This is a genomic window from Pseudomonas sp. HD6515 (assembly GCF_024971855.1).
Taxonomy (GTDB): domain Bacteria; phylum Pseudomonadota; class Gammaproteobacteria; order Pseudomonadales; family Pseudomonadaceae; genus Aquipseudomonas; species Aquipseudomonas alloputida.
The window spans coordinates 2,539,252-2,594,941 of the sequence record NZ_CP079827.1; the positions used below are offsets into that span (position 1 = coordinate 2,539,252).

At 62.0% G+C, this 55,690-nt stretch carries 53 protein-coding genes (2 of these 53 running past the window's edge); 18 read left to right on the forward strand and 35 right to left on the reverse strand.

Going from position 1 to position 55,690, the window contains the following annotated elements:
• Window positions 1-598: the 3' end of an OprD family porin gene (locus KW568_RS11660; protein WP_003256081.1), read on the forward strand. 722 nt of this gene lie to the left of the window's left edge; 598 of the gene's 1,320 nt are visible here — the last part of the coding sequence; its start codon lies off the left edge, out of view; the stop codon is at window positions 596-598.
• Window positions 599-748: 150 nt separating this feature from the next.
• On the opposite strand, the gene KW568_RS11665 is transcribed toward KW568_RS11660, so the two are convergent.
• Both KW568_RS11665 and KW568_RS11670 read right to left on the reverse strand, forming a co-directional pair.
• Window positions 749-2,161, reverse strand: a complete 1,413-nt coding sequence (locus KW568_RS11665) for a cytosine permease (protein WP_004577490.1) — start codon at window positions 2,159-2,161, stop codon at window positions 749-751.
• A gap of 378 nt (window positions 2,162-2,539) precedes the next feature.
• Window positions 2,540-2,992, reverse strand: coding sequence for an Lrp/AsnC family transcriptional regulator (locus tag KW568_RS11670; RefSeq protein WP_003256079.1), 453 nt, complete (start codon window positions 2,990-2,992; stop codon window positions 2,540-2,542).
• 111 nt (window positions 2,993-3,103) lie between these two features.
• Here KW568_RS11670 and KW568_RS11675 point away from each other — a divergent pair, with 111 nt between their 5' ends.
• Complete coding sequence (locus tag KW568_RS11675) at window positions 3,104-3,718, forward strand: LysE family translocator (protein WP_003256078.1); 615 nt, start codon at window positions 3,104-3,106, stop codon at window positions 3,716-3,718.
• Between the two features lie 66 nt (window positions 3,719-3,784).
• Window positions 3,785-4,417, forward strand: a complete 633-nt coding sequence (locus KW568_RS11680; protein ID WP_003256077.1) for a LysE family translocator — start codon at window positions 3,785-3,787, stop codon at window positions 4,415-4,417.
• Between the two features lie 22 nt (window positions 4,418-4,439).
• Here the strand turns inward: KW568_RS11680 and KW568_RS11685 are convergent, their stop codons facing one another.
• The 10 genes from KW568_RS11685 to KW568_RS11730 form a co-directional block, all read right to left on the reverse strand.
• Window positions 4,440-6,623, reverse strand: a complete 2,184-nt coding sequence (locus KW568_RS11685) for an ATP-binding protein (RefSeq protein WP_003256076.1) — start codon at window positions 6,621-6,623, stop codon at window positions 4,440-4,442.
• A 150-nt stretch (window positions 6,624-6,773) separates the two neighbouring features.
• On the reverse strand, window positions 6,774-7,337 hold the full coding sequence (locus tag KW568_RS11690; RefSeq protein WP_003256075.1) for an NUDIX hydrolase: 564 nt from the start codon (window positions 7,335-7,337) through the stop codon (window positions 6,774-6,776).
• 2 nt (window positions 7,338-7,339) lie between these two features.
• Complete coding sequence (locus tag KW568_RS11695; RefSeq protein WP_003256074.1) at window positions 7,340-8,092, reverse strand: GntR family transcriptional regulator; 753 nt, start codon at window positions 8,090-8,092, stop codon at window positions 7,340-7,342.
• 88 nt (window positions 8,093-8,180) lie between these two features.
• Window positions 8,181-8,570: a carboxymuconolactone decarboxylase family protein gene (locus tag KW568_RS11700; RefSeq protein ID WP_003256073.1), complete on the reverse strand. Its 390-nt coding sequence runs from the start codon at window positions 8,568-8,570 to the stop codon at window positions 8,181-8,183.
• A 186-nt stretch (window positions 8,571-8,756) separates the two neighbouring features.
• Complete coding sequence (locus tag KW568_RS11705; protein ID WP_003256072.1) at window positions 8,757-9,242, reverse strand: flavin reductase family protein; 486 nt, start codon at window positions 9,240-9,242, stop codon at window positions 8,757-8,759.
• A gap of 12 nt (window positions 9,243-9,254) precedes the next feature.
• Entirely contained in the window at window positions 9,255-10,736 is a 1,482-nt protein-coding gene (locus KW568_RS11710; RefSeq protein ID WP_003256071.1) for an aldehyde dehydrogenase, read from the reverse strand.
• Window positions 10,733-11,566 (reverse strand): alpha/beta fold hydrolase, encoded by an 834-nt coding sequence (locus KW568_RS11715; protein ID WP_004577489.1) that lies wholly within the window; start codon window positions 11,564-11,566, stop codon window positions 10,733-10,735. The genes KW568_RS11710 and KW568_RS11715 overlap by 4 nt, the downstream gene beginning before the upstream one ends.
• Before the next feature lie 68 nt (window positions 11,567-11,634).
• Window positions 11,635-12,231 carry an amino acid synthesis family protein gene (locus KW568_RS11720; RefSeq protein ID WP_003256068.1) on the reverse strand — a complete coding sequence of 199 codons (597 nt, stop codon included), beginning with the start codon at window positions 12,229-12,231 and terminating at the stop codon, window positions 11,635-11,637.
• Window positions 12,232-12,495: 264 nt separating this feature from the next.
• Window positions 12,496-13,536, reverse strand: coding sequence for an LLM class flavin-dependent oxidoreductase (locus KW568_RS11725; protein WP_003256063.1), 1,041 nt, complete (start codon window positions 13,534-13,536; stop codon window positions 12,496-12,498).
• Window positions 13,537-13,616: 80 nt separating this feature from the next.
• Window positions 13,617-14,102 (reverse strand): flavin reductase family protein, encoded by a 486-nt coding sequence (locus tag KW568_RS11730; protein WP_003256061.1) that lies wholly within the window; start codon window positions 14,100-14,102, stop codon window positions 13,617-13,619.
• A gap of 316 nt (window positions 14,103-14,418) precedes the next feature.
• Here KW568_RS11730 and KW568_RS11735 point away from each other — a divergent pair, with 316 nt between their 5' ends.
• On the forward strand, window positions 14,419-15,825 hold the full coding sequence (locus KW568_RS11735; RefSeq protein WP_003256059.1) for a cytosine permease: 1,407 nt from the start codon (window positions 14,419-14,421) through the stop codon (window positions 15,823-15,825).
• Window positions 15,826-15,877: 52 nt separating this feature from the next.
• Here the strand turns inward: KW568_RS11735 and KW568_RS11740 are convergent, their stop codons facing one another.
• Entirely contained in the window at window positions 15,878-17,503 is a 1,626-nt protein-coding gene (locus KW568_RS11740; RefSeq protein WP_003256058.1) for a methyl-accepting chemotaxis protein, read from the reverse strand.
• Between the two features lie 229 nt (window positions 17,504-17,732).
• Window positions 17,733-18,935, reverse strand: a complete 1,203-nt coding sequence (locus KW568_RS11745; protein ID WP_004577488.1) for an NAD(P)/FAD-dependent oxidoreductase — start codon at window positions 18,933-18,935, stop codon at window positions 17,733-17,735.
• 193 nt (window positions 18,936-19,128) lie between these two features.
• On the opposite strand from KW568_RS11745, the gene KW568_RS11750 reads away from it, so the two are divergent.
• Window positions 19,129-19,668: an Rrf2 family transcriptional regulator gene (locus tag KW568_RS11750; protein ID WP_003256055.1), complete on the forward strand. Its 540-nt coding sequence runs from the start codon at window positions 19,129-19,131 to the stop codon at window positions 19,666-19,668.
• Between the two features lie 46 nt (window positions 19,669-19,714).
• On the opposite strand, the gene KW568_RS11755 is transcribed toward KW568_RS11750, so the two are convergent.
• Complete coding sequence (locus KW568_RS11755; RefSeq protein WP_004577487.1) at window positions 19,715-20,626, reverse strand: AraC family transcriptional regulator; 912 nt, start codon at window positions 20,624-20,626, stop codon at window positions 19,715-19,717.
• A 102-nt stretch (window positions 20,627-20,728) separates the two neighbouring features.
• Here KW568_RS11755 and KW568_RS11760 point away from each other — a divergent pair, with 102 nt between their 5' ends.
• The 5 genes from KW568_RS11760 (at window position 20,729) to KW568_RS11780 (ending at window position 25,218) form a co-directional block, all read left to right on the forward strand.
• Window positions 20,729-21,289, forward strand: coding sequence for a carboxymuconolactone decarboxylase family protein (locus KW568_RS11760; protein WP_003256052.1), 561 nt, complete (start codon window positions 20,729-20,731; stop codon window positions 21,287-21,289).
• A 99-nt stretch (window positions 21,290-21,388) separates the two neighbouring features.
• A complete protein-coding gene (locus tag KW568_RS11765) occupies window positions 21,389-22,453 on the forward strand; it encodes an acyl-CoA dehydrogenase family protein (protein WP_003256051.1) in 1,065 nt (354 codons plus the stop codon).
• Window positions 22,450-23,271 (forward strand): ABC transporter ATP-binding protein, encoded by an 822-nt coding sequence (locus KW568_RS11770; protein WP_004577486.1) that lies wholly within the window; start codon window positions 22,450-22,452, stop codon window positions 23,269-23,271. The genes KW568_RS11765 and KW568_RS11770 overlap by 4 nt, the downstream gene beginning before the upstream one ends.
• Window positions 23,258-24,463: an ABC transporter substrate-binding protein gene (locus tag KW568_RS11775; protein WP_033727091.1), complete on the forward strand. Its 1,206-nt coding sequence runs from the start codon at window positions 23,258-23,260 to the stop codon at window positions 24,461-24,463. Before KW568_RS11770 ends, KW568_RS11775 begins: the two co-directional genes overlap by 14 nt.
• Window positions 24,463-25,218: an ABC transporter permease gene (locus KW568_RS11780; RefSeq protein ID WP_003256045.1), complete on the forward strand. Its 756-nt coding sequence runs from the start codon at window positions 24,463-24,465 to the stop codon at window positions 25,216-25,218. Before KW568_RS11775 ends, KW568_RS11780 begins: the two co-directional genes overlap by 1 nt.
• Before the next feature lie 111 nt (window positions 25,219-25,329).
• Here the strand turns inward: KW568_RS11780 and KW568_RS11785 are convergent, their stop codons facing one another.
• Together KW568_RS11785 and argC are read right to left on the reverse strand one after the other, a co-directional pair.
• Entirely contained in the window at window positions 25,330-26,016 is a 687-nt protein-coding gene (locus tag KW568_RS11785; RefSeq protein WP_259538423.1) for a GNAT family N-acetyltransferase, read from the reverse strand.
• Between the two features lie 75 nt (window positions 26,017-26,091).
• Window positions 26,092-27,033: an N-acetyl-gamma-glutamyl-phosphate reductase gene (gene argC / locus KW568_RS11790; protein ID WP_004577484.1), complete on the reverse strand. Its 942-nt coding sequence runs from the start codon at window positions 27,031-27,033 to the stop codon at window positions 26,092-26,094.
• Between the two features lie 156 nt (window positions 27,034-27,189).
• On the opposite strand from argC, the gene KW568_RS11795 reads away from it, so the two are divergent.
• On the forward strand, window positions 27,190-28,068 hold the full coding sequence (locus KW568_RS11795) for a LysR family transcriptional regulator (protein WP_004577483.1): 879 nt from the start codon (window positions 27,190-27,192) through the stop codon (window positions 28,066-28,068).
• A gap of 66 nt (window positions 28,069-28,134) precedes the next feature.
• On the opposite strand, the gene KW568_RS11800 is transcribed toward KW568_RS11795, so the two are convergent.
• On the reverse strand, window positions 28,135-28,785 hold the full coding sequence (locus tag KW568_RS11800) for a TIGR04211 family SH3 domain-containing protein (RefSeq protein ID WP_004577482.1): 651 nt from the start codon (window positions 28,783-28,785) through the stop codon (window positions 28,135-28,137).
• A 271-nt stretch (window positions 28,786-29,056) separates the two neighbouring features.
• Here KW568_RS11800 and KW568_RS11805 point away from each other — a divergent pair, with 271 nt between their 5' ends.
• Complete coding sequence (locus KW568_RS11805) at window positions 29,057-30,400, forward strand: OprD family porin (RefSeq protein WP_004577481.1); 1,344 nt, start codon at window positions 29,057-29,059, stop codon at window positions 30,398-30,400.
• Window positions 30,401-30,585: 185 nt separating this feature from the next.
• Window positions 30,586-31,065: a VOC family protein gene (locus tag KW568_RS11810; protein WP_003256035.1), complete on the forward strand. Its 480-nt coding sequence runs from the start codon at window positions 30,586-30,588 to the stop codon at window positions 31,063-31,065.
• Window positions 31,066-31,145: 80 nt separating this feature from the next.
• Here KW568_RS11810 and KW568_RS11815 read toward each other — a convergent pair whose 3' ends face one another.
• Window positions 31,146-32,891, reverse strand: coding sequence for a BCCT family transporter (locus KW568_RS11815; protein ID WP_003256034.1), 1,746 nt, complete (start codon window positions 32,889-32,891; stop codon window positions 31,146-31,148).
• Window positions 32,892-33,206: 315 nt separating this feature from the next.
• On the opposite strand from KW568_RS11815, the gene KW568_RS11820 reads away from it, so the two are divergent.
• The 4 genes from KW568_RS11820 (at window position 33,207) to KW568_RS11835 (ending at window position 35,420) form a co-directional block, all read left to right on the forward strand.
• Window positions 33,207-33,524: a hypothetical protein gene (locus KW568_RS11820; RefSeq protein WP_004577480.1), complete on the forward strand. Its 318-nt coding sequence runs from the start codon at window positions 33,207-33,209 to the stop codon at window positions 33,522-33,524.
• Between the two features lie 8 nt (window positions 33,525-33,532).
• Window positions 33,533-33,733 (forward strand): DUF1289 domain-containing protein, encoded by a 201-nt coding sequence (locus KW568_RS11825; protein WP_003256032.1) that lies wholly within the window; start codon window positions 33,533-33,535, stop codon window positions 33,731-33,733.
• 49 nt (window positions 33,734-33,782) lie between these two features.
• Entirely contained in the window at window positions 33,783-34,424 is a 642-nt protein-coding gene (locus tag KW568_RS11830; RefSeq protein ID WP_003256031.1) for a LysE family translocator, read from the forward strand.
• Window positions 34,425-34,631: 207 nt separating this feature from the next.
• Complete coding sequence (locus KW568_RS11835) at window positions 34,632-35,420, forward strand: ABC transporter substrate-binding protein (RefSeq protein WP_003256028.1); 789 nt, start codon at window positions 34,632-34,634, stop codon at window positions 35,418-35,420.
• A gap of 69 nt (window positions 35,421-35,489) precedes the next feature.
• Here KW568_RS11835 and KW568_RS11840 read toward each other — a convergent pair whose 3' ends face one another.
• Genes KW568_RS11840 through KW568_RS11850 form a run of 3 tightly spaced genes read right to left on the reverse strand, consistent with a single transcriptional unit; the run spans window position 35,490 to window position 39,562 of the window.
• Window positions 35,490-36,833 (reverse strand): cytochrome c, encoded by a 1,344-nt coding sequence (locus tag KW568_RS11840; RefSeq protein ID WP_003256026.1) that lies wholly within the window; start codon window positions 36,831-36,833, stop codon window positions 35,490-35,492.
• Window positions 36,834-36,851: 18 nt separating this feature from the next.
• Window positions 36,852-39,107 (reverse strand): molybdopterin cofactor-binding domain-containing protein, encoded by a 2,256-nt coding sequence (locus KW568_RS11845; RefSeq protein ID WP_004577479.1) that lies wholly within the window; start codon window positions 39,105-39,107, stop codon window positions 36,852-36,854.
• Entirely contained in the window at window positions 39,107-39,562 is a 456-nt protein-coding gene (locus tag KW568_RS11850) for a (2Fe-2S)-binding protein (RefSeq protein WP_003256023.1), read from the reverse strand. The genes KW568_RS11845 and KW568_RS11850 overlap by 1 nt, the downstream gene beginning before the upstream one ends.
• 269 nt (window positions 39,563-39,831) lie before the next feature.
• On the opposite strand from KW568_RS11850, the gene KW568_RS11855 reads away from it, so the two are divergent.
• On the forward strand, window positions 39,832-42,018 hold the full coding sequence (locus KW568_RS11855) for an OsmC domain/YcaO domain-containing protein (protein WP_003256021.1): 2,187 nt from the start codon (window positions 39,832-39,834) through the stop codon (window positions 42,016-42,018).
• A gap of 209 nt (window positions 42,019-42,227) precedes the next feature.
• Here KW568_RS11855 and KW568_RS11860 read toward each other — a convergent pair whose 3' ends face one another.
• The 13 genes from KW568_RS11860 to tssF all read right to left on the reverse strand — a co-directional run.
• Window positions 42,228-43,106: a DUF6708 domain-containing protein gene (locus tag KW568_RS11860; RefSeq protein WP_212628464.1), complete on the reverse strand. Its 879-nt coding sequence runs from the start codon at window positions 43,104-43,106 to the stop codon at window positions 42,228-42,230.
• A gap of 2 nt (window positions 43,107-43,108) precedes the next feature.
• On the reverse strand, window positions 43,109-43,240 hold the full coding sequence (locus KW568_RS11865; protein ID WP_256238740.1) for a hypothetical protein: 132 nt from the start codon (window positions 43,238-43,240) through the stop codon (window positions 43,109-43,111).
• Window positions 43,237-44,127 (reverse strand): DUF6708 domain-containing protein, encoded by an 891-nt coding sequence (locus KW568_RS11870; protein WP_234546962.1) that lies wholly within the window; start codon window positions 44,125-44,127, stop codon window positions 43,237-43,239. The genes KW568_RS11865 and KW568_RS11870 overlap by 4 nt, the downstream gene beginning before the upstream one ends.
• 2 nt (window positions 44,128-44,129) lie before the next feature.
• Window positions 44,130-47,120, reverse strand: coding sequence for a T6SS effector BTH_I2691 family protein (locus KW568_RS11875; RefSeq protein ID WP_238738777.1), 2,991 nt, complete (start codon window positions 47,118-47,120; stop codon window positions 44,130-44,132).
• Window positions 47,113-48,036, reverse strand: coding sequence for a DUF4123 domain-containing protein (locus tag KW568_RS11880; RefSeq protein WP_003254178.1), 924 nt, complete (start codon window positions 48,034-48,036; stop codon window positions 47,113-47,115). The genes KW568_RS11875 and KW568_RS11880 overlap by 8 nt, the downstream gene beginning before the upstream one ends.
• The gene (locus tag KW568_RS11885; protein ID WP_003254176.1) at window positions 48,033-50,201 is read right to left on the reverse strand and encodes a type VI secretion system Vgr family protein; all 2,169 of its coding nucleotides are present in this window, start codon (window positions 50,199-50,201) and stop codon (window positions 48,033-48,035) included. The genes KW568_RS11880 and KW568_RS11885 overlap by 4 nt, the downstream gene beginning before the upstream one ends.
• 74 nt (window positions 50,202-50,275) lie before the next feature.
• Complete coding sequence (locus KW568_RS11890) at window positions 50,276-50,791, reverse strand: Hcp family type VI secretion system effector (RefSeq protein ID WP_003251355.1); 516 nt, start codon at window positions 50,789-50,791, stop codon at window positions 50,276-50,278.
• A 132-nt stretch (window positions 50,792-50,923) separates the two neighbouring features.
• Window positions 50,924-51,793, reverse strand: coding sequence for a type IVB secretion system protein IcmH/DotU (gene icmH / locus KW568_RS11895; protein WP_004574568.1), 870 nt, complete (start codon window positions 51,791-51,793; stop codon window positions 50,924-50,926).
• Window position 51,794: 1 nt separating this feature from the next.
• Complete coding sequence (tssK, locus tag KW568_RS11900; RefSeq protein ID WP_004574569.1) at window positions 51,795-53,132, reverse strand: type VI secretion system baseplate subunit TssK; 1,338 nt, start codon at window positions 53,130-53,132, stop codon at window positions 51,795-51,797.
• A gap of 55 nt (window positions 53,133-53,187) precedes the next feature.
• Window positions 53,188-53,985, reverse strand: coding sequence for a type VI secretion system lipoprotein TssJ (gene tssJ, locus KW568_RS11905; protein WP_004574570.1), 798 nt, complete (start codon window positions 53,983-53,985; stop codon window positions 53,188-53,190).
• The gene (locus tag KW568_RS11910; RefSeq protein WP_003254171.1) at window positions 53,982-54,551 is read right to left on the reverse strand and encodes an FHA domain-containing protein; all 570 of its coding nucleotides are present in this window, start codon (window positions 54,549-54,551) and stop codon (window positions 53,982-53,984) included. The genes tssJ and KW568_RS11910 overlap by 4 nt, the downstream gene beginning before the upstream one ends.
• Window positions 54,548-55,564 (reverse strand): type VI secretion system baseplate subunit TssG, encoded by a 1,017-nt coding sequence (gene tssG, locus KW568_RS11915; RefSeq protein WP_004574572.1) that lies wholly within the window; start codon window positions 55,562-55,564, stop codon window positions 54,548-54,550. The genes KW568_RS11910 and tssG overlap by 4 nt, the downstream gene beginning before the upstream one ends.
• On the reverse strand, window positions 55,528-55,690 hold the 3' end of the coding sequence (gene tssF, locus KW568_RS11920) for a type VI secretion system baseplate subunit TssF (RefSeq protein ID WP_004574574.1). Its footprint extends 1,604 nt past the window's final position; the window shows 163 of its 1,767 coding nt (coding positions 1,605-1,767); the start codon falls outside the window, past its right edge — the gene reads right to left on this strand; it ends in the stop codon at window positions 55,528-55,530. Before tssF ends, tssG begins: the two co-directional genes overlap by 37 nt.

Consider the following 55,690-nt stretch of genomic DNA (forward strand, 5'->3'; position numbering starts at 1 on the left):
AGACCTCTACACCTCCTACTTCGCCGGCATTAAAGTCATCAAACCGTTGGGGGAAGGCAATGTGATCGCGGATGTTCGCGTGTTCGATGCCAGCGAGACAGGCTCCAAAAAACTGGGTGAGGTGGACAACAGAACGCTGAGTAGCTACTTCGCCTACAGCATCAAGGGACACACCCTCGGTGGCGGTTACCAGAAGGCTTGGGGCGACACCTCGTTTGCGTTTGTAAACGGCACGGATACCTACCTGTTCGGCGAATCGCTGGTCAGTACATTCACTGCCCCTGAGGAGCGGGTGTGGTTCGCAAGGTACGACTTTGATTTCGCTGCGTTGGGTGTACCAGGCTTGCTGTTCACCACCCGGTACATGAAAGGTGATGATGTTGATCCTGATCTGCTGAAGAGCCGCCAAGCCGCTTCACTCCGCCTTAACGGGGAGGAGGGCAAAGAATGGGAGCGGGTCACTGATATCTCTTATGTCATTCAGAGTGGGCCGGCGAAGGGTGTTTCGTTCCAATGGCGAAACTCCACGAACCGCTCGACCTACGCTGACAGCGCTAATGAAAATCGCTTGATCATGCGTTACACCTTCAACTTCTGAATAGCGAAATGGGCCGGCCTTCTGGCGCCGGCCCCTTTTTTGCCATTCATTCCCAATCGACGGGTTCGCTGTTTCCCGCCTGAATTGCACCAGGCGTTCGGACGCCTGCACCCAGCCGTTTCATCTTTTGCTGCGAAAGGCCAGTACCGATCAAGCCACTGCTGCCAGCTTGGCGCTGGTCTGCCGACGACGGTAGGCACTGTCACGGCTCGCCAGCCACCAGTACAGCGGCGAGGTGATCGCCAACCCTACCAGCCACGACAGGTCAGCCCCGTTGATATGCTCGGAAATCGGCCCGACGTACAGCGGGGTGTTCATGAACGGTATCTGCACCACGATACCCACAGCGTAGGCGATCAGGGCCTGCGGGTTGTAGCGCCCATAGATCCCACCATCGACCTGGAAGATCGACTGGATGTCGTAATCACCTTTGTGAATGGCGTAGAAGTCGATCAGGTTGATCGCCGTCCACGGCACCAGCACCACCAGCAGTACCAGCACCATGTCAACGAAGTGGCCGATGAAGTCTGCCGAAGCGAACACCGCTACCACGCAGCAGGCCGACAGCACGATCAGCGACAGCACTGCACGGCTTTTGGCGGTGGGGATCCAGCGGTAGGCGAACGTTTGCACCAGGGTGATGATCGACAGCACCGCGCCATACAGGTTGAGGGCGTTATGGCTGATCACACTGAGCAGGAACAGCACCAGCATGATCGGGCCGAGCGTGCCGGTGGCCAGCTTGACCGCGTCCATGGTGTCCATGCCGGCCGGGATCGCCAGCACGGCCACGGCGCCGAAGATGAACGACAGGCTTGAACCCAGGGCCGAGCCCAGGTAGGTGGTCCAGAAGGTCGAGCTGACTTTGACATCTGCCGGCAGGTAGCGCGAGTAGTCCGACACATAGGGCGCAAAGGCGATTTGCCACAACGCCGCCAGCGACACGGTGGCCAGCCAGCCGGCCAGGTTGAAGCCGCCGCGGGTGAGGAAATCGTCGCTCTGCACATGGGTGAAGATGTAGGCGAAGCCAACCACGATACCGATACCCAGTACCCAGGTGCCAATGCGATTGAGCACGTGGATGAAGCGGTAGCCGATGATGCCGATGATGCCTGAACCCAACGCACCGATGACGATGCCCACCGGTACCGGAACGGCGTCGACCACGCCATGCAGTGACTTGCCGGCAAGGACGATGTTGGAAGCGAAGAAACCGATGTACATGACGCCGGCGATCACCACCACCAGCAGCGCGCCGAGGGTGCCGAACTGGGCGCGGCTCTGGATCATCTGCGGAATGCCCATTTGCGGGCCCTGGGCCGAGTGCAGGGCCATCAGCACCCCGCCGACCAGGTGACCGACGAGGATGGCGACGATGCCCCATACCAGGTTCAGGTGGAACAGCTGCACACCCAGCGCGCCGGTGACGATGGGCAACGGCGCGATGTTGCCGCCGAACCAGAGTGTGAACAGATCCCTTACCTTTCCATGGCAGTCTTGCGGGGGCACGTAGCCGATCGTGTGTTTTTCTATCAGGGGTGCCGAATTGGCTGCACTGGTCATGACTGACTCCAAGGCAAGGTAGGGCATTGGGAACTGCCCGGGGGCGTGCCGGCGGTGGGCGACGCGTTCTTGTTGGAGCGATGATGAGGGGCGCGGGGGTAACGAGAAATTAGTAAATATGTGCCCATAAGCGTTAAAAAAACTAAGGCTGACAAAAGCTTAAGCGGGTGACGGTAGCAAGGAGAGTGCCAGCTGGCTGAAGGCCGTGGGGTAGAGGGGCGGCGGGTTGGCAACCCGGATCACGGTGGGCTGGGTTGGTGCGATGTGCGCGTTTTCAGGGCAGATGAAAGGTTGCCTGGGCCGGCCTTTTTGCGGGTAAACCCGCTCCTACAGCAGGCGCGGGTTTACCCGCGAAGGGGCCGGCACAAGAGGAAACAGCTACATGGGGAGCAACCGATCCTGAATCACTTCCTTCATCACCAAGGTCGAGCTCAAGCGTTTCACATTGGGAATACTGGTCAGATGCTCGTCATACAGCTTCTGAAACGCCGGCAGGTCCTTGGCGACCACATGCAGCAGGTAATCCGGGTCGCCAAACAGCCGCTGCGCTTCGACAATCTGCGGGATCTGCGCCAGTGCCGTTTCAAAGTCCGCCACCGGCTGGCGGGTCACCTCGCGTAGCGTCACGAACACCAACGCGGCAAAGTTCAGCCCAAGGGCGCTCGGTGCCAGCCGTGCGTGATAGCCCAGAATGGCGCCGGACTCTTCCAGTGCCTTCAAGCGCCGATGACAGGGTGACAGGCTGAGCCCCACGCGGTCGGCCAGCTCGGTTACCGACAGCCGCCCGTCTTTTTGCAGCTCGGCAAGGATTTTTCGATCAGTTCTATCCATTGGGAAGAATCTTCCAGTACATGATTGCTGAGGGGGAATATACGAAAGAAAATCCCCGGACGGAATCCGTAATCTATCGACATCCCAATGCAGTAGATAAGGAAGATTCAAGTGGCTATCAGTGTGCTGACGGCGTTCTGGGCTGTGTCGATGCTGTTCGTGATTACCCCCGGTGCAGACTGGGCCTATGCCATCTCGGCCGGCATGCGTGGGCGCTGGGTGATGCCAGCGGTGGCGGGGATGTTGTCGGGGCATTTCCTGGCCACGCTGGTGGTGGCGGCCGGGGTCGGCAGTTTGCTGGCAGGTCACCCGTTGGCGCTGACCTTGCTGACCCTGGCGGGGTGCAGTTACTTGCTGTGGCTGGGCGGCAACCTGTTGCTCAGCCCGGCATTGCCGGCGGCCGGGCAGGGCGGCGCGGGGGAGTCGGGCTCACGCTGGGCGTTGAAGGGTTTTTGCGTCAGCGGCCTGAACCCCAAGGTATTCCTGCTGTTCCTGGCCCTGCTGCCGCAGTTCACCGACCCGCAGTCGAGCTGGCCTGTGCCCTTGCAGATCTTGTTGCTGGGGCTGGTCCACCTGTGCAGTTCGCTGGTGATCTACACGCTGGTCGGCTATGGCGCCAAAGCTGTGCTGAGCACTCGGCCGGGTGCGGCAAAGCTGGTCGGGCGGGTGTCGGGGATGGCGATGATTACCGTGGCCCTGGGCTTGATAGCCGGGCAAATGACCTGAATTTACCGGTTCAGCATGACTTCAGATAAACTCGCTGCAACCTAATGCACAACCAGGATGTGCCCCGTGCCCGAAACCACGCAACTGCTCACGTTCGCCTTGATTTGCCTCGGCATGGTCCTGACCCCAGGGCCGAACATGATCTACCTGATTTCCCGCTCGATCTGCCAGGGCCGCCAAGCCGGCTTGATTTCGCTTGGCGGTGTGGCTCTGGGCTTCGTCATCTACATGTTCTGCGCGGCAATGGGCATCACGGCGCTGGTGATGGCGGTACCCTTTGCCTACGACGCGCTGCGCATCGGTGGCGCGCTGTACCTGTTGTACCTGGCCTGGCAGGCGCTGCGGCCGGGTGGCCAATCGCCGTTCCAGCTCCGTGAACTGCCCGCCGACAGCCCGCGGCGGCTATTCACGATGGGGTTTGCCACCAGCCTGCTCAACCCCAAGATTGCCGTCATGTACCTGTCGCTCATGCCGCAATTCATCGAGCCGGGCCACGGCAGCGTGCTGTTGCAGTCGCTGGTGCTGGGTTCGACGCAGATTGCCATCAGCGTTACGGTCAACGCGCTGATTGCGATCATGGCCGGTTCCATCGCCGTGTTCCTGGCTGGCAGGCCGCTGTGGCAACAGGTTCAGCGTTGGTTGATGGGAACGGTGCTGGCGGGGCTGGCGGTGCGCATGCTGGCAGAAGGGCGCCGTTGATCGCCTATTGCGATGCAAGGTATCAGTGGCCGAATACTTTGCCGAGTATCTGGCACACCTGTTCTGCCGAGTAGGGTTTGGCCAGGAAGGTGAACCCTTGGTGCCCGCCTTCGGCAATCGCCTCGCTATAGCCCGAAGTCAGGATCACCGGCAACTGCGGGCGCTGGCGGCGAAGTTCGCGGGCCAGTGCCAAGCCACCCATGCCGGGCATGACCACATCGGAAAACACCGCATCAAAATCACCTGCCGGGCCAGTCAACTGCGCCAGCGCTTCTTCTGCCGACCGTGCATAGCTGATTTGGTAGCCGTGGTCCTCGAGGAGCTGAGCTGTGAAACTGCCCAGGTCGGGATTGTCTTCTACCACCAGTATTCGTCGCCGCTCGCCCTGTACCTGTGGCTGGCTGCCGGCCGAGGCGTCTTCGGGCGAGGCCGCAGTTGGTGCCTCCTGCGGCAGATACAGGGTAAAGGTGGTGCCCTGGCCGGGGATGCTGTTCACCTGTACATCGCCCCCGGATTGCTTGGCGAAACCAAACACCTGCGACAACCCGAGCCCGGTACCTTCACCTGGGGCCTTGGTGGTGAAGAACGGGTCGAAGATGCGCTCCAGCAACTCGGTGGCAATACCGACTCCGTTGTCGCTCACCGATATCGCCGCGAACGGGCCTGGCTGTGAAGGCTGACCGCGCAAGGCCGGCAGGCACTGGTCGGCCTGCAGGCGCAGCTGCAAGGCACCTTCGCCAGCCATGGCATCGCGGCCGTTGAGCATCAGGTTGATTACCGCGGTTTCCAACTGGCTGAGGTCGGCGCGGATGTGGCAGGGCGCTTGGGGTAGCTGCAGCTCGACCCGGATGCGCGCGCCAGTGACGGTGTCGAGCATGTCGGCCATGGCTTCCAGCCGTGGCCCGGCTTCGAACACCTGTGGGCTGAGGGCCTGGCGTCGGGCGAAGGCCAGTAGCTGGCCGGTCAGTTTGGCACCACGGTCGACTGTGTCGGACATGGTCTTGAGGTAGCGCTCTCGGCGCTCCTCGGCCAGGTTGGGGCGCTGCAGGAAGTGCAGCGACGAGCGGATGATGGTCAGCAGGTTATTGAAGTCGTGGGCTACGCCGCCGGTCAGCTGGCCAATGGCTTCCAGCTTCTGGGCTTGGCGCAGCACGGCCTCGGTGTGCAGCAGCTGAGTGGTGCGTTCTTCTACGCGATGTTCCAAGGTCGTGTTGAGCGCTTCAAGGGCCGCCATCGCTTCGCGCACTTCGGCATGGGCCTGCGCCCGCTGTATGTGCGCCCAGCATCGCTCGGTCACTTCGCTGATCAGTGCTTGCTCGTAGTCGGTCCATACCCGGGGTACGCGGTCGTGAATCGCCATCAGCGCGGTCAGCCTGCCACCCTTGATCAGTGGCATGCAGATGGTGGCCGTAATGCCGATGGCCTGAAAAGTCGCCGCCTCGTCAGTGGCCAGTTCGCGCAGGTTGTCGTTGATCACCAAGGCCAGGCCGCTGCGCAGGCGGCTGACCGCCAGGCGGCCGAAGTCATGCAGGTGATAGTGGCCCACCAGGCGTGGTGAGCCGGGTGTCACCGCATCGCCGCAAATGGTGAAACCGTCCTCGTCGGGGTCCATCATTGCATAGGCGCAGCTGGACAAGCCAAGGTGCTCGACCAGCATGCGGGTGGTGATGGCCATGATCTGGTCCGGGTCGGTCGCCTCGGTCACGGCTCGCCCGAGGGTATCGAGAAAGTTCAGGCGCTGGTTGGTGACCACGCTGGCGGTGGTTTCGGTGACCGTGTCGAGCATGCCCAGTATCTCGCCATCATGGCCGCGAATCGGGCTGTAGCAGAAGGTAAAATAGGCCCGCTCCAGGCCGCCGTTGCGGTCGATCATCAGCGGGAAGTCTTCGATGTAAACCGCTTCGCCGGCCAACGCGCGGGCCGCCATGCTGCTGATTTCATCCCAGGCTTCGTGCCACACGTCGCGGAAGGGGATGCCCAAGGCCAGGGGCTTGCGACCGAGAATCGGGGTGAAGGCATCGTTGTACAGGGTGATCAAGTCCGGGCCCCAGAGCACGGCTTGCGGAAAGCGCGAGGCCAGGCACAGAGCCATCGTGGTTTTCAGGGCATCGGGCCAATGTTCCAGCGGGCCCAGGGGGGTGGTGGCCCAGTCGTGGTTGCGGATGCGTTCGGCCATTAGCCCGCCGCCATCTAGCCATCTAGCCATGTGCTTTGCCGGTCCTCTTTCTCAAGGCCCTTAGGGTGCACCGAGAATAGACCGTTGGCGAGGGTTTTGTGAGGGCTGTGCCACTGCACGAGCCTCTGTAACTGCGCGATCCGGGTGAGTGCAGGTTCACCCGCGAAGAGGCCGTACCGGCTAGCGCATGAAGTGCACCTTGCCGGTGTCATCATTGCCCATGTAAATGCCATACACCCCGGCCTGCCGCTCGAGGATGTAGCGCTCGAGAATTTGCCGGATGGCCGGGTAGTAGATCTCATCCCAGGGGATTTCATCCGGTTCGAAGAACTTGTACGCCAGCGTCTCAGGCCCGTACTGCCCGGTTTCTTCGGTGACGATGGCACGGAAGATGATGTACACCTCGCTGATCTTTGGCACGCTGAAGATCGAATACGGCGAGACGATGTCTGCACGTACGCCGCTTTCTTCCCATACCTCGCGCAGCGCCGCCTGCTCGGTGGTTTCGCCAGCCTCCATGAACCCCGCAGGCAAGGTCCAGGTGCCGGGGCGAGGGGGAATGGCGCGCTGGCACAGCAGGTACTTTCCATCGCGCTCGATGATGCAGCCGGCGATGATCTTGGGGTTGATGTAGTGGATGTAGCCGCAGCCGGCGCAATGCAGGCGTTCGTGGGTATCGCCTGTGGGAACGCCCCGGGCCAGTTCCGTGGTGCAGTGCGGGCAGTAGCGCGGGGCATTGGGCATGATCAGCGACCTATGCGGGGTTCCTTCAGGGCCAAGGGTTCGACAATGTCGCGCACCTTGGCGTTGTCATCCTGCTTCTGGCGCAGGTAGTCCAGTGCCACCTTGGCGGCGGCGCGGACGTGGTCGACCGAGGCCTGGTGGGCTACCAGCGGGTCACCGCCCTTGATGGCCTCGACGATCTTTTCCATTTCGCGGTTGCTGGCGCCGCGGCGGTTTTCCTGCGATACCGAGGTGGCGCGCAGGTAGCTGATGCGTGCTTGCAACTGGCGCAACTGCTGGGCCGCCACCTGGTTGCCGGAGCCTTCCAGCAGCACATCGTAGAAACCTTGTACCGAATCCAGCACCTGTTGCAGCTCACCTTCTTCCAGTGCCTCGCGGTTCACTTCCAGCGCGCGTTCCAGCGCACGGATGTCCTTGGCCTTGGCGTTGAGGGTGAACAGTTGCACGATCAGGCCTTCGAGCACACAGCGCAGCTCATAGATGTCACGTGCGTCTTCCAGGGTGATGATGGCCACCCGTGGGCCTTTGGCGTCGGCGAACTCCACCAGGCCTTCGGACTCCAGGTGACGCAGCGCTTCACGTACCGAAGTGCGGCTGACGCCGAGACGGTCGCACAGGTCGCGTTCGACCAGGCGGTCGCCGGGCAGCAGGTGAAAGTTCATGATAGCGGCGCGCAGCTTGTCGAGCACGATTTCGCGCAGAGTAACGGGATTGCGGTTGACCTTGAAGCTGTCGTCGAGTGGCTGGCGTTTCATCAGGTGCGCTCTTTATGAGGCTGTTGCGCCAACATCGCGGAATGCCTCGAACCGAGGCTTTCCATGCAGTGGTTCGAACAGCCCGTTGTTAACGGGTTGGCTCCGCATCGGCTTCGGCAAAGGCTTCACGGGCCAGGCGGAAACTGTCCACCGCCGCGGGTACGCCGCAATAAATGCCGACCTGGAGCAGGATTTCGCGAATCTGTTCACGGCTCAGGCCATTGCGCAGGGCACCGCGAATGTGCAATTTGAGCTCGTGGGGCCTGTTGAGCGCGGAAATCATGGCCAAGTTTATCATGCTGCGCTCTTTCAGCGACAAGCCTTCACGGCCCCAGACGTGACCCCAGCAATACTCGGTGACCAACTCCTGCAACGGTTTGGTGAACTCATCTGCGTTCTGGATCGAGCGGTTGACGTAGTCCTCGCCCAGCACCTGGGTGCGGATTTTCAGACCCTTTTCGTACTTTTCATTGCTCATGTGCAGTACTCCGGCATAAAACAGGGGCCGCAACCGAGGGTGAGACGATTAGCGCGACCCCTGAAAACAGGGTCATCGGTGTTGGCTTTTTCGCGGGATTGCCCGCTCCCACGGGTTCCAGGATCTGTGCGATACCTGTGGGAGCGGGCGAGCCCGCGAAGCGGCCAACACCGACTTCAAGATGTATCAGCCAAGCGGCGGCAGGGCGCCGAGCTTGCCTTTGTGGTAGACCATCGGGGTCACCGGCTCGGCCGGCAACACCAGGTTCTTCACCGCGCCGACAATGATCGCGTGGTCACCGCCGTCGTACTCGCGCCACAACTCGCACTCGATGATCGCCGTAGCCTTGGCCAGCAGGGGGTTGCCCAGCTCGCTCAGGTGCCACTCCACGCCCTTGGCCTTGTCCTTGCCCTTGCCTGCGAAGGCATAGGCTTCGGCGGTCTGGTCGGCGGACAGCAGGTGGATGGCGAACTGCTTGCTGTCGCGCAGAATCGGGTAGGTGTCGGAGGCGTAGTTGGGGCAGAACAGCACCAGCGCCGGGTCGATCGACAGCGCGCTGAATGCACTGGCGGTGATGCCGACGATGCCGCCGTCGGCGTCCAGCGTGGTCACTACCGTGACGCCGGATGGGAAGGAGCCCATCACGTCTTTGTAGATGCCGGGTTCGATCATCTCGTGTTCCTCTTAGCGCATCACGAACGGGTCGGGCATCGGCGCGGTGGACAAGTTGATCCACACGGTCTTCAGCTCGGTATAGGCCAGCACCGAATCGATGCCGCTCTCACGGCCGTAGCCGCTGTTCTTGAAACCACCTATCGGTGCCATGGCCGACACGGCACGGTAGGTGTTGACCCAGATGATCCCCGAACGCACGTCGCGGGCCAGGCGGTGGGCACGGCCCAGATCGCGCGTCCAGATGCCGGCAGCCAGGCCGAATTGCGAGTCGTTGGCTATGGCCAGTGCTTCTTCTTCGGTCTTGAAGCGGATCACCGCGGCGACCGGGCCGAACACTTCTTCCTGCATGATGGTCATCGCGTTGCTGTCGCACTCGAACAGGGTCGGCTCGTAGAACCAGCCGTCACCTTCAACGTCGGCACGCTTTCCGCCCATGTGCAGTTTTGCGCCTTCGGCCTTGGCTGCTGCCACCAGGCCTTCGACGACTGCCAGCTGTTGCGCGGTGGCCATCGGGCCCATTTCGCTGGCGTCGTCCTGCGGGTTGCCGATGCGGATGCGCTTGGCGCGGGCAATCAGGCGCTCGACGAACACGTCGAAGATTTCATCCTGCACCAGCAGGCGCGAACCGGCCACGCAGCTTTGCCCGGACGCGGCGTAGATGCCGGCCACGGCGCCATTGATGGCGCTGTCCAGGTCGGCGTCGGCGAAGATGATGTTCGGCGACTTGCCACCCAGTTCCAGCGACAGCTTGGCGAAGTTTTCGGCACTGCTGCGCACCACGTGGCGGGCGGTGGCGGCACCGCCGGTGAAGGCGATCTTGCGCACCAGCGGGTGGCGGGTCAGCGCCGCGCCGGTGCTGGGGCCGTAGCCGGTGACCACGTTGACCACACCGGCCGGGAAGCCGGCCTCAAGGGCCAGTCGGGCCAGCTCGAGGATGGTCGCCGAGGCGTGCTCGGACGGTTTGAGCACGATGGTGTTGCCGGCAGCCAAGGCCGGCGCCAGCTTGATCGCGGTGAGGTACAGCGGGCTGTTCCACGGGATGATCCCGGCAACCACGCCGATTGGCTCGTGCACGGTGTAGGCGAACAGGTCGGGTTTGTCCAGCGGCAGGGTGCCGCCTTCGAGCTTGTCGGCCAGGCCCGCAGTGTAGTGGAAGAACTCCGGCAGATAGCCGACCTGACCGCGGGTTTCGCGGATCAGCTTGCCGTTGTCACGGCTTTCCAGCTGGGCCAGGTGCTCCTTGTTCTCGGCAATCAGGTCACCCAGACGACGCAACAGCTTGCCGCGCGCGGTGGCGGTAATGCTGCGCCACGCCTTGCTGTCGAAGGCACGCTGGGCGGCCTGAACGGCCAGCTCCACATCGGCTTCATCGGCGTCGGGCAGTTGCGCCCAGGCCTGGGCGGTGGCCGGGTTGAGGCTGTCGAAGGTCTTGCCGCTCTGGGCATCGCGCCATTGGCCGTCGATGCACATCTGGAAACGAACGAGGGTCATGCAACAATCCCCTTGGCGGATTCGGTGAGGGTGCGGGCTTGGGTGAGGAAGTCCAGCAGCATCTTGTTGACTTCACGCGGTGCTTCCACCGGCATCATATGCCGTTGCTCGGCGAGGACCACACTGCGTGCGCCAGGAATGCTGGCGGCGAGCTGGCGGGTCATGGCCGGGGTGGAGCCCGAGTCGAGTTCGCCGGTGGCGATCAGCGTCGGCACCTGGATACTGCCCAGGTCGTCGGCGCGGTACATGTCCTGAGTGGCGAACAGCGAATAAGTGGTGTGGTAGCCCTGCGGGTCGTTGCTCGCCAGCACCTGGCGAATGGCGGCGACCTGGGCGGGGTTGGCAGCCTTGTATTCACGGCTGAACCAGCGGTCAAGGGCAGCATCGACGTTGGCGTCTGGGCCCAGCTCCGCCGCTTGTGCAGCGCGGGCGATCACCCCGGCACTTTGCTCGGGGGTGCGGTTGAACACGCTGTTGAGCACGACCAGTGCAGCCAGGCGCTGCGGGTAATTGAGGGCGAACGCACGGGCAACCAGGCCGCCCATGGAGAAGCCGATCACGGTGGCTTGTGCAATTTGCAGGTGGTCAAGCAGTTCGGCGAGCTGGTCGGCATAGCCTTCCAGCTGTGTGTCGGCGGCCGGTACGCGGCTTTGACCGTGGCCGAGCATGTCGTAGGCGATGACGCGGTAGTCGTTGGCCAGGCCAACGAACTGACCGCCCCACATTTCCTTGTTCAGGCCCACGCCGTGGATCAGCACCACGGGTTGGCCCTGGCCGACATCCAGATAGCTGGTGCCGGCAGGTGTGCGTTCAGCGACAGGCTGAATCATGGAGGGCGCTCCTTGAAGGTCGGGCGCGGCGGGTAAGCACGCCACGCCCCGGCCCGTCTTGGTTGTTGTTATTGAGCGTTGGCTTTTTCGGCAGCCAGTTCTTCCAGGTCGATGTAACGGTTGCCGATGCGCGGGTGCAGGCGGCCGCCATCGGCTGCGCCCAGGACCACGACGATTTCATCGGCACGCGGGGCATCTTCGATCTGCATTTCCAGGGTGATGTAGTGCGAACGCAGGCCTTCGTCGTCCTTCTGCATCATCGGGATCTGGATCGAAGTGCCTGGGCCGCCGCGCTTGTTGGTGAAGCTCAGGTAGCTCTTGGCCTGTACCGCCTCGCGGTAGTGGTTGCCGAAGCGCAGGGTATGGATGACGGCCGAGGCGTGCTCGATTTCGCCATCGGCGCCGACGACGGCGGCCTTACCGTAGGCCTCGATCTTGTCGGCGCCGCCAATGGCAGCAGTCAGGCGCTCGACCATCAGGGCTCCCAGCTCCGAGCAGTTGGCGCGAATTTCCGGCTTCAGATCTTCAACGAAACCGCGACCGGCCCATGGGTTCTTGATCACGACGGCCAGGCCGACCATGGTCACCGGCTTGTCGGTGGCTTTGCCGCCTTCGATGCGGGTCTCTTCGGAGTAGGTGACGATCTTGCGGATTTCGAAACTCATGGATGGCTCCTGGTGAGGGTTATCAGCTCTTGTTGTCTGATGGTATACCATAATATTTGTTGTGCAAGAGGTGTCAGGAAATTTCTCTTGTCGGGGGACGAAAGGTGGCCTGATGCCTTGATTTCTCTGTTGTCTGTACTGGCCTCTTCGCGGGCTTGCCCGCTCCCACAAGGACTGCACAGGTTTCAAAAAAAAGCCCGCTCACGCAGGCCGAAGGGGCCCACGGGAGCGGGCGCGTCCCGCAATGATTCAGGCAATGGGAATTCAGGCGAACGCCGGCACCACTTCCTTGATGAACAGCTCGAGCGACTTCTTCTTCTCGGCGTGGGGCAAGCTGTTGTCGCACCAGAAGCTGAACTCGTCGACGCCCAGTTCCTGGTAGTACTTGATGCGTGCGATGATCTCTTCCGGCGTGCCGATCATGGTGTTCTTGCGGATGTTCTCCAGCTGGAACGCCGGCACTTCGGCGAATTTCGACTCCGGGCTCGGCTCCAGAAAGCCATTCACCGGGGTGGTCTTGTTGCCGAACCAGGCATCGAAGGTGCGGTAGAAGCGCGAGATCGCCTGGGCGCCGACCTTCCAGCCTTCCGGATCAGCCGGGCTGTGCACATGGGTGTGGCGCAGTACCATCAGTTGCGGGCGCGGCACGTCTGGGTTGTTGTCCAGGGCGGCCTGGAACTTGTTCTTCAGGTCCAGCACTTCTTCGTCCCCCTTCATCAGCGGGGTGACCATGACATTGCAACCATTGGCAACGGCGAAGTTGTGCGAGTCCGGGTCGCGGGCGGCGATCCACATAGGCGGCGTGGCGTTGAACGGCTTCGGTACGCTGGTGGAGGTCGGGAACTTGTAGATTTCACCGTCGTGAGCGTAGTCGCCTTCCCACAGCTTACGCACCACCGGTACCATCTCGCGCAGCGCCTTGCCGCCGTCGGTGGCCGGCATGCCACCTGCCATGCGGTCGAACTCGAACTGGTAGGCGCCGCGGGCCAGGCCCACTTCCATGCGGCCGTTGCTGATCACGTCGAGCAGGGCGCATTCGCCAGCGACGCGGATCGGGTTCCAGAACGGCGCGATGATGGTGCCAGCGCCCAGGCGGATCTTCTCGGTGCGCGCGGCCAGGTAGGCCAGCAGCGGCATCGGGCTTGGCGAAATGGTGTATTCCATGGCGTGGTGTTCGCCGATCCACACGGTGCTGAAACCGCCGTCTTCGGCCATCAGGGTCAGTTCGGTCAGGTCTTCGAACAGCTGGCGGTGGCTGACCTGTTCATCCCAACGTTCCATGTGTACGAACAACGAAAATTTCATGGGTTTTTCCTCAACGCTTGTTATTGCCCGTCAGTCAATCGGGCTTCAGTGTGGGAGCAGGCTGCGTCCAACTGCAGGCTTCAGGCAAAGGCCGGCAGGCTGGCCATCTTGCCGCGGCAGTACACCATCGGCCGTGGCGCTTCGGCAGGGACGATCAGGTTGTGTACCTTGCCGACCATGATGGCGTGGTCGCCACCTTCATATTCACGCCACAGTTCGCATTCGATGACGGCGGTGGCACCGGCCAGGATCGGGTTGCCCAGTTCGCTCAGGGTCCACTCGATGCCGCTGGCCTTGTCCTTGCCCTTCTTGGCGAACGCGTAGGCTTCAGCCTGCTGTTCACCGGACAGCAGGTGAATGGCAAAGCGCTTCTGCTTGATCAGTACCGGGTAGGAGTCGGAGGTGTAGTTGGGGCAGAACAGCACCAGCGGCGGGTCCATCGACAGGGAGGAGAAGGCGCTGGCGGTCAGGCCGACGACCGAACCGTCGTCGTCCTGGGTGGTGATGACGGTAACGCCGGACGGGAAGGAGCCCAGAACGTTCTTGTAGACAGTTGCGTCGATCATCGGGAGTACCTCTGAAGGGCTGCGGTGGTCCGCGGTTTTTATCGTTGATGTGTCTGATGGTATACCGTAATACCTATTTTGCAAGCGGAATTTTCAACCCTGCGTTTTCGCGATGAACGGCCCAAAGCCACGAAAAACGTGGCCTTGAGCGGTGAGGCGGTTTGTCGCAGGGGTTTTGCAAGCGGATCAGTGGCCGTTTTTTCATGCGGATCAGTGTTGTCAAAAGTTTGGAATACCATAATATGGTCCGCAGCTGAGAGGCCGCCTTGATGCGGTTTCCTTACAAAGATAAAAACGACCTTTCGAGCTGAAAACCATGTCCCAACCGTCGTCGCAACACCAGTTTGTCGAGAATCACACGGTCGATTACGTTCCACCTGCCGAGCGCCATGGGAAGGCGCGCGACCTGTTCACCCTCTGGTTCAGTACCAACATTGCGCCATTGCCTATCGTGACCGGCGCCATGGTGGTCCAGGTGTTCCACCTGAACCTGTTGTGGGGCCTGATCGCCATCGTGCTGGGCCATCTGGTCGGGGGCGTGGTCATCGCCCTGGCCTCTGCACAGGGGCCGCAGCTGGGCATTCCGCAAATGGTGCAGAGCCGTGGCCAGTTTGGCCGCTACGGTGCCTTGCTGATCGTGTTCTTCACCGCGCTGATCTATGTCGGCTTCTTCATTTCCAATATCGTCCTGGCGGGCAAGACCATTCACGGCATCGCGCCGAGCGTGCCGATGCCCGGCGCGATCGTGATCGGTGCCCTGAGTGCGACTGCCATTGGCGTGATCGGCTACCGCTTCATCCATATCCTCAACCGCATCGGTACCTGGGTGATGGGCTCGGCGTTGCTGGCCGGTTTCATCATGATGTTCGTCCAGGATCTGCCGGCTGACTTTTTCAGCCGTGGCGCGTTCAACCTGTCGGGCTTCATTGCCACCGTGTCGCTGGGTGTGATCTGGCAGATCAGCTTCTCGCCGTACACCTCTGACTACTCGCGCTACCTGCCCCGTGAAGTGGGCATTGCCAAGCCGTTCTGGGCCACTTACTTCGGCGCCACCCTGGGCACCATCCTGTGCTTCAGCTTTGGTACGGTGGCGGTGCTGTGCGTGCCGGAAGGCACCGACGCAATGGATGCGGTGAAGCAGGCCACCGGCTGGCTGGGCCCGATCCTGATGGTGCTGTTCCTGCTTAACATCATCAGCCACAACGCCCTCAACCTTTACGGCGCCGTGCTGTCGATCGTGACCGCGATCCAGACCTTCATGGCCGAGTGGACGCCGAGCATCAGGGTACGGGTGATCCTGGCCTCGATCATTCTGGTGGGCTGCGGGATGGTGGCACTGAATGCCTCGGCGGACTTCATCGGCCAGTTCATCGGCCTGATCCTGGCGCTGCTGCTGGTGCTGGTGCCGTGGGCTTCGATCAACCTGATCGATTTCTACCTGATCAAGAAGGGCCAGTACGACATCGCCTCGATCTTCAGTGCCGACGGCGGCATCTATGGCCGCTTCAACCACCACGCGATCATTGCCTATGCCTGCGGCATCCTGGTGCAGCTGCCGTTTGCCAATACTTCGCTGTATGTGGGGCCGTACTCGAACATTGTCGAAGGGGCTGACCTGTCGTGGCTGTTCGGCTTGCTGGTGACCGTGCCGCTTTACTACTGCCTGGCGACGCGCGGCAAGGCTGTCGAGAAGGCGGGGCGGGTGGTAAGCGTCAACGACTGATAGACCGCTGTTGCGGTAGCCGGGGCCGCAATGCGGCCCCGGCTGTTTTGGATCAAACCTTGAACTGCGCCACCATCCCGTTCAGGTCCACCGCCAACCGCGACAGATCCTGCGCCGCCGCACTGGTCTGGTTCGCGCCCGCCGACGTTTGCATCGCCAGGTCACGAATATTCACCAGGTTCCGGTCCACCTCGCGTGCGACCTGCGCCTGCTCTTCCGAGGCACTGGCAATCACCAGGTTGCGCTGGTTGATCGAAGCAATGGCCTCGGCAATCACTTCCAACGCCTGCCCTGCGCTTTGTGCCACTTCCAGCGTACCCGTGGCGCGACCCTGGCTGCTGTGCATTGCTGTCACTGCCCGCTCGGTGCCGTTCTGAATCCCGGCAATCATCTGCTCGATCTCTGCCGTCGATTGCTGGGTACGGTGGGCGAGGGCGCGTACCTCGTCAGCCACCACGGCAAACCCACGTCCTGCCTCTCCGGCCCGTGCCGCCTCGATGGCGGCGTTCAGTGCCAGCAGGTTGGTCTGCCCGGCAATTGCACCAATCACGTCCAGCACCCGGCTGATCTCGTTGGCGTTGCTGGCCAGCTGCTCGATCTCAACTGATGTGCCGGTCACATCCGCTACCAGATGCTGGATGGATGCCAGCGCCTGGTTGACCTGGTCGCGGCCATCGCGGGTGGTCTGGTCAGCGCCTTTGGAAGCATCAGCAGTGCTGACCGCGTTGTTCGCCACTTCCTCGACTGCCGCAGTCATCTGGTTCACCGCCGTGGCGGCCTGGTCGATTTCTGCACTTTGCTGATGCAGGCCGCGGCTGGTGTCTTCAGTGACGGTGTGCAGTTCTTCCGAGGCCGAGGCCAGTTGGTCGGAAGACGCGGCGATCTGGCGAATGGTATCGCGCAGGCTGCCCTGCATCCGGCTCAGGGCGCGCAATAGCATGGCCGGCTCATCGCGGCCGGTTACCCGTATCTCCCGGGTCAGGTCGCCGGTCGCCACGCGCTCGGCCACAGCCAGCGCATCGGCCAGCGGCACGACGATACTGCGGGTGAGCACGGTAGCGATGGTGGCAAGGGCCAGCATGATTACCACCAGTGAGGCAACCAGCGCGGTGAACGCTTCGTCCGCTACGTCGCTGCTGCGCTGCGAGGCTTGTTCGGCACCTGTGCCGTTATAGGCGATCAACGCTGCCATGGCCTGCATCATGCTGTCGGCGCGCTGAGTCAGCGGGCCGCTGATCTGCTGCTTGGCATCGTCCATGTGCCCAGCTTGAATGCCTTGCAGCACACGGGTCTGTAATTCGAAATAGTGCTGATAAGCAGCGCTGAAGGCATTGAACAGGGCGCGGTCATCGGCAGCGATGATCGTGTCGGCATAATCCTTCAGCGCATTATTCAGCTCGGTATTGATGCCGTTGAGCATCTGCAGGTTGCGCTCGCGGTCACTGGGGTTGTCGTCCAGCGCGGCACGCAAGGTGACGGCGCGGGCACGCCCGAGGTTGGTGCTGATGTCACCGAGGGCTATTACGGCCGGCATCCAGGTCACCCGGATTTCATCCGTGGCCTTGTCCATCTGCCGGGTTTCGTAAAGTGCGATCAAGCCCATGAACAGGACCAGGATGCCCAACAGGGCGAACACGCTTGCAGCGCGAATGCCGATCTTCAAATTCCGTAACTGCATGGAATGCTCCTTGACGGTGGCGTGCAGGCCTCAGGAGCTTGGGTGGATGGCCGGGTCACCGGTATGGCGCCAGGCTCTTGATGCGCTGCGGAGTTGTTTGTGTGTCTCACCCTCGTGACTTTTTTAATTTCAATGATGCCATATGGCCATCATTATTGAACAGCCATTCAATGTAACGGCCAAAACTGACAAAACCGCCAATTGTTGACGGTTTTGTCAGAAAATGCCGTTAAACGATGGCGATCATTGGGTCCGCCGCAGCCAGCGCCAAGGCGCGGTCAGCCGCTGGCGGATAAATCCATACCGAGTTGATCTGGCGCTTGAGGGCCTTGCCTTCCTGGCCGTGCAGCTTCAGTTCGCGCTCCCAGCCTTCGCTGAAAGCGGCGCCCCAGTCTCCCAGGTCCAGGCAGGTGACGTATTTGGGCTGGCGATACAGCACCGGCTGCAGGCCGAGCAGGTCGGCGGCGGCGTTGTTACCGGCGTGGCGGCCCATGGGGATGGCGTGCTGGCACGTCATCAGGGCATGGTTGCCCAGGTCATCCACCGCAGCCCAGGCGGTGTCGCCGGTGGCGTAAACGTGCTCCTGGCCCAGCACTTTCAAATGGCCATCCACTTTCAGCCTGCCGAAGGTATCGCGCTCGCCGGCAACGTGCGCCGTCAACGGACTGGCCTTGACGCCAACGGTCCAGATTACCGTGTTGCTGGCGATGTGCTCGCCGTTGTCCAGGGTGACTCCCGCAGCATCGACAGCCACCACCGAAGCGCCGGCCAGCCATTCGACCCCGGCCTGTTCACACGCGGCAACAATCGACGGTGTGATCCCTTCACCCAATGCCGCCCCCACTTGCGCTCCACGGTCGACCACCACTACCCGCAATGCCGCGTCGGCCCCGAGGATCGAGCGCAGGCGAGTAGGCATTTCGGTTGCGGTCTCGATGCCGGTGAAGCCGCCGCCGCACACCACCACGGTATTGCGAGTTGGCGAAGCGGGCAGGGCGGCCAGATCGACCAGATGCTGCTCCAGGCGCATGGCCGATTCCATCTGGTCGACATCGAACGCATGCTCCGCCAGGCCTGGTACTGCCGGGCGGGCAACCTGGCTGCCTGCGGCCAGGATCAGGCGGTCGTAGGCGATGCGCTGTGGCTGGCCGTGGGTATCGGTATAGCTGACGCTGCGACCTTCGGTGTCGATGCTGTCGGCGTTGCCCGGGAAGAAGTGAATGCCCACAGCCTCGAACAGATCACCCAGAGGCGCCTTCATGCCATGCACGTCGGCCTCGTAAAAGCGCGGACGAATGCGCAGTTCCGGCTGTGGCGCCAGCACGCTGATGCTGAGGTCGGCACGTTGCGCCTGGTCGAGTAGGCGGGCAGCGCTCAGGGCGCTCCAGACACCGGCAAAGCCGGCACCGATGATCAGGATGTTGGATTTCATGAAGGTGCTCCGCAAGGTTCGAAGAGGGCATCGGGGGCCAGCTGTATGGCCTTTTAGTAACTACGACTATATAAGTCGTAGTTATCTTCGGCAAGGGCTTTTCCCTTTGCGGTGGAGCTACCTTTTGACACCTTGTTTTGTCAGTGCCGGGGCATCGGCGTAACATGTACGACAAAATCGGTCGGAGATTTGAATGTCGCTTTACAGTGCTGGCGTGGAATACGGTATCCATTGCCTGTTGTTTTTAGTCGACGAGCGCGGTGAAACTCGTGATTCCAGCGTGCGCGACCTGGCCGAGTTGCAAGGCGTGCCGCAGGAATACCTGGCCAAGGTCTTCACCAAGCTGGCCCGTGCCGGGCTGGTGGCGGCCACCGAAGGCGTGCGCGGCGGCTTCCGCCTGGCGCGGCCGGCGGCGCAGATCAGCGTGCTGGATATCGTCCATGCCATTGATGGACCAAAGAAGATCTTCGATTGCCGCGAGGTGCGCGAGCGTTGCACCTTGTTCGACGGCTCGCCGCCGCGTTGGGCGACCGAGGGTACCTGTGCGATCCACGCAGTGATGCTGGGGGCGCAGAAGCGCATGGAAGCGTCATTGGCACAGCAGACTGTGCTGGACCTGGCCATGCGCTTCGGGCGCAAGGCCCCGGCTGAATTTGGCCAGCAGGTCGATGCCTGGATGGGTGAGCGGCGGGAGGCCAAGGGGGCTGGGGATATTCCGGTAGACCAGGTGTGAAGGGCTTGCCCGAACCGGCCTTTGCGCGAGTAGGGAAGTACGCCGATCAGCGCCCTTCGTGTTGGCGCCGATAGGCCCCAGGCTGCACCCCCATGGCCTTGGCAAACGCCCGGGTAAACGCCGCCACCGACTGATACCCCACCTGCGCACCCACTTGCTCCACGGTATTACCCGCCCGCAGCAACTGGCTGGCATGGCGCATGCGCAGTGCCAGCAGCACCTGCCCTGGCGATTGCCCCGCCAGTTCGTTGAAGCGCTTGAAAAACGCAGACCGCGATAAGCCGGTGCAGGCGGCCATGCTCTCCAGCGTCCAGGCTTGCCCCGGTTGTTCGATCAACTGCTCCAGCAGCCCGGTAAACGCTGGCTGGCGAGCGAGGGCGACAAGCCCGCCCAGTGACTGCCCGGCAATGACCTGCTGGCGCAGCACGTACAGGAACAACAGGTGCGTCAAGCGCTCCAGCAACGCCTGCGACGGGCCGGCGGCCCGCCGGCATTCTTCCAGAATGAGCTCGAACAGCGCCCGCGCCGCACTGCCGGCGGGGTCTTCGGCGCGCAGCAGGATCCAGTCGGCCAGACCTTCGACAATCAGTGAAGACAGGCCGGACTGGAAATGGAAGAAGCCGCAAACCAGCCCGACGCCGTCGCTGGCTTCGCTATCCAGCGACTGCATGGCCTGGCGCGGTTGGGCACAGGCGTCGACCGGGTCCTGATCGCTGGACAAGCGATAGGCAAGGTCGCGCAACAGGAATACGGCATCTCCCTTCTCCAGGCGCACCGGTTGCGGCTGGCCGTCAATGTGCAGCCAGCAATGCCCTTGCACCACCAGGTGAAAGCTGGCGCGGCCCATGCCCTGGGTGCTGGCATGCCAGCCACCGCAATAGCGCCCGACATGAAACAGGCTGGCATCGAGCTCCAGGCCCTCTAATAACCAATCGACAAGGTGGCTGGACGAAATCATCTAATACAAAGACTCAGGAACAAGGAAAGGCGACTGATGAATATGGAGGGTAGTTCTTATAACCAACAGACTGTAGTGACACTCATCAAAGGAGATCACTGCATGTCCTCGCGCATTACTTTACACACGCTGCAGAGCGCCCCGGAAGCGGCACGGCCGTTTCTTGAGAATGCCCAGAAGAATTCCGGCTTCATCCCCAACCTGCTCGGCGTGCTGGCCAACGCCCCGGCGGCGCTTGAAACCTACGTGACCGTTTCGGCACTCAATGGCAAGTCTGAGCTTGGCCTGGCCGAGCGTGAAGTGGTGCAACTGATCGCGGCCACCCAGCATGGCTGCGACTTTTGCGTGGCCGGCCATACGGCCGTCGCGCTGAACAAGGCCAAGCTGCCGCAGGAGGTGGTCGATGCTCTGCGTGCCCGTGGCGAACTCCCCAACGCCCGCTACGAAACCCTGGCCGCCTTTGCCCGCGAAGTGATCGCCACCCGTGGCAATGTCAGCGAAGCCACCTACCAGGCCTTCCGTGAGGCCGGCTTCAGTGAAGGCAACGCCTTGGAGGTGATTCTGGGCGTAAGTCTCGCAACCCTGTGCAACTTTGCTAATGTTTTCGCCCAGACGCCACTCAACGAAGAGCTTGGCAAATACCGCTGGCAGCCTTCTGCGTAGCCCACCTGTGATAATGGCCCTTACCAGGCCGTTGTAGGAGCGGCCTTGTGCCGCGAACGGGCCGCAGAGCGGCCCCGGCGTTATCAAAGGAGCAAGACCATGCAAGATTGTGCATTTCGACACTGGCTGGATGCCAATGCCGAGGCCATCGACCGGGGCCTGTGCGAACCGCAGCAGGTGCTGGCGCAGATCGCAGAATCGCAGCTGTTGCGCACAGGGGTCGACCCAGCGCTGGGCGGTACGGGCGGGCAGGTGACCGATGCGGTCGAGGCCATCGCCGCCATTGCCAGCCGCTCATTGGCTGCGGCTTTCGTCTGCTGGGGCCAGCGTGCCTTCATCGAATACCTGCTGCACAGCCCCAACCAGCCCCTGCGTGAGCGCCTGCTGCCGCGCCTGTTGACCGGTGAATTGGCCGGTGCCACCGGGCTGTCCAACGCCATGAAGTTCCTGTCCGGTATCGAAGCGCTGCAGGTGCGTGGCCGCCCGGCAGCCGATGGCTGGCACCTGGAAGGGCGACTGCATTGGGTGACCAACTTGCGTAAAAGCGGCTTCGTGGTGGCGGCGGCCATCGAGGATGAAGCCGGCGGCGCGCCGTTTGTGCTGGCCATTCCTTCCGACGCTCAAGGTCTGGAGCGTTCTGATGATCTACAACTGATGGGCCTGCAGTCGAGCAACACGGCAGCACTGGCTTTTCACCAGGTATCGCTGGCACGCGACTGGCTGCTGCATGAAAATGCACGCGAATTCCTGCCACGGGTACGCCCGGCATTCCTGGCGCTGCAATGTGGCATGGCCATCGGCCTGGCGCGACGGGCGCTGGAAGAGGTTCACGCGCACCTGCATGGCCGAGCGTCGTTCCTCGACGAAGCCTGTGAGGTGCTTAGCGAACGCCTGGAAAACACCGTCAGCGAACTCAAGCAGGGCTTGCTCGACGGTCGCTTCCAGCAGCAGCCGGCGGCCTTGTTCAAGCTGCGCATCATCCTGGCTGAAAGTGCTGCCGACGCAGTACAACTGGAATTGCAGGCCAGTGGCGGCAAGGCTTACCTCAGCGAATACGGCGAAGGGTTTGCCCGCCGCTGGCGGGAGTCGGCCTTCGTGCCGATCGTCACGCCCAGCCTGGTGCAATTGCGCGCCGAACTGCAGCGCCAGGCGGGCGTTGCATGAGCGCAGTGTTGCTGGAGGCCTGTGACATCCGCCTGGGCTACCCGCGTGAGGGGGGTTGGCAGCAGGTGCTGGCGCAGTTCGACCTGCAGCTGGCGCCAGGTGAAGTCGTGAGCATTCTTGGCCCCAGTGGTGTGGGCAAGTCAAGCCTGCTGCGGGTGCTGGCAGGCCTGCAGCAGCCTGGCGGCGGTAGCGTGAGCTTGCACGGCCAGCCGCTGCAGGGGCCGCACCCGCGTCTGGCGGTGGCCTTTCAGGACCCAAGCCTGCTGCCATGGCTGAGCCTGGAGAAAAACGTCGCCTTCGGCCTGGACTTCGCCCGTCAGCCCAAGCTGGCGGATGCCGAACGCCGTGCACGCATCGACCATGCGATTGCGGCTGTGGGCCTGGCCCACGCGCGTGGCCAGTACCCGGCGCAGTTGTCTGGCGGCATGGCCCAGCGCACCGCGCTGGCCCGCTGCCTGGCACGCCAGCCCGAAGTCTTGCTGCTGGATGAACCCTTCGGTGCGTTGGATGAGGTGACCCGCGCCGACATGCAGCAGCTGCTGCTGCAACTGATCGCCACGCACAAGACCGCGGCCGTGCTGATCACTCACGATATCGACGAAGCCCTGCTGCTGTCAGACCGGGTTCTGCTACTGGGCAACCACCCAGCGCACATCCTTGGTCAGTGGCACATCGACCTGCCGCAACCGCGCACGCAGAGGGTCGAAGAGCTGGGGGCCTTGCGCATAGACATCCTCAAAACCCTTCGGCGGGCAAGCCGCACAGTCGAACCTACCCCAACCCCTTTGCCCTCGGAGGCTGTCCATGTGCATGGATGACTGCTGTTCTTCTTCTTCGCGTCGTGACTTCCTAAAGCTCGGCGCCATGCTCACTGCTGCCGGTGCATTGCCGTTGCTGTCGAGCTTGCAGGCGCGTGCCGCTGCCGAGCCGGACGCGCCGGTGCGTATCGGCTACCTGCCGATCACCGATGCCACGCCGCTGCTGGTGGCACATAACAACGGCTTGTTCGAGGCCGAAGGCATCCAGGCCGAGCGCCCGGTGCTGCTGCGCAGCTGGGCGCAGGTGATCGAGGCATTCATTTCCGGCCAGGTCAATGTCATCCACCTGCTTTCGCCGATGACGGTGTGGGCGCGCTATGGCAGCAAGGTGCCAGCCAAGGTGGTGGCCTGGAACCACGTGGGCGGTTCGGGCCTGACTGTAGCGCCGGATATATCCGACGTGAAACAGCTTGGTGGCAAGACAGTGGCCATTCCGTTCTGGTACTCGATCCACAATGTGGTACTGCAACAGTTGCTCAACGACAATGGCCTGACGCCCGTGTCGAAGCCGGCCAATGCGCAACTGGCCGCCAACGAGGTCAACCTGCTGGTGCTGCCACCGTCCGACATGCCACCCGCACTGGCCAGCAAGCGCATTGCCGGCTACATCGTTGCCGAGCCGTTCAACGCACTGGCCGAGAACCTCAAGGTGGGCCGCGTGCAGCGCTTTACCGGCGATGTATGGCGCAACCATGCGTGCTGCGTGGTGTTCATGCACGAGCATGACCTGAATAACCGCCCGGAATGGTCGCAGAAAGTGGTCAACGCCATCGTCAAGGCCCAGCAATGGACCCGTGACCATCGCACCGAAGCCGCCGCACTGCTGTCCCGGGCGGGCCCCAACAAGTACACCCCGCACGAGCCTGCGGTGCTGACCAAGGTCCTGGCGCCCGCCGCCGAAGACCGTGCTGGCTACATTGCCAGTGGTGCCATTCGCCATCAGCAGTGGGACGAAAAGCGCATCGACTTCCAGCCATACCCGTTCCCGAGTTACACCGAAGAGCTGGTCAAGCGCCTGAAAACCACCCTGATCGAAGGCGACAATGCCTTCCTTGCCGGGCTGGATCCGGCGTATGCCGCCCGCGACCTGGTCGACGATCGCTTCGTGCGTAATGCCATCGCGACAGTGGGTGGCCCGTTGGTGTTCGGCATTGCCGACAACTTCGAGCGTAGCGAGGAGTTTGCGGTCTGATGCGCACCCATGTCGTACATGCCGGCCTTGGGCTGGTCGGGTTGCTGGCCTTGTTGCTGTTATGGTGGGCCGGTGTAGCACTGTTCGGCCAGGCCGACGGCCTGTCTGCGCGCTTTTCGCCGGCGGCAACCCTGGCCAGCCTGGTCGAGCTGCTGGGGCAGGGCGAGGTCTATGGGCATATCTGGGTCAGCCTCAAGCGCATCCTGATTGGGCTGCTGCTGGCGCTGCTGATGGGTGTGCCGCTGGGCTTGCTGGTAGGCAGCTACCGGCACCTGGAGGCGGCGACCACGCCAGCATTCCAGTTTCTGCGCATGATATCGCCATTGTCGTGGATGCCTGTGGTGGTGATGCTGATGGGCGTGGGTGACCAGCCGATCTACTTCCTGCTGGCGTTTGCCGCGTTGTGGCCGATCTTGCTGAATACGGCGGCAGGGGTGCGTCAACTGGACCCGCGCTGGCTGCAACTTAGCCGCAGCTTGAGTGCAACGCGCTGGGAAACCTTGTGCAAGGTGATTGTGCCGGGGGTGATCGGTCACGTGCTGACGGGCGTGCGCCTGGCCATCGGTATTCTGTGGATTGTGCTGGTGCCGTGCGAAATGCTTGGGGTGAGTGCGGGGCTTGGGTATTTCATTCTTGATACCCGCGACCGGCTGGCGTATTCCGAACTGATGGCGATGGTGCTGCTGATTGGCGTGCTGGGGTTTGTGCTGGATGCCCTGGCGCGTGGGCTGCATCGGCGCTGGGTGCATGGCTGAAAGGCCAATGGGGCTTCTTCGCGGGCTCGCCCGCTCCCACAGGTACATCACCGGCCTTGGGCCTTACGGTATTCCTGTGGGCGCGGGCAAGCCCGCGAACAGGCCATCGGATCAATACACGGTCTTGCGCTGGCGCACACATTCCTGGGCCTGAGCGGTCAGCTCATCCAGCCGCTCATCGCGCATCTGCTCCGCTTCGATCATTGCATCCTCACCCTGCTGGTTAAGCAGATAGGTGTGAATCTGCAGCACTTCAGCCGTCTGATAAATCGGCGCAATGTCCAGGCGCCCGATCAGCGCACCACTGGGCTGGCCGGTACTGCTCATCAGCACCTGCGGTCCATTGGCGGCCACCACTTGCATGCCCATCGCCTCGAACCACGGCACCTGGTTGGCAAAGGCGTTCAGCTCCACGCAGGCATGGCGCGACCGCAGGTCGCCCAGTAGAGCACGGGCGATGCCCTGGCGGCGATGGCTGGCGCACACGGCCAGAAAGGCCAATGCACAGGCCCGTCCATCGTCCTGGGCTGGCAGCGACAGCGCAAAGCCCAGCAACTGGTCCGGTGCTTCGGCATCCAGCGCCAAGGTAAGTGCCACCGCCAGACCGCGGGCGCCGTCCAGCGCTTGCAGGTACTGGTGGACTTCCATGCCGACGCCGTACTGGTACAGCGGGTACAGCGGGTTGTCGACAGCGATGGCGACACTGCTCAATTCGCCGACATTGTGAATGACCAGCTCGCGGATCTGGTTCTGGAAAGATTCGGGTGGCACGCTGTCGAGGCGGCTCAGGATGAACATCTGGGGGCTCCGGCGGATGAGAATACGACCCGCGCTGTGTTGGCGCGGGTGTACAGTCTAACCGGTTTTGCCGCATCAGCCGTGTGCCTGTAAGGCACCGAGCATCAGGTCGAGGTTTTGCACGGCAGCACCAGAGGCACCTTTGCCCAGGTTGTCGAACACTGCGGTGAGCAGTACCTGGCCATGCTCGGGGTTGGCGTACAGCGCCAGGCGCAGGTCATTGCTGCCGTTCAATGCCTCGGGGTCGAGGTTTGCCGCAGCGCCGCCCTGATGCAGAGGCATCACCTGGACATGGCGGGCACCCTGGTAATGCTGTTCCAGGCAGGCTTGCAGCTGCGCGGCGCTGACCTGTCCAGGCAGCAGGCGAAGCTGCAGCGGAATGCTCAGCACGATGCCTTGGCGGTAGGCGCCATAGCCGGGCATGAACATCGGCCGCGCCGACAACCCCGCGTGCTGCTGGATCTCCGGTACGTGCTTGTGCGCCAGCTCCAGGCCATACAGCTGTAGCGCCGGCGCTTTGGCGGCGCCGGGCTGTTCGTGCCGCTCGACCGCCGCGCGACCACCGCCGGAGTAGCCAGACACGGCGTGGATGTTCAGGGGGTAGTCCGCAGGCAGCAAGCCAGCCTTGACCAGTGGGTGCAGCAGCGCGATGGCGCCGGTGGGATAGCAGCCGGGATTGCTGACACGCGTGCTTTGCGCGATGCGCTCGGCTTGCTGTTCGTCAAGCTCCGGCAGGCCATACACCCAGCCTGGTGTGGTGCGGTGCGCCGAGCTGGCGTCGATCACCCGCACCTGTGGGTTGTGGATTGCGGCCACGGCCTCGCGGGCGGCGTCGTCGGGCAGGCACAGCAGGGCGATGTCGGCGCTGTTGATCGCTTCGCGGCGGCGTTGCGGGTCCTTGCGCTCGGCCTCGGGGAGGGTCAGCAGGCGAAGATCGCTACGGCCCTGCAGGCGGGCATGGATCTGTAGGCCTGTGGTGCCTTGGTCGCCGTCGATGAAAACAACAGGGGTGTGCATGCTCGGGGTCCGGTTGGGGAAAGATAGCCTATGCTCGCCCGTAGCGTTGGTAATGAAAATTTGAATATGATGATCGATACATTCAGGTTTTCTGAATGAGTTTTGAAACGCGTGGTGAACCTGTGGGTTTACCCGCAAAAGGGCCGGCTCTGAACAATGCGCGAAATCAGCCTCGACCGCCTCCGCACATTGGTGGTCATCACCGACCTGGGCTCCTTTGCCGAGGCCGCCCGCCAGCTTAACCTGGCGCCGCCCACCATCAGCTTGCACGTGGCCGAGTTGGAGGCGCGTATCGGCGCCCCGTTGCTCACCCGCACCCGCGGCCAGGTGCGGCCTACCGTCATCGGTGAAACACTGCTGGGGCGTGCCCGACGCCTGCTGGCGGACGCTGACTTGGCGCTGGACGAAGTACGCCGGCAGGTCGAAGGGTTGACCGGGCGTGTGCGGCTGGGCGCCTCCACCGGTGCCATCGCCCATTTGCTGCCGCAGGCGCTGGCGCGCCTGCGTGTGGAGCACCCGGGGATCGATGTGCAGGTTCAGGTGCTGACCTCCCAGGCGTCGCTCGCGCGCTTGCGTGAGGGCACGCTGGATATCGGCCTTGTGGCCTTGCCGCAGGTGGCCGGCAAAGGGCTGACGGTTACCCCCTGGCGGCGCGACCCGATCCTGGCGTATGTGCCGGCCGACTGGCAGCCACCGGCCAGGATCACCCCGGCCTGGCTGGCGCAACGGGCGTTGATTCTCAACGACAGCACCACCCAGCTGTCGCGGGTTACCGGCGAGTGGTTTGCAGCGGCGGGGTTGTACCCCGAACCGCGGATCGAGCTGAACTACAACGATGCGATCAAGAGCCTGGTCGGCGCCGGGTACGGGGCGACCTTGTTGCCGCAGGAGGGGGAGGCGACCGAACTGGACCGGCGCATTGCCCGCCGACCGCTGCGGCCGGGGTTGTGGCGGCAGTTGGGTATTGCGTGTCGGGAAGGGCAGGTGGAGCGGGCCACGGGGTATGTGCTGGAGGCGCTGGAACGGTTGCGGTAGGGGTGGTTCCGCTGCTGCAAGACCTGTGGCAGGCCTGCACGTTCCAGCCCCGACGCCTTGCCGAACTCAGAACCAGCGATCGTTCTTCTTGCGCCCACGGGTCAGTGCCGGCAGGATCAGCCCCGCCAGCAAGCCTGCACCGGCAATGCTGCCGCCATACACCATGTAGCGCATCATCACCTGCTTGTTCTCATCCCCCAGGCGGGCCTGGGTATCGCGCAGGTCCGACTGGCTCTGATCGAGCTGCTCGTTCAGTGCCTTGTTGCGCGCCTCCAGCTCGTCAATCAGCTGCTTGCGCGAATCAAGCGTTTCCTGCATGCCCTGTACGCGGTTCTTCCAGCTGTCGTCGATGGTCTTCAACTGCCCGGTCAGTTCGGCGACCTGGGCATCGAGCAATGGCAGGCGCTCGTTCTGCCCGGGCACTGCCTGCAGGTCGTTGCTGAGGATCCACACCACATCGCCGTTCTGCCCGCGCACCTGGCTGTAATTGCCCTGGCTGCCGAGCAGGGTCAGCTTCTGCCCGGACTTGAGCGTGCCGACAATGCGGTGCCCGTCGGTCGGGCCGCTGCGCACGTAGGTGCTCAGGCTGTCACTGACCCAGCGTGCGTCGCTGGCAGGCTCTTCGGCGTGCACGGGGGCGGCCAGGCCCACCAGGGCGGCAATCAGGCCGATGCGCAGGGCAGGGAGGGCGGAAGCATTTGGGCGGGAATCGGGCATGTTGGGTCTTCGCTGAAACAGGACAAAAAGTAGGCCCGGTGACTGGGCCGATGAACCGGTCGGTGAGTTGACCGTCAGCGAAAGACCGTTTTTTTGTCAGCAGGTTCACTGCCTAGTGTCGGAAATGTCTGCAGAATGTTGCAGTGCCCGCCCCAGAGCGCTGCGTTGCCGATGACGCAATTGTAATGCGCCGATCACCTTGGCGTTATCTGCCGGCCGTCAATCTTGGCCCGCCGACATAACAACAAATGCGACGTTCAAGGAGCATCGGATGACGTGCAGATCACCCCTGACACTGGCTGCTTGCCTGGCGCTGGCCGGCGTTGGCAGCCAGGTTGTTGCTGCAGAAAAAAGTGCGGACGGCTTCATGGAGGGCAGCACCCTCAGCGTGCTTAACCGCAACTTCTACTTCAACCGCGATAATCGCGATTCTGTGGCCCCCACACACAACCCGAGCAAACAACCTGACAACGGCTACTCCGAGGCCTGGGGGCATGCCGTGATTACCCGATTCGAGTCGGGCTTCACCCAGGGCACCGTAGGTGTTGGCCTGGATGCGTTTGCCATGCTTGGCCTCAAGCTCGACACTGGCGGCGGCCGCAACGGCGGGCGCAGTTCTTTCGACGTATTGCCGGTTGACCGCGACGGCCAGGCACGTGACGAATACACCAAGGTGGGGGGCGCGGCCAAGCTACGACTGTTCGACACGGTACTGAAGGTGGGGGATGTGTTCCCGGCCAACCCGGTGGTGGCGGCTGGCGACTCGCGGCTGCTGCCGGAAAGCTTCCGTGGGGTGACCCTGGAGAACACCAGCATCAAGGACCTTACCCTGCAAGCCGGGCGTCTGCATGCCATGAGCCAGCCGATGTCCAGCGACCTGCGGGAGAACTTCGTGACCTTCTATGGCGGCCCGGTCGATTCGCCCTGGATCGCCTATGGTGGGGGGGATTACAGGCTCAATGAGCATGTCAGCGTCAGCCTGTTCAGTAGCCGGCTCAAGGACGCGTGGAACCAGTACTACGCCGGCACCAGCCTGAGCTGGCCACTGAGCGAGGCGCTGGCGCTGATTGGCGGTTTCAACTATTACAAGGCTGTGGATGAAGGGCAGCAGCGCCTGGGCGCCTTTGACAACGACATCTGGAGCGCCAAGCTGGGTGTGCGCTTTGGTGCTCACACCCTGGCCCTGACGCACCAGCGCAACAACGGCGACGACGACTTCGACTACCTGCGTCAGTCCGACTCGATCTTCCTCGACAACTCCATCCAGTACAGCGACTTCAACGCGCCCAAGGAGCGTTCGTGGATGCTGCGTTATGACCTGAACATGGCTGCCTACGGCGTACCCGGGTTGTCGTTCATGACACGCTACGGCAAGGGTACCGATGCTGACTACTCCAATGCCAACGCCACCTACATGCGCCGTGACGTTGCGGGCAACCCGCTGACCGACCAGAAACGCTGGGAGCGTGACATCGAGGTGAAGTATGTGGTGCAGACGGGCGCGGCCAAGGACCTGTCGTTGCGGGTTCGCCAGGCCACCACCCGGGCCACGGCGTTCGAGTCGGACCTGGACGAAGTGCGGCTGATCGTGGAGTACCCGTTGTCGATTCTGTGATTCCACCTTGGCAACCTTGTTGCTCCTTTGGTTTAGGTGGATTTTCTGGCGCTCCGCTTGGGGCGCTTTTTTTATCGGCTTGATCGCCTATCAATCCTGCATTTGCATCAGGTGGTCAGGTGCTACCGGTACGCCGGGGCTATGGGGCTAGACTCAAGGCTCACCTTCGATCGTGGAGCAAGACCATGACTGCCAAGAACACCGTCTGCCTGTGGTATGACCACGCTGCCGAAGAGGCGGCGAACTTCTATGCCCGAACTTTCCCCGATAGCCGGGTGGTCGCTGTGCACCAGGCACCCGCCGATTACCCTTCAGGCAAGCAGGGCGATGTGATCACCGTGGAATTCACGGTAATGGGTATCCCGTGCGTGGGGCTCAATGGTGGATCGGCCTTCAAGCACTGTGAGGCATTTTCGTTCCAGGTCAGTACCGTGGACCAGGCAGAGACCGACCGCTTGTGGGAGGCCATTGTCGGCAACGACGGCGAGGCCAGCGTTTGCGGCTGGTGCAAGGACAAATGGGGGATTTCGTGGCAGATCACTCCACGCATCCTCATCGAAGCCATCGGCCACCCCGACCGTGCGGCGGCCAAGCGTGCGTTCGAGGCCATGATGCAGATGGGCAAGATTGATGTGGCGAAGATAGCGGCGGCGCTAAAAGGTTGAAGCGGGTCTGTGTTTCAGCAGGCGCGGCCTCGAATCGCGAACGGGCTGCGTGGCAGCCCGTGGTTTTCGGGTTGGCGCCGTCAGTTGCTGGTTACTTCGGCCTCTGCCGCTGTCTTGGCCGATGCCTTCTTCTCCTGCACCACAATGTAGAACTCCTCCCCATGCTTCACCGCACCATACAGTACGGCCTTCTCGATCAGCTCGTTGCCGCGCAGGTGGCGCAGCATCATCGGGTCCTTGCGCAGGTCGCGGTACAACGCCAGGCATAGCAGCACCATCACCACCACGAATGGCAAGGCCACGACGATGGTCAGGTTCTGCAGCCCGGTCAGCGCCTCGCCAGGGTTGCCTGGGTCGCCGATCGCCAGCATGATCGCCGCCACCGTACCAGTCAGCGTCCCCCAGAAAATCACTGTGCGTCGCGATGGCGCGGTGGTGCCGTGTTCCGACAGCGTGCCCATCACCAGCGAAGCGGCGTCGGCGCCCGAAACAAAAAAGATGCCCACCAGGATCATCACCAGCACCGAGGTTGCCGAGGCCAGCGGGTAGCTGTCCAGCAACTGGTACAGCGCGTGATTACTGTTGACCGCCCCGTTGGCCAGCTGGAAGGCGCCCTCGCGCACGGCCTCGATGGCGGCGCCACCGAAGATGGTGAACCACACCAGGCTGACCAGGCTTGGCACCAGCAGCACCCCGGTAACGAACTGTCGAATGGTGCGACCGCGGCTGATGCGGGCGATGAACATGCCCACGAAAGGCGTCCAGGAGATCCACCAGGCCCAGTAGAACACGGTCCAGCCGGCCAGCCAGCTGTTCATCTGCTCGCCGCCGCTGGCGTTGGTGCGGGCCATCATTTCCGGCAGCATCTTGATGTAGATGCCGAGCGAGGTCGGCAGCAGGTTGAGCATCAGCAGCGTCGGCCCGACCATGAACACGAACACCGCCAGCACCAGTGCCAGCACCATGTTGGTGTTGGACAGCCACTGGATACCCTTGCCGATGCCCGACACCGCCGAGGTTACGAAGGCAATGGTCAGCAGGGTGATGATCGAGATGTAGAACAGTTTACCGGGGCTTTCGATCCAGCCGTTGTATTCCAGGCCGCCGGCAATCTGCAGCGCCCCAAGGCCCAGCGAGGCGGCCGAGCCGAACAGCGTGGCGAAGATTGCCATCATGTCGATCAGGCGGCCGAGAGGGCCGTTTGCGTGCTTGCCGATCAGTGGTCGGAAGGCGGCGGAAATCAGCTGCGAGCGGCCACGGCGGAAGGTGCCGTAGGCGATTACCAGGCCGACGATGGCGTACATGGCCCAAGGGTGCAGGGTCCAGTGGAACAAGGTGGTGGCCATTGCCACCTGCATCGCTTCGCTGGTCTGCCCGCTGGCCGAGCCGGGCGGCGGCGATATGTAGTGCGACAGTGGCTCGGCCACGCCGAAGAACATCAGGCCGATGCCCATACCGGCGCTGAACATCATTGCTACCCAGGATACCGTGCGAAATTCTGGCTGTTCGCCATCACGGCCCAGCGGCACTCGCCCGTAACGGCTGGCGGCCAGCCACAGCACGAACACCACGAACAGGGAGGAGGTGAGCACGAAGAACCAGCCGAAATTGAGAATGACCCAGGATTGCGCGCTGGAGGCGCTGCTGGCCAGGCTGACCTGGTTGAGGAAGCCCCAGAGCACGAAGGCGATGGCCAGAAGGCTGGTGAAACCAAAGACAATCCAGTCAAGCTTGCCCTCGAAATGCCGGTCCTGGCGGGCTTCTGCGGTTTTCGAGGGGTCTGTGACGCCAAGATCGAGTGTTTCGGGGATGTGTTCCTTTGCCATGTATGATGAGGCCCCATTGTGTCTGCCTGAGCGCGCAGGCTTGTTGTTGTGTGGGCTGCCGAGCGCGATGACGGCCTCGGCGGGGTGGATTGCTGGCGGGATTATCCTGCGCAGCAAATGGCGGCTCATGTCCCCATAACGTCCTGGGGCGTCCATTACGCGACTTGGCAAATACTTTTAGTTCTGGGGGCAGTGGCCCTTTCTGCCTCGGCTTCTGGTACCCTGATGGGCATAACCCGGGCCCGCACATACGAGCATCGTAGAAGCGCTGCTGCTTGTGGGCCTGGCCGCACCAGGAAACGGAGATTCGTCATAATGGCCACTGACCGTGTGAGCCTGATTCATTTCGATAAATTGAGCATGAGCCCTGCCGCTGCCGATCGGTTCCAGAAAGCCCTCGACGCGCTGGAAGCGCTCAAGCTGCAGGACCGTTACGTGTATCTCATCGCTCCCTATCTGGGTGATATCGCTGACGCCTCCGACGCCGAGCAACTGGCCACAGCCCTCGAGCAGGGCTTGCGCGTGGTCGAAGAGTTGCTGGTAGCCAGGTCGGTAACCAAGGTCAAGGCCGAGGAAGTGCGCCAGGTGTTCCACAGCGCAGGCGAACGTGCGCGTGCAGAGCTGCCTGGCTGAGCAGTTGCATGGCCAAAGACATCGACAACCCCTGCGTCTCGTTATGCCAGCTCAACAGCGAACTGTGCGTGAGCTGCGGCCGTACCCGTGACGAAATTCGCAAGTGGCGGGGCATGAAGCGGCCCGAGAAAATGGCCACTGTGCAGCGGGCGGCGACGCGAATGAAGGCTATCGCCAAGAAGGCGGCCAAGCGGCAGAATGCCAGCTGAACCTGCGTGCAATTCACGCAGCCTTTCCTGATTGTCTGCCGAGCCTGAAATGGATTCTCACTCGCTGTTCGCGTTCACCCTGGTCGCCGCCATCGCGATCGCCAGCCCCGGCCCTGCCACTTTGATGGCTATCAACAACAGCCTTGCCCATGGCCAGCGCAGCGCGATCTGGTCGTCGCTGGGCAATGGCACGGGCCTGTTCTGCTTGTCGGCTGCGGCCATGCTGGGGCTAGGCGCACTGCTGGCCAGTTCTGAAGTACTGTTCAATGCCGTGAAGATCCTGGGGGCGGGCTACCTGTTCTACCTGGGCGTGCGACAACTGCTGAAGAAGAGCCCGATGCTGGAGCAGGGGGCCGCAGAGCGTGCGGCCAAGGTGCGACCCGCGCCGCTGAAACTGTTCAAATCGGCCTTCCTCACTGCAGTCACCAACCCCAAGGCGACCATGTTCTTTACTGCGCTGTTCCCGCAGTTCATCGACCAGGGGGCTGCGTTGTTGCCGCAGTTCCTGACCTTGACCGGGATTTTCGTGGCCTTGTCGCTCACTTCGCTGAGCGCGTATGCCGCCTTGGCTGCGCGGGCCAAAGGGGTGCTGACCCGGCCGTCGCTGTCGCGCTGGGTGAACCGGGTGGTGGGCACCACCTTTATCGGTTTCGGCGCGGCGATCCTGGCGATGCGACGGCAGGGTGCCTGAAAAGCCCACGTTGTCGCCTGCTGTGCAGGCCCTTACTGTCTGTCCTTCGGCAGATTTTTCAACTGAACGATGAAAGGCTCGTCTGCGGGTTGCTGATGGTCCAGACTGTCCACAGCGCGCAGACGATAGCTGCAGGCGACCGCAGTGGGTGGCAGCCTTTGGCTATCACGCCGGGTCGCCGGGTGTTTCATGTGCCGAGGGTTGTAGATGATCGAGCGTTGCTTTCGCCACGTCTTGCTCCTGGTGTGCCTGTCACTGCTGCCCCTGGCTGCGGTGGCGGATGATGCATGCTTACGGCTGACCGCCACAGGAAATCCGGAGTACCCCCCCTACCTGTGGCGCGACCCGCTAAACCCTCAACGATTGATCGGTGCCAATGCCGACCTGCTCAAATACGTGGGCAAGCAGTTGGGGCTGGACATAGAGGTGGTTTACGCCGGGCCGTGGTCGCGAGCCCAGGAAGCCGTGCGCACTGGGCGGATCGACTTGATGGCCGGGTATTTCCTGACCGAGGCGCGCCGGCAGCATGTGGACTTCATCGCCCCGCCATTTTTGCGCACCCCCAGCGTCATCTGGGTGCGCCAGGACAATGCTTTTGCCTACCAGCAATGGGCCGACCTCAAAGGCCGCAAGGGTGGCACTCTGGTCAACAACAGCCACGGCCAGCAGTTCGATGAATACGCCCAGGCCAATCTCACCCTCGAAGCGGTGCCCAGTGCCAGGCAGGCGTTCGAGAAGCTGATGCACAAGCGCAGCGATTATGTGGTGTACGAGCAGTATCCTGGCATGGCGCTGGCACGCACATTGGGCATCGCAGCCACTGTGCAGGTGTTGCAGCCACCGGTGTCCAGCGAAGGGTTGTACCTGGCAATCTCACGTGAGTCGCCCTGCAACCGGCCACCGCTGCGTGAGGCGCTGGCGCGGGAGATGGCGAAGATCGTTGGCGGGGCCTTGCCCGAACAGTGGTTGAAACAGAATCTGGAGCGGTGGCAGTGACAGAGTGGCTCATGTGCTGCGCGGTCTTTGTTGGGGGCAGCCTCGCGTCGGTACATGTGCCACTCCAATTCAACGCATATGCAAGATGATGGGGCTGCTGCTGGCCGGGTCGGTATGCCCACGCAGCTTGCCTACCGCCTGCGCATCCACCGCACCACCCTGGTTGCCCCAGGCCGTACGCACAAAGCTGAGCACGTCGGCAATCTCCTGATCACTCAGCTGTTCGCGCAAAGCCGGCATGCGATAGGCGTCCGGCACCCCTGCAGCCACCACCCGCTGCGAACCATTGAGCGTGATATTGATTGCCGAGGCGCTCTCCTTGGCCAGTGCCGAGGTTGCCCCTGCCAAGGGCGGCATCCATTCGGCCTGGCCCTTGCCGTCCAGGCCGTGGCATGACGCACAGCGTGTCACGTAGGTGCGCGCTCCTGGGCTGTCCAGCCGTGTGGCTAGCGATTCGGCCTGGTATTGCCAGGGTGCGCCGTCACGTTGAGGGTCGCCGGGCAGCGACTTCAGGTAGTGGGCGATGGCGGCCAGGTCGTCGTCACGCATGAATTGCGTGGAGTTGTTGAACGCCTCGGTCATCGAACCATATACCACTGCATGCCGGTTGCGCCCGGTCTTCAGGAACTGCGCGATCTCGGCCTCGCTCCAGCGCCCCAGCCCGGTGTTGTGGTCGGCACGCAGGCTGGGAGCATACCAGCCGTCGAGCAGTGCGCCGGACAGGAACGGCTTGCCGCTGTCATCCAGCGCCTTTTCATTGAAGGCCAGGCCGCGTGGCGTATGGCAACTGCCGCAGTGCCCGGGGCCCTGGACGATATAGGCGCCACGGTTCCACTGTGCATCCTGCCCGGCCTTGGCGGTGTAAGGCGTGGTGGCGGCGAACAGGCCGTTCCACAAGGCGATGGGCCAGCGCAGGTTCAGCGGCCAGGGGATGTCGCTGGCCAGGTTGGCCTGCCGCGCCGGTTGCACGCCGTGCATGAAGAATGCATACAGCGCCTTGACATCATCATCGCTGAGCTTGGCGTAGGACGGGTAAGGCATAGCCGGGTACAGGCGTCGGCCACCCGGCGCGACACCCTGGCGCACGGCGCGGTCGAAGTCAGCCAGGGTATAGTTACCGATACCGCTGTCGCGGTCGGGGGTGATGTTGGTGGCGTGGATTGCCCCCAGCGGGGTGGCCATTTCCAGCCCGCCGGCGAACGGTTTGCCATCCGGCAGGCTATGGCAGGCCACGCAGTCACTGAGCCGGGCTACGTATTCGCCTCGGCTGACCAGCGCCGGGTCGGCAGCAGTGGCCTGTGCATCGGCAAACGGCGATGCGGGTTCACGGGTGACATACCAGGCCAGCAGGCCCGCCGCGACCAGGCACGGCAGCGCCAGCCAGCCAGCGGTTCTTGCGAAACGATGGGTCATGAGGCGTCCCTTGTGCGATCAGCTGAAGGTGTGGCGGCTCAATGGCAAACTGCGCACGCGCTGGCCAGTGAGCTGCGCGACCGCATTGGCCACCGCCGGGGCAACGGCGGGCAGCGGTGGTTCGCCGATGCCGCCCATCTTCGCCCCGCTTTCGATGATGCGCACATGCACCCGGGCCATGCGCGAAGGCGGCAGAATCGGGTACAGGTCATAATTGCGCGCGCGCGGCTTGCCATCCACGTACACCGCTTCTTCCACCAGCGTCTGCGACAGGCCCAGGGCGACAGCGCCGTTGACCTGATGCTCGATGATCGCCGGGTTGACGATGCTGCCTGGGTCGATGGCTTGCCAGATGTCGTGCACCCTGACCTGGCCGTTGTCGATGGAAACCTCGGCAATGACCGCAGCCTCCGAGCCGAACGGTGAGGCCATGGCCACGCCGCGTGCGCGCTTGCTGCCATCCTCGGCGGTGAACGGTCCGCGCTTCCAGCCGCCGGACAAGTCGGCCACTGCGTTCAGCAGGTTGGTCAGTCTCGGGTTGTCGCGCAGCAGGTGCAGGCGCAGTTCAAACGGGTCCTTGCCACCTTTGTCGGCCAGTTCGTCCAGGAATGATTCGTAGAAGAAGTCGTTCAGCGAGTTACCTACCGAGCGCCAGTAACCGAGCATGGCCGGGCCTTTGACATAGATCTGGGCAATGCGCTTGTTGGCGATGGCGTAGGACTTGCCTGACAGCCCCTCAAGCGCGGTCGGGTCGATCTTCTCCCCTTGTTTTCCAGCAAGGGCCTCGGTTGGGCCCTCGGTGGCGCTGACCGCTTCGAGCGCCACTGGCATACCGTCTGCGTCCAGCCCGGCGCGGAACTTCACCACTGCGACGGGGCGCAGTACATCGCGCAAAAACTCCTCCTCGCGGCTCCAGATAAGCTTCACGGGCCGGCCAACCGCTTTGGCCAGGGCAATGGCCTGCGGGTAGGGGTTGGCAGAGTCGTACAGGAAGTGGCGGCCAAAGAAGCCGCCCAGCAGCGGCGAGTGCAGGTTGATTTGTGCAGGCTCCAGGCCGGTGCGTCTGGCAATGTCGTCACGGAACATGTCCGGGGCCTGGTTGGGCAGCCAGACGTCGAGGCTGCCGTCCGGGTTGAAGCGGGCGAGGGCGGACGGTGGCTCCAGCTGGGCATGGTTCAGGTACTGGTTGTGGTAGCTGGCCTCGACCTGGGTCTTGGCGTTGGCCAAGGCGCCGGCAATATCCCCTTCGTTCTCTTCATCACGGGATGGCCCTTGCACCGTCGCGAGGTGTTCGCGCCAGGCGTCGCTGGAAAAATCGGCCGGCATCGGTCGCACTTTGCTGTCGGCGGCCGGTTCTTTCCAGTCCACCTGAATCGCTTCCACTGCACGCTTGGCGTGCCACCAGCGCTCGGCGACCACAGCCACGGCGCCTGGCAGCTGATGCACAGAATGTACGCCTTTCATGGCCTTGACCTGGTCTTCGTTGCGCAGGCTGCCAACCGTCATGCCCAGGCGCGGCGCATGTTGCACGGCAGCGTGGAGCATGCCGTCGACTTTGATGTCGATGCAGTACTGGGCCTTGCCGGTGGACTTGTCGTAGGCATCCAGGCGGCGTACGGGCTTTCCAATCCAGCGAAACTGGCTGGGGTCGCGCAGCTTGACGCTGGCCGGGTCGGGCACCGGCAGGTCCATGGCGCGACCGGCCAGCTCACCGTAGGGTACGGAACGTCCGGTCGTGGTATGTACTACGTTACCCGGTGTGGTAGAAAGCTCATCGACCGGTACACCCAGGTGTTCGGCGCCCGCCTGCAGCAGCATGCCCCGGGCGAGCGCGCCCAGACGGCGCATGGTGGGGTAACTCATGCGCACCGACATGCTGCCACCGGTGATGCGCATGCCGTTCTCCATCACCACGTAGGCTTCGCCCGGTGGTGCGCTATCGACCACGAAATGGGCCGGGTCGACATCCAGCTCTTCACCCACAATCTGCGCCATGGCGGTGAAAGGGCCTTGCCCGCCTTCCATAAAGGGGCTCAGCAGGCGCACCGTGCCGTCCGGGCGAATCTCCAGAAATGCAGGCACCTGGGTGCCGCGTTCCGCGGTTGCCGCAGCGGCGGCTGCTGCCTGCACGCGGGCCGAGCCCATGGGCAGGCCGAAACCTAGCACCAGGGCACCGACTGCGGTGCCGGCAAGAAAGCGCCGACGTGACAGGTTGACCGTTTCGCCCCGCTGCAGCCTGAGCAGTTCGACGGGTGTATCGACTGGCGTGTTCATCAGGCCTGCTCCCCCTGGGCCAGGTCATGCACGGCGGCATGGATGGCGTTGTAGGTGCCGCAGCGGCACAGGTTGACCATGGCTGCATCGATCTGCGCATCGCTGGGTTTGGGCGTGTGCTTGAGCAGCGCCGTGGCTGCCATGACCTGGCCAGACTGGCAATAGCCGCATTGAGCCACCTGGTGCTCGACCCAGGCGGCGACCACCCGTTTGCCGACGGGGTCGGCCTCGATCGCCTCGATGGTGGTGACCTCACGCCCCACCACACCGGCCACCGGGGTAACGCAGGCGCGCACCACATTGCCGTCCACCAGCACCGAACAGGCGCCGCACTGGGCCAAGCCGCAGCCATACTTGGTGCCGGTCAGCCCCAGGTCATCGCGGATTACCCACAGCAGGGGCGTGTCGGCGTCCGCCTCGACCTGATAGGTCTTCTGGTTGATGCGTAGTTCCATGGTTTCACCTGCCCGTCACGGTTGTTGTCGCTGTGTTTTATCTGCATGGGGAATACGTTGTCCCCCGGTGCAGAAACGCTAGCACAGCAGGATGACCGCTGGTCTGGTGGCGGGGTGGCTTCAGAGGATCAGGCAAGTAATCCGGCGGAATACGCAAGCCAGCTTCGAAAAATCAAGCCTGCAGTCGGCGTTGAACAGGACTTGCGCAACGAAAACCCGGATAATGCCGGCCAATTTCGTTTTGCACGCTTAAATCACGGTAATCCCGCATGGAAATCAAGGTCAATTTTCTCGACAATCTCCGTCTCGAAGCCAAATTCGATGACTTCACGGTGATCGCCGACCAACCTATCCGCTACAAAGGCGATGGTTCGGCCCCCGGCCCGTTCGACTATTTCCTGGCGTCTTCGGCCTTGTGCGCGGCTTACTTCGTCAAGCTGTACTGCCAGACCCGCGATATCCCCACCGAAAACATCCGCCTGTCGCAGAACAACATCGTCGACCCGGAAAACCGCTACAACCAGATCTTCAAGATCCAGGTCGAACTGCCCGAAGACATCTCCGACAAGGACCGTCAAGGCATCCTGCGCTCCATCGACCGCTGCACGGTAAAAAAGGTGGTGCAGACCGGCCCTGAGTTCGTGATCGAAGTGGTCGACAACCTCGATGCCGATGCCCAGGGGTTGCTGATGCCGGTGTCGGACACCAGCACCTATATCCCCGGCAAGGACCTGCCGCTGGAGCAGACCATTGCCAACATGTCGGGCATCCTCGCCGGGTTGGGGATGAAGATCGAGATCGCCTCGTGGCGCAACATTGTGCCCAACGTCTGGTCGCTGCACGTACGCGATGCGCAGTCACCCATGTGCTTTACCAACGGTAAAGGCGCCACCAAGGAGGCTGCGCTGGCCTCGGCGCTGGGCGAGTTCATCGAGCGCCTCAACTGCAACTTCTTCTACAACGACCAGTTCTGGGGCGAAGACCTGGCCAACGCCCCGTTCGTGCACTACCCGAACGAGCAGTGGTTCAAGCCGGGCCCGCGCGACGCGTTGCCGGCCGAGATCCTCGATGAGCACTGCCTGGCGATCTACAACCCTGACGGGGAGCTGCGTGGTTCGCACCTGTATGACACCAACTCGGGTAACACGGCGCGGGGCATCTGTTCGCTGCCGTTCGTGCGCCAGTCCGACCAGCAGGTGGTGTACTTCCCGTCCAACCTGATCGAAAACCTGTTCCTCAGCAATGGCATGAGCGCGGGCAACACCTTGGCCGAGGCGCAGGTGCAGTGCCTGTCGGAAATCTTCGAGCGCGCGGTGAAGCGCGAAATCCTCGAGGGCGAGTTGTGCCTGCCGGACGTGCCGCAAGAGGTGCTGGCCAAATACCCGGCGATCCTCGCTGGCATCCAGGGCCTGGAAGAGCAAGGCTTCCCGGTGCTGGTCAAGGATGCGTCGCTGGGGGGCGAGTTCCCGGTCATGTGCGTGACCTTGATGAACCCGCGCACGGGTGGCGTGTTTGCCTCGTTCGGTGCCCACCCGAGCCTGGAAGTGGCGCTGGAGCGCAGCCTCACCGAGCTGCTGCAGGGCCGCAGCTTCGAAGGCCTGAACGACCTGCCGCAACCCACCTTCGAAAGCCATGCACTGACCGAGCCGAACAACTTCGTCGAGCATTTCATCGACTCCAGCGGCGTGGTGTCGTGGCGCTTCTTCAGCGCCAAGGCCGACTTCGAATTCGTCGAGTGGGACTTCTCCGGGCACGGCGAGGACTCCAACCAGCAGGAGGCCGCGACCCTGTTCGGCATCCTCGAAGACCTGGGCAAGGAAGTGTACATGGCGGTGTACGACAACCTTGGCGCCACCGCGTGCCGCATCCTGGTGCCGGGCTATTCGGAAATCTACCCGGTCGAGGACCTGATCTGGGACAACACCAACCGCGCCTTGTCGTTCCGTGCCGATATCCTCAACCTGCACAGCCTCGACAGCCGCTCGCTCAAGCTGCTGCTCAAGCGCCTGGACAATTGCGATGTGGATGACTACACCACCATCACCACGCTGATCGGCGTGGAGTTCGATGAAAACACAGTGTGGGGCCAACTGACCATTCTGGAGCTGAAGCTGCTGATTTGCCTGGCGGTACAGCGTTTTGAGGACGCCAAGGAACTGGTTGAGGCATTCTTGCAGTTCAACGACAACACCGTAGACCGCGGCCTGTTCTACCAGGCGCTGAACGTGGTGCTGGAAGTGCAGTTGGATGACGAACTGGAGATGGATGACTACGAAGCCAACTTCCGCCGTATGTTCGGCAATGCGCGCATGGATGCGGTATTGGGTTCGGTGGACGGCAGTGTGCGCTTCCATGGCCTGACCCCGACCAGCATGAAGCTCGAAGGCCTTGATCGCCACCTGCGCCTGATCGACAGCTACAAGAAACTGCACGCGGCCCGGGCCAAGTTCGCCTGACAGGCGCTGCGCCCAATCATCGCCGGCAAGCCAACGCCACAGGTATTGCACCGCTCTTGAGATTTGTGCCGAACCTGTGGACGCTGGGTTGCCTGCGATAAGTCAGGCGCCGTCCTACGGCCCTTTGATCTGGGCGCCATCCTCATTCTGTCTTGCCGCGTTGCCATCCAGGCGCTTAGCGTTCTCTACCTATCCACTTCAGGTCGTGACTATTCAGGCTTAGCAGCCCCCCCTTCGAAAGCATCCGCCGGTGGTGGCGCTGCACGGACATTGAAAAGCTTGCAGACACAGTACCAACAGAGGGCGACGGTCAGGTTGTAGGGAAACAGCACGGCCCAGAACGGCAATTGCCAGTTCTTTTTGCCCTGCATTTCACCGGGCTCGCCGGTTCGCCAGGGGGCATAGTGGCGCCAGGCTTCTGCCGGGGTCAGGCAGATGGCGTGGAGTGGCTTGTGCCACCAGTTGGGTTCACCGGGCGGGGGGAGTTTGTCCGGGCCGTGATCCATGAAGTGGCGCAGGTATTCCCACACTTCGGCGACATGTTTGACGCCGGGTTCGGTGGGTTCGTTGCTGTCGACCCAGAGGCAGTCTTTTTGATGCAGGCTGCCGTCTTCGCGGCGGGGGGCGAAGGCGAGGGCATAGCTGGTGCTGAAGGATGAACCGCCGTATTCGGTGCGTTTGAAGATGCCACCTCCGGTGTTACTCCATTCAAACACAAATACCTTGCTCAAACGTTGGTAGTAGATTTTTTGGGTTGATCGATTGAAGCAGAAAATTGATAAGCGTTTTATGAAATATATTCGATAGGCTAAGAATGGGAGGAAGATTAAAGGTGCAATTAGTGTAAGGAGGATAAAGGTATAACTAAAGGTGTATGGGTTCCAGGCTTCACTGGTTAGTAAGTAAGGGTAGGTGAAGATGACGAGCGCAATGGTCATTGCACAGTACAGCTTTCCCATAAAAACTGAGTCTGTTACCCAGGGGTTTCTCAGGCATAAGGTGGTTTTTGACAAGCTTGATAGTTGCCCGCCAATAGCGGGCTTATGCCCTGAACTTGAGCTTGAGTTGAATATCCAGATGGTTGCCATGATCAGCGCTCCAGACGAAAAATTGACAGGGTCTCATTGTCTTCGTCCAGGCCTTGATTGGCGTTGTAGGGATGGATACGCGTTAGCTGCAGGCAGGGTCCGGAGGTAGCGCTGCTGACAGAGGTGTCGCTCATGTGCGTTTCCTTTGGGTTGAATGCGCTGGGGCCTCCTCAAATGCTTCGGGAGGCGGTGGCGCTGCTCGGACGTTGAACAGGCGGCAGATGCCATACCAGCAGAGGGCGACGGAGAGGTTGTAGGGAAACAGCACGGCCCAGAACGGCAATTGCCAGTTCTTTTTGCCCTGCATTTCACCGGGCTCGCCGGTTCGCCAAGGGGCATAGTGGCGCCAGGCTTCTGCCGGGGTCAGGCAGATGGCGTGCAGTGGCTTGTGCCACCAGTTGGGTTCACCGGGCGGGGGGAGTTTGTCCGGGCCGTGGTCCATGAAGTGGCGCAGGTATTCCCACACTTCGGCGACATGCTTGACGCCGGGTTCGGTGGGTTCGTTGCTGTCGACCCAGAGGCAGTCTTTTTGATGCAGGCTGCCGTCTTCGCGGCGGGGGGCGAAGGCGAGGGCATAGCTGGTGCTGAAGGATGAACCGCCGTATTCGGTGCGTTTGAAGATGCCACCTCCGGTGTTACTCCATTCAAACACAAATACCTTGCTCAAACGTTGGTAGTAGATTTTTTGGGTTGATCGGTTGAGGCAAATGGTTGATAGGCCCTTTATAAAGAGAATTCGATAAGCTAGGAAGGGAGTGAGCACGAAGGGGGTTATTAGAAATAAAAACATCAATAAAATGTCTTCGTTGTAGAGTCTCGAGATGCTGGGGTATAGATAAGGGTAAGTGCTTATCAGTAGTGTGATCGTCATTGCGCAGTACAGTTTTCCCATAAACACGGAATCTGTTACCCATGGGTTTCTCAGGCACAAGGTATTCTCGGATAGTTTTGCTAATTGTCCTCCAATTGCAGGTGCGTGCCCGGAGTATGACGTTGAATTGAATATCCAGATGGTTGCCATAATTAGTGATCCAGACGGAAAAGTGACAGCGTCTCAGTGTCTTCGTCCAACCCTTGATTGGCGCGGTAAGTTAGATGCAGTGAGACAGGATTTTGGTTGGCGAGCGTGTTCTCGAAATGCAGAACCAGGCCAGCACCTACGATGTGGCCGGTCGGGGCAATTGGGAATACGTTTATTCCTTTGTCGTCCCGGAGGGTGCTCAAGCTTCCTGACCATTCGCTTACCCCAAGCACAAAGCCAGGCAGCAGTACTGTGAACTCAGCGGTTGGTTGGGATGTGATTACTTTGTTATGTGTGATCGCTGTCCAATCTGGCGGCGACCAGTGGTTATTCTGATGCCATCGGGTGTCGACGTTAGTTATGCCGAGTGATAAGGCCTGCTCGGCGGATAGTAGCTTGGGTCCATAATGTTCATTGTGCCAAGCCTTAATTTCTGTTTGCAGTGAGGTGAAAGCAGGCAGTTTTTTGTCAAAGTCCAAGTTGATGTCGGCGTGCGACTCTCCATCATTGATGCGATTGCCGAATGTGCTACGTGCTGCCCACAGTTCTATTGGGCTGTGAAGGCGTTCATGTGCCTTGGCGTGTAGGTAGAGGCCTCCTGCTATGATGGCTACGCCTACGAGGACAAGGGCAGCGGCGGCCCATCCGGCAAAGGGTACCAGCGTTGTAGCGCCCGCAATGGCAAGTCCTGCTTCAAGAGTGACAGCAGAGCCAATGGCCATGGTTAATCCACCAGCAATTGTGTATCTGCCAGCCGTAGAGTTACCGTTATCGAATTGGCGCAATCCCTTTGACCAATCTGAGCTCAGAGCAAATGCTATTGCCGGGTATCCGGCTAATCGGGCAAACAGATTGCTACCCAAGAATTTGATGATCCCATTGCCAAATGCCATGCCTGGCGCAGTTGAGCTTAATCTCAGCATGACGGCCTTTTGCGTCGCCCGCACGCTGACCAATGTCGCCGCCGCTGCACCAATCACCCCGAAAACAGATGAAGCGAACCCCAGGGTGTATTCCGGTGCCTCGCTCTTCTGCAGGCTGTTGTAGGCCGTCTTGAGCGATAAGATGTTGAACCACAGCATCCCCGCGTTTAAACCACCACCACCGCCCGAGGTGAGCAGCCCCAGAAAGTTAGGTTTCGCACGCGCAGTGGTGGTCAGCTCGATGGACACCGTGCGGCTACCCGAAATGCGCAACGCTTTCATCTCTTCAACCTGCGCCATGCCGCTCTTCAAATACCGCTGCACCTCCTGGCTAAAGGGATTTTCCGTAATGGCCTGTTCGGTGATGCGATAGCGCGCCGCCAACAACCCCAGCGCTTTCTCGGCATTGGCCTCGCGCGCTGCCAGCAACACTTGCTGGCGCAGGCCATGGCTGGCATCCCAACGGGTTTGGCCACGCAGGCGCTTGAGCACCACGGCATTGACCGACTGGGCGGTGAGGTCGGTGATGTCCGCCATGGCCGGGAAGCGACCGGCGAGCCCTTCGATCACGTTGTCGCTGGCGCCGAACATGGAGCCGATCGAATCGGCTTTGTCCTTGAACGGGTTGAACGGCGCCAAGGCGGTGTAAAGCGGGCTGTCGTGCTGGTCCAGCCATTGCTCCAGGCGTTTGAAGCGTCGGTCATGATCTTCGGTGCCGGGTGTCGGCTGGCCCATCGGGTGAATCAGCAAGGCCAGTGAGATTTCCAGACCGCGGGCGGAGGTGCGTTCGTCGCGGTCGTAACAGGCCAGTGCCGCAGCCAGGCTGTAGGGGTTATCAATGTGTTGGGGTTCGGCCGTCGCCAGCCAGGCGTCATGATCGTTGCTGGCTTGCAAGGCCAGGTTGCGCAGGGCGGCAATCCGTCGTTCCAGTGCGTCGCGTTCGGCGAGGAAGCGCCGGTATTTGTCGACATCGAGGCGCTGTGCCAGGCGCGCGCCATTGGGGGAGTAATCTTCATGGGTGAGGGCCTGGAAATGGGACTCGGCCGGCGACAGGGCAGGCCCCCGGCGTGACGTGCCCAGCCTGAACGCGGCCAGTTCCGGTGAAGGTGCATCCGCCGGGTACAGGCTTTCCAGCGTCTTGTTCAGCAGCATGGCGACCAGGTTGCGATGGTGAAAGTCGCGGCTCTGCGGGCTGAGCTGTTCGGCATCCAGCCGGTAGCATGCCGGCACGCGCTCCTGCTCGGGAGGTTGGGCGGGTTTTGTGTGCTCCAGTTGCTCGGCCGGCATCAGGTCACGCAGTTGATGCTGGTAGGCCGAGACCGACAGGCTCAGGTCCAGGGCCATGCCTTCGGCGTCGGCGAGCGCCACCACCACTGGCACTTTCGGCTGGGTCCAGGGGTAGTGGCGGGCGATGGCATTGAGGTTGCCGATGGGCAAGGTTTCGGTGACCGGGTCGCTGCTCCAGGTCAGCGGCATGCGCCGCTCGGTTGGCTTGAAGTCTTCGACCCAGGTTTGCAGGGCACTGACCGGCAACACATGGGGCTGGGTGGACGGCGCCTGATTGCCGCTCACCAGCTCGGCCATGTCCAGCTGGCGCATGTGCCGTTTGCGCAGGGCTGCCGAACCGGTGATACGGGCGGTGATGGCGTTGGTCCACAGGTGCGGGCTGTAGCCGATCCACACTTCCTCGGCGGTGTCCTGGCAGGTGTCGGCCCACACCCAACCCGTGCTCTGGCCGGACAGGTAGCGCTCACGGCGGTGGTAGTCCTCCAGCCCTTGGTAGCGCATCTCCTTGTAGAGGCCCGCGCCGACGTGCTCATGAATGACCAGCTTTTCGCCCAGAGGGCCTTTCATGAACACGTAGACATAGCCTGGGCGCAAAGCGCGGAGGGTGTAGGCCGAGTGCTGCAGCGTGGGGAAGCCTTGTTCCAGGTTGAAGCCTGCATCGGCATAGCGGCAGGCGGGGGCGTCGCCGGTGCGGGGTACGATGGCGTAGCGCACCGGCAGGATGGGCACGCGTGCGCTGCAGGCCGGGCCGGAGGTGGCGCTGCTGACGGAGGCATTAGTCATGGGCAGGCTCCTTGCTTTCGACCAGTGCCTGGAGCTCGCGAAGGCGGGCCTGGGGCGACTCTTCGAGGTTGGTGTAGATTTTTCCTGCCTTGTCATTGCTCATCAGCCACATGTGCCCGGCTATCAGCCGAATGAATTGGCCCGCAACTTCCTCGCTCCGGAAATTGAGGGCTGTCAGTTGCGGCAGGAGTGTTTCTATCCATAGGCGTATGTCCGCCAAGGTATGGTTGGCATGGGGCGGCATGGCCAAGACCTCATGCGCCAATGAGAGGACAAAGTGCTCGTGCATGCCTGCTTGCAGCCGATCAAGTTCAAGCGGGTGGAGGGTCAAAGGCAGCTCTGATCTTGAGCGAGCAGCAATCGGCTTGTTTTCGTGTGTTTTCCACTCATGAGCCGGCCCCCAGTTGACTCGCCATGCCAACCGAGACACCGGGCCAAGCCAGGCCTTGCGATGGTCGTCGTCCAGCGCATTCAGCCAGGCTGCAAGATGGTCCGGTGTGACATGGTGAGTGGCAACGCTCTGATCAGGGAGCACGACCTGCACCAGGCTGGTGAAGTGGTCTGCCAGCGCTGCCAGGCCAACCTCGGCATCCAGCGCGATGGCTCCACCGATAGGCATCCAGGTCGTGATTGCATGGGCAAGCAGCTCGTGAGCGTCTGCAACGTCCACCAGCAAAGGCCCAAACTCATGACGGTCATCCAGGGCGCTGTTCTTCCATAACCATGCCTTTTGAGTATTCCGGCTGACAGCGTTGATAAGCTCGAGTACCGATGGGGCATAAGCAGGAACCAGTTCACCTTCCTGCGGGATGGGCCGATAGGCCCAGTGCTCGATTGCCCTGGTCATGAGCAGCAGAAAGCGGCAGTTGTGAGCAAAGTCTTCGCTGCGCGGAGCAGGTGATGGCGTTGTAGTCATTGGCCTGGCCCTCGGATACAGCGGCAATCGGGCAGGGGGCAGGTACCATCAGGGCGGCGCCCACACAAGCGCTCCAGAGGCTTGCCGGTGTTCGGTGCACTGCTGATGGAAAAGGGGCTTGTCGTCCCATTTGCCGACTTGAGCATCTGGCCGGTGATGCGAATCGTCGGGCTGTCCAGGGTGATGCCCGTTTCGTCGATTCGAATGGAGCCACCAGGGCCTTGGATGACCACGGCTTCCGAGGCTCGAAGTTCATAACGGCGAGTACGTCTGCGGATATCCCCACGGGCTTCCAGCTCGGCATGCCCTTCGACCCGTTGTTCGAAGTTGCCACCGATACGGGTGTGGTGATTGGCGGCGATCTGGTCGTGACGGTGATTGCCGATGTTTTCGACACGGTCCTTGGCGATCCTGATCGTGTGGTTTCTGCCGATGTCGAGCGCGGCGTCCTGCCCGATGGTGATGTGCTCGTCATTGCCAACCGTTTCCGTACGGTCGTGGCCGATCAGGATCGATTCGTCGTGATCGACCTGCTCTTTGCGGTCATTGCCGACCTGCGTAGTCTCATCGTGCTTGACCACATTGTTCTGGTCCCTCTGGGCATGAATGAACACTTCCTCCTGGCCCAGTTCGTCCTCGAAGCGCAGCTCGTTGAAGCCATCGCCCTTGTGGGTCTGGCTCTTGATGGTCATGCGGGTCTTGTGACGGGGAAGGTCGTACGGTGGCAGCTGGTTACCGCAGTAAGTACGGCCGGTGATCATCGGCTGGTCGGGGTCGCCGTTGACGTAGTGGATGATCACGTCCTGGCCAATCCGTGGGATGGCCATCGAGCCCCAGCTGCCGCCGGCCCAGCCTTGGGAGACGCGTACCCAGCAGGAACTGAACGCGTTGTCCTGGCTTTCTCTGTCCCAGGGGAAGCTGACCTTGACCCGGCCCCATTCGTCGCAGTAGATCTCTTCACCGGGCGGCCCCACCACGGTGGCCATGTGCGGGCCGTCAACGCGTGGTTTGGGTAACGGGGCTGGGCGCCACTCGGTTCTGCCAGGCACCAGTACCGCCTTTTGCTCGTAACGTGTGCCCTGGTCGGCCCCGGCAGCTTCTTCCTGCAGGCTGGTGAACTGGCTGCCTTCGTGGCGAACCGTGCTGACCCGCCAATGCACATTCAGGTCTTCGCGCGGGTGGCCTGTCAGGGTGAAGCTCAGGCCTGGTTGCAAGCGCACATCGTCGCCTTGCACTTGGGCAATACGCACGTCATGGCGCAAGCCGGTGATGCGGTTTTCGGTGAACGGCTTGCCAACGGCATCGCGTTTGTAACGGCCGGGGTAGTCGAAGCACTCATAGTCCGTGGACTGGTGCTCAAGATACGGGCCCGAGGCCCTGTGTTCCTGACGATAGGCCGGGTGGGTGAAGGTGTAGTCGCGTTGAACCTGCCGTGCAGTACGCACCTGTTCGCTGTAGCGCAAGCGCCGTAGGCACGGTTGAGGCTGGTCGCCGCCGTGGCTGGAATGGTACAGCACGGTGGCTGTGGCTGACGGTTCACGCTCACGGTAGAAGCCTTCGGCGTCGTCCTCGTGTTTGATGACACCGTGACTTATCAGACCGAGTGACTGCAGTCTGTCGGTGATGATCAGCTTATGGCGTTTTTCATTGTGCTCGAAGCGGTAGACAAAGCCTTCTTCGGCCGCCAGGCGGGCGATGAAGTCGAGGTCGGTTTCGCCGGCCTGAACGCAGAATTCGCGCACCTGGTGGTCTAGGCTGGCGCGTAGTGCGTACTGGTCGATGCCCTGGCGCTTGAGCATCAGTTCAAGAATTTGCGGCACGGTCTTCTGCTGGAAGATGCGCCAGTTCGAACGCAGGCTGGCACGGGCCAGCTGTGGCTCGATCAGCGCGTCATAGTAGGTGCGGTAGAAGCCACTTTCCGCTTGGCTGAAACGACTGACCAGACCGTGCACGTAGCGTACTGGGCGTCCGCCTTCCCAGATGGTGAAGAGCACCGGTTTGTCGAGCAGGTGGCCGAAGTCGATATCGTTCTCGAAGCTGATCAATTTCAGCTCCAGTTCGAAGGGTGTGCTGATCCCTTCTCGTAGTTCGAACGACACCACTTCGAACTCAGCGTTGCCAACGAGTGCCTCAAAGCTGTAGCGCAAATCAGATTGGCTAGGCATAAAAGATCCTTGTCCGCCGTCTGAATCAACACAAAGCCCGGGCGGGCATGGCCTGCCCGGGGCATTTGCACGGGTCAGGCGGCGGGTGCGCGCCAGTCGTCAGAGCCTTCGGTATTGGCTACATCGTGAGCCCACGTGATCTTTCGATACGCCAGCGATACTTCAACCAGCTGGGTGTAGTTTTCATTGTCTTTGTCGAGTGCGTGGGGAAGCACGGTATTGATGCTGACGATGGTGGCGTCTTCGAGCGTGGTGGTGAAAAAATGCTCTTGTTTGCCTTCCGACGAGGTGCGATACCAGCTGACCTCGACCGTTGGCAGCATTTCGCCGGTGGCAAGTGCCTGATACATCAGGGGGGTAGCTTTGTTCAGTGAACTGGTGAATATGAAAGGCTTATGCACGCGCTGGCCACTCGGTTGACCGCTCTGGGGGTCAGTGGGCGTAGTCACCTCATGCTTGATTTCCTGAACCAGAATCTGATCTTCATGGCCTTGTTGGAACACGTTGCCGACGGAGTCAGCGGTGAAGGCGCCTGCGGTGATGTTGCCTTGGGTCTGGCCTATGATCTTGATGTAAGCGGGTGTTGGCATGGCAGTTACTCCTGCGTCCATGTGGGTAAAGCACGCGCACCACGGGTGGCGTGGCCATCGGGAGCGATGGGCTTGTCAACGAGGCAGTTACCTCGTCAATTCAATGAATCAGCTGTGCCGTGGATTGACGCGCTACTGCTGCAAGATGCCGTTGAGCGACTCCAGCACCTCGGTGGTAATCAGGTGCAGGCGATAGCTGTAGATGCTGTAAGCCACCGCCATGGCGAGGGCGGAAATCACCAAGGGGCTCCACCAGGGCCATTGCCGGTTCATGCGGAAGTTGCGTGGGGCCACATTGGCGTAGGGGTCGCAGACTTCTTCGGGGGTGGGGCCGCGCAGTTCGCGGATGATCCCGTGCAGTTGGTGAATCAGTGCGTTGAGTGTTTCTTCGCCTTTCGGCGCGAGCGCGTACTTGCCCTTCAGCCCAAGGCACAGGGCGTAGTACATGAACTCCAGTACGTCCTGGTAACGCTTGGGCTCCTGCATCAGGCGGGTAATCACCGTGAAGATTTTTTCTCCACCCCAGGTCTCGTCGTGGAAGATGCTGAGCAGCGGCTCCTGGCTCCAGCAGCTGCTCTTGCCCCAGGGGCGCTCCATAACGGCCTCGTCTATGAACAGGCACAGACCGTAGGAGTACGCCAGCAACTGAGCCGGCTCGTAACCGTGCTGGCGCATTTCTTCCTGGATGTTGTCGATCTGGCCGCGCACTTGCTGGTGCACGTCCTGGATGTTTGGCAGCTCGTCCAGCGTACGCAGGCGTATAACCAAGCCGAACAACGGTGATGCGGCATCCAGCATCAGGTTGGCGAAGCCGCCCCGCAGCTGAAATTCCGGGTCAGCGGGGTAGCCTTCGGAAAAGGGCTCAGGCTCAGGTTTGTCCGTGGATACTTGCGCATTGGTTGCCGCAGTCCGGGGGGCGGGTACTGGCTGTTCAAGGGTTGAATCAAGCGCGTTGACTGCAGCGTTGTTTTCATCGGTGGGCGTATTGTTGTCTTTTCCCATGTCACTCACTCCTGATTGCCCAGAACTGCAGTTCAAGCCCTGGGAAGTCGCCCGCAATGTGGATGCCGAAGCCATTCGCCTTGCTCATGCACGCCCAGGCCGGGTCACGTCGGTCCAGCTCGAAGTAGCTGAAGCCCGCATGGAAGGGCAGGTCGCGGGGCGCCACGGGTAATGGCAACAAAGGGATGCCCGGCAATTGCAGCGGCACCAGGTTATTCAGTGACTCAAGCGAGGTGATCTTGGCTTTCTGGATGAACATCTGGCGCAACGCCTGTGGTGGCATGCTGGCGCGCACGGCGAGGATGAAGTCGGCTTCGTCGATCAGCCGGCGGTCTTCCAGCGTGGTCGTCATCACGCCGAATTGTTCGCTCTCCAGCGGTAGTGAAACAGCGCGTGGCCGCAAGACGGTGCTCAGAGACCGACGCAAGGTGTCTTCCAGTGGTTTGAAAGAGGTGCGCAGCGCGGTGTGGTGATAGGCGGGGTACTCCTGCGGCAGCCTGTTCTGGTCGGTGAAGGTGACGAATTCGCCGCAGGCCTGGCTCATGCACAGGTACAGCTGCTCGGGGTGCGTTTGCGCTTGCCTCGCCAGATGCTGGAAGCATGGCCACCAACGGTTCATGGCCTGCAGCAGGTTGAAGTCGCGAATGTCGGCGATCCCGGACTGGCCCGAGGCACCAATCCGCGTGGCGAGGCCGCGCGCCCGCTCGCGCAAGGTATGGGTGATTTCTTCAAGAAACCGCTGCAGCGCTGGCACCGCCCGCACCGAAACGCTGGTGGGGTAGAACGCTTCGTCCAGTTGCAGGCTGCCGTCGGGGCGCCGTTCCAGAATACGTGCCAGGGCCAGGCGGGTGTAGGCGCTGCTGTCTTCGGTCTTGCGTTTGAGCTGCAGGTTGGGCACCGCAAGGTCTACCTGCACCAGGTCACCGTCAGCGGTGTGGGTATCCTTGATTTCCTGTGCCTGGGCGGTATAGCGGAAATTGGCTGCATTGTCGGGCCAGCTCACTTCGCGGCCGCCATCGGTACGCAGCGGCAGGCACAGATACACCTCACTGTCTTTGCACGCGTCGTCGCCGATTTCCAGCGGCGGCGGTGGCGGCAGGTCGGCGGGAATGTCGAACACCGTGCCGTCCGGCATCACACCGCGCGCCCGGGTGATGGCGACTTTGCCCAGGCTCAGGTATTCGTCGCTCAACTGAAGTTCGCTGAAGCCGTAGAAGGCTGCGTTGAGGCTGGCGAGGCGCTGGTGCAGGGCTGCTTCGCTGGCCCTGGTCGCCTGCTGGAAATGCTGTGGTTTGACGAACAGGCCTTCGGGCCAGAGAACGGGATTGCGTGAACTCATGGGCGCTCCGTGTCAGCGTGAGTAAGCAGGAAGGGCAAAGGGTGTTGAGGCGCCATCAGTCTTCTTCCTTGAGCACGATGTGCGTGTCGTTGACCAGCACCGACAGCATGATCTGGCGGCCACGCGGCGGAATGCGCAGAACTTGCCGCCAACTGGCGTTTTCATGCCCTCGGTAATCGGCAATCACCGCGACGAAGCGGGTTTCGGCGTGGATAGGCTCGAACGGGATGTACTTGAACTGGCCAGGGCGCAGCAGGTAATCGTCACTGCGGATGTAGGTACTGCGCAGCGCTTTGGCCGGGTCCTGCTCCAGTAGCTGGTACACGGTGTTGCGCAGCAGTGAGTCGTCGCGCAGTTGCAGGATCGTGATGGCAATGGGCGTAGCGACCAGCGCTGAGGCAACGCTTGTGGTGCGCGGCAAGGTCAACGCCACTTGAGGGTCGTCGTAGCTGCCGGGGCCGCTTTCTTCCAGGGGCGAGCGCGCCGGGTCGCTTTCGTCTCCTTCGTCCAGCTCGACGGGGGACATGGCCGGGAATTGCGCTTGCAGGTATTCGAACAGAACCCCGATTTTTTCGGTCAACGCATAGGGGTCGCCAGCACTCAGGGTTACAGCGTAGGGGCTGGGCTCCAGGGCGCTATCCTGTTCGGCTGCGACGTCAAGGCTGTTCGGATTGCCGTTGAGGGTAGGGCTGGCATTGATGCTGAATGCGACCTCGGTCGGGTGATCCTTGGGCGGCCCGATGGGCAACGAGTGGTCCATGGCCACCTGGCTCATTCTGCTCAAAGAGGTACAGCCGGTGGGCACGACCAGCGCAAGCAGCAGGCTGGCGAGCAGAAGTGGATGAGGCTTCATGGGTATGCTCCGGCAATCAGGCGCTGCAGCGGGCTTTCTCGGAGTGCCCCTTCACCGTCTGCTGCGTCCAGCGCTGCCAGAGGGTCATTCCCCATGGCTGCTTTGAAGACCGAGGAGATCTCGACGGCTGGTTGGGGGGCAGAAGGCTGTGCCGGCCAAGCGGGTGCAGGCGCTTCCGCTATCAGGCGGTCGAGCACCCTCGGGTCCGGGTTGAACAGGTCCTCCAGCGAGCGCGTGCAGGCCTGATCCTGGGTGTACTGAACCTGTAGCCGATAGGTACCAATGAGAAGCTGGTCACCCTCAACCAGGCGTCTGGGTGGAAGCGGCCCCAGGCTGTTGGCACTGCCATTGAGGTAGGTGCGGTGGCAGTGGTCGATCACGCAGAAGCTGCCTTCGATCCAGCGGATTTCGCAGTGGATGGGCGCAACGGTCTGATCGCGGTCATTGATCTGCCAGTTTGCTCGCCCGCTGCCGATGGTGCCGCCCTTGCAATCGAACAGGTGCCGAGCAGTAACGCCGTGCTGCAGTTGGTCGAGGTTGGTGATGCTCAAGGTGACCGTGTTCATGAGCGCCCCTGGATGCGTACAACCGGGCTGATCTGGCCATGCCGGTCGTCGACGAAGCTGGTCCAGCCCAGGTATGCGCCCTGGCTGCGGTGCAAGCAGAAGGGGGACAACGCGCTCTGCTTAAGGCGCAGTTCCAGGTCGTAGGCCAGCCCGTCACGCAGCAGAAAGTCGATCAGTGCACGCAAACGGCCGAAGTTGATGCCGCTGGGCAGCAAGTCCCGCAGCTGTGTCTGGTCGAGTTCGCTGATCACGATGGTGAACTTGCTGCTGCGAGTGCGCGTGCGGCTGCCGATCATGAACGTGCTGCCCAGCTGGCCGTTGGTCCGCCCCAGCCTTGCAAGCTGCCTGGACGGCGTGACGACTGATCGCGTCTCGAACTCGCGGATGTGCACCTGCTTGAGGTCGAAGCAGTGCGCAATGATGCCGGCCACAGTGCCCGGCGCACGGCTGCGGCTGGCGATCACGCCGGCAAAACTGAGCAGGCGACTCCAGGGCAGCGCCGTGTCCCCTCGCAACTGCTTGTCGTTAAGCCCAAGCAGGGCAAACACGTACTGCGAGAACCCGTCACTGGCACCTGGCTGGAAGCGGATGTAATAGCGGTACTTGCGCCAGATACGGTGCAACAGGCTGAGCAGGTAATGGTTGAAAAAGTCGAAGAAGGCCGGCCGTACACCGATGCCATGCGCATGTTCATACGCCACCTGTTCCAAGTAATAGGTGGGCAATGGCGAATCGGTGCCGTGCAACCCCAGGAATGTGGCAATGATGCGGTAGCGCGCTTCCTCAGCGGGCATCCGCTGGGCTTTGTACACGTCCGAAACAGGGAAGGTCAGCCGTGGGTCGCAGGCCAGGCGCACGCGCCGCCGGCTGGCCTTGTCTGGCCAACGGGGTTCCAGGTCATCGCCATGCAGCCCGTGCAACCGCTCCAGCAACTGGAAGAAGTTGTACTGGTGCGCTTCGCAAAGCAGCTTGTCGGCTAGATCAGCGGTTGCTTGCCGGTCTGTATTGGCCATGTGTAGTGCTCGTTATTGGTGGTGTTGATCACTTCCAGCTGGTGGAAGGAATTGATGCTGGCGTACAGGGCGAAGAAATGAGCGAGCACACAGCTGAACAGGTACAAGTCGCCTTCGCAGAGGAAG

What these genes read in the sequence shown, in the direction of transcription:
- KW568_RS11890 (WP_003251355.1), bottom strand. Translation starts at nt 50,791, where the DNA reads ATGCCAACACCCGCTTACATCAAGATCATAGGCCAGACCCAAGGCAAC.
- KW568_RS11705 (WP_003256072.1), bottom strand. Translation starts at nt 9,242, where the DNA reads ATGATCGAACCCGGCATCTACAAAGACGTGATGGGCTCCTTCCCATCC.
- KW568_RS11665 (WP_004577490.1), bottom strand. Translation starts at nt 2,161, where the DNA reads ATGACCAGTGCAGCCAATTCGGCACCCCTGATAGAAAAACACACGATC.
- KW568_RS11800 (WP_004577482.1), bottom strand. Translation starts at nt 28,785, where the DNA reads ATGCCCGATTCCCGCCCAAATGCTTCCGCCCTCCCTGCCCTGCGCATC.
- tssJ (WP_004574570.1), bottom strand. Translation starts at nt 53,985, where the DNA reads ATGAAGCCTCATCCACTTCTGCTCGCCAGCCTGCTGCTTGCGCTGGTC.
- KW568_RS11700 (WP_003256073.1), bottom strand. Translation starts at nt 8,570, where the DNA reads ATGAGCAATGAAAAGTACGAAAAGGGTCTGAAAATCCGCACCCAGGTG.
- KW568_RS11810 (WP_003256035.1), top strand. Translation starts at nt 30,586, where the DNA reads ATGACTGCCAAGAACACCGTCTGCCTGTGGTATGACCACGCTGCCGAA.
- KW568_RS11780 (WP_003256045.1), top strand. Translation starts at nt 24,463, where the DNA reads ATGCGCACCCATGTCGTACATGCCGGCCTTGGGCTGGTCGGGTTGCTG.
- KW568_RS11795 (WP_004577483.1), top strand. Translation starts at nt 27,190, where the DNA reads ATGCGCGAAATCAGCCTCGACCGCCTCCGCACATTGGTGGTCATCACC.
- KW568_RS11825 (WP_003256032.1), top strand. Translation starts at nt 33,533, where the DNA reads ATGGCCAAAGACATCGACAACCCCTGCGTCTCGTTATGCCAGCTCAAC.
- KW568_RS11730 (WP_003256061.1), bottom strand. Translation starts at nt 14,102, where the DNA reads ATGATCGACGCAACTGTCTACAAGAACGTTCTGGGCTCCTTCCCGTCC.
- KW568_RS11855 (WP_003256021.1), top strand. Translation starts at nt 39,832, where the DNA reads ATGGAAATCAAGGTCAATTTTCTCGACAATCTCCGTCTCGAAGCCAAA.
- KW568_RS11815 (WP_003256034.1), bottom strand. Translation starts at nt 32,891, where the DNA reads ATGGCAAAGGAACACATCCCCGAAACACTCGATCTTGGCGTCACAGAC.
- KW568_RS11830 (WP_003256031.1), top strand. Translation starts at nt 33,783, where the DNA reads ATGGATTCTCACTCGCTGTTCGCGTTCACCCTGGTCGCCGCCATCGCG.
- KW568_RS11740 (WP_003256058.1), bottom strand. Translation starts at nt 17,503, where the DNA reads ATGCAGTTACGGAATTTGAAGATCGGCATTCGCGCTGCAAGCGTGTTC.
- KW568_RS11875 (WP_238738777.1), bottom strand. Translation starts at nt 47,120, where the DNA reads ATGACTAATGCCTCCGTCAGCAGCGCCACCTCCGGCCCGGCCTGCAGC.
- tssG (WP_004574572.1), bottom strand. Translation starts at nt 55,564, where the DNA reads ATGGCCAATACAGACCGGCAAGCAACCGCTGATCTAGCCGACAAGCTG.
- KW568_RS11725 (WP_003256063.1), bottom strand. Translation starts at nt 13,536, where the DNA reads ATGAAATTTTCGTTGTTCGTACACATGGAACGTTGGGATGAACAGGTC.
- KW568_RS11865 (WP_256238740.1), bottom strand. Translation starts at nt 43,240, where the DNA reads ATGAGCGACACCTCTGTCAGCAGCGCTACCTCCGGACCCTGCCTGCAG.
- KW568_RS11710 (WP_003256071.1), bottom strand. Translation starts at nt 10,736, where the DNA reads ATGACCCTCGTTCGTTTCCAGATGTGCATCGACGGCCAATGGCGCGAT.
- KW568_RS11835 (WP_003256028.1), top strand. Translation starts at nt 34,632, where the DNA reads ATGATCGAGCGTTGCTTTCGCCACGTCTTGCTCCTGGTGTGCCTGTCA.
- KW568_RS11720 (WP_003256068.1), bottom strand. Translation starts at nt 12,231, where the DNA reads ATGAGTTTCGAAATCCGCAAGATCGTCACCTACTCCGAAGAGACCCGC.
- KW568_RS11760 (WP_003256052.1), top strand. Translation starts at nt 20,729, where the DNA reads ATGTCCTCGCGCATTACTTTACACACGCTGCAGAGCGCCCCGGAAGCG.
- icmH (WP_004574568.1), bottom strand. Translation starts at nt 51,793, where the DNA reads ATGGGAAAAGACAACAATACGCCCACCGATGAAAACAACGCTGCAGTC.
- KW568_RS11910 (WP_003254171.1), bottom strand. Translation starts at nt 54,551, where the DNA reads ATGAACACGGTCACCTTGAGCATCACCAACCTCGACCAACTGCAGCAC.
- KW568_RS11715 (WP_004577489.1), bottom strand. Translation starts at nt 11,566, where the DNA reads ATGATTCAGCCTGTCGCTGAACGCACACCTGCCGGCACCAGCTATCTG.
- KW568_RS11820 (WP_004577480.1), top strand. Translation starts at nt 33,207, where the DNA reads ATGGCCACTGACCGTGTGAGCCTGATTCATTTCGATAAATTGAGCATG.
- KW568_RS11805 (WP_004577481.1), top strand. Translation starts at nt 29,057, where the DNA reads ATGACGTGCAGATCACCCCTGACACTGGCTGCTTGCCTGGCGCTGGCC.
- KW568_RS11850 (WP_003256023.1), bottom strand. Translation starts at nt 39,562, where the DNA reads ATGGAACTACGCATCAACCAGAAGACCTATCAGGTCGAGGCGGACGCC.
- KW568_RS11695 (WP_003256074.1), bottom strand. Translation starts at nt 8,092, where the DNA reads ATGAAACGCCAGCCACTCGACGACAGCTTCAAGGTCAACCGCAATCCC.
- KW568_RS11845 (WP_004577479.1), bottom strand. Translation starts at nt 39,107, where the DNA reads ATGAACACGCCAGTCGATACACCCGTCGAACTGCTCAGGCTGCAGCGG.
- KW568_RS11745 (WP_004577488.1), bottom strand. Translation starts at nt 18,935, where the DNA reads ATGAAATCCAACATCCTGATCATCGGTGCCGGCTTTGCCGGTGTCTGG.
- KW568_RS11840 (WP_003256026.1), bottom strand. Translation starts at nt 36,833, where the DNA reads ATGACCCATCGTTTCGCAAGAACCGCTGGCTGGCTGGCGCTGCCGTGC.
- KW568_RS11750 (WP_003256055.1), top strand. Translation starts at nt 19,129, where the DNA reads ATGTCGCTTTACAGTGCTGGCGTGGAATACGGTATCCATTGCCTGTTG.
- KW568_RS11735 (WP_003256059.1), top strand. Translation starts at nt 14,419, where the DNA reads ATGTCCCAACCGTCGTCGCAACACCAGTTTGTCGAGAATCACACGGTC.
- KW568_RS11885 (WP_003254176.1), bottom strand. Translation starts at nt 50,201, where the DNA reads ATGCCTAGCCAATCTGATTTGCGCTACAGCTTTGAGGCACTCGTTGGC.
- KW568_RS11785 (WP_259538423.1), bottom strand. Translation starts at nt 26,016, where the DNA reads ATGTTCATCCTGAGCCGCCTCGACAGCGTGCCACCCGAATCTTTCCAG.
- tssK (WP_004574569.1), bottom strand. Translation starts at nt 53,132, where the DNA reads ATGAGTTCACGCAATCCCGTTCTCTGGCCCGAAGGCCTGTTCGTCAAA.
- argC (WP_004577484.1), bottom strand. Translation starts at nt 27,033, where the DNA reads ATGCACACCCCTGTTGTTTTCATCGACGGCGACCAAGGCACCACAGGC.
- KW568_RS11870 (WP_234546962.1), bottom strand. Translation starts at nt 44,127, where the DNA reads ATGGCAACCATCTGGATATTCAATTCAACGTCATACTCCGGGCACGCA.
- KW568_RS11670 (WP_003256079.1), bottom strand. Translation starts at nt 2,992, where the DNA reads ATGGATAGAACTGATCGAAAAATCCTTGCCGAGCTGCAAAAAGACGGG.
- KW568_RS11755 (WP_004577487.1), bottom strand. Translation starts at nt 20,626, where the DNA reads ATGATTTCGTCCAGCCACCTTGTCGATTGGTTATTAGAGGGCCTGGAG.
- KW568_RS11685 (WP_003256076.1), bottom strand. Translation starts at nt 6,623, where the DNA reads ATGGCTAGATGGCTAGATGGCGGCGGGCTAATGGCCGAACGCATCCGC.
- KW568_RS11860 (WP_212628464.1), bottom strand. Translation starts at nt 43,106, where the DNA reads ATGGCAACCATCTGGATATTCAACTCAAGCTCAAGTTCAGGGCATAAG.
- KW568_RS11775 (WP_033727091.1), top strand. Translation starts at nt 23,258, where the DNA reads ATGTGCATGGATGACTGCTGTTCTTCTTCTTCGCGTCGTGACTTCCTA.
- KW568_RS11690 (WP_003256075.1), bottom strand. Translation starts at nt 7,337, where the DNA reads ATGCCCAATGCCCCGCGCTACTGCCCGCACTGCACCACGGAACTGGCC.
- KW568_RS11880 (WP_003254178.1), bottom strand. Translation starts at nt 48,036, where the DNA reads ATGACTACAACGCCATCACCTGCTCCGCGCAGCGAAGACTTTGCTCAC.
- KW568_RS11770 (WP_004577486.1), top strand. Translation starts at nt 22,450, where the DNA reads ATGAGCGCAGTGTTGCTGGAGGCCTGTGACATCCGCCTGGGCTACCCG.
- KW568_RS11765 (WP_003256051.1), top strand. Translation starts at nt 21,389, where the DNA reads ATGCAAGATTGTGCATTTCGACACTGGCTGGATGCCAATGCCGAGGCC.